Origin of the sequence: Burkholderia sp. JPY481, from assembly GCF_038900515.1 — a bacterium.
GTDB classification, from domain to species: domain Bacteria; phylum Pseudomonadota; class Gammaproteobacteria; order Burkholderiales; family Burkholderiaceae; genus Paraburkholderia; species Paraburkholderia youngii.
On sequence record NZ_JAYMRT010000017.1, the window covers coordinates 1 to 57,671 of the forward strand.

Consider the following 57,671-nt stretch of genomic DNA (forward strand, 5'->3'; position numbering starts at 1 on the left):
TGTTCCAGTACCATTCGCACAGCCCGCTCACGAACTTCCGGCGAGTACCTCGGGGACTTCTTCTTCGTGTTTTCCATAGCTCCATTTTCTCAAGAAGTGGAGTCTCCGGAAAACCCGGGGCGCTTCAAGGACGTGCGCCGCGAAGTGGCGAGGGGGATTTTCTAGCGGGCGGGTGCCGGCTCGCGGCGGGCAACGAAGGAAGCAAATCGGACAGCAGTGCAACGCCGCTCGCCTGCGCCATAAAGCATGAACCCGGCACGAGGCCGGGTTCGACTCAGAAGTCGATCACTGGAACGACCCCTTCTGCCGTGTGCAAGACATAAGACTCGAGCCCGTCCTTCTCCGGAATCAACTGTAAAAACTGCTCATCCTCAAAGTGCAATGTCAGCACTTTACTTTCGTCAAAACGGGCGTCGACGATCTTCCTTTTCAAACAACTCAACAAAGGAGCGGCAGACTCAGGAAGGGTGGCATTTCCAATCGTCTGGCCCCCAGCCGCTTGTAACACGAACCGGCACTGAACCAGAATCCAGCCGCCGTTACCACCACTGCCGTTGAAAGACAACGAAACCGAGCTAGGATTTACCGTCACCCCGGTAACCTCTCTTCCAACAATCTCCGCAAGATCGCGCTTTTCAAGCATGGGAATTACCTTGCCGGTGGCATAGAGTTAGGCGGGAGCGGGATGTGAGTATCCCCCTTGGTTGCGTTCGGCGATCCATTGGCCGGATTGATCGGCTGTCCATTCACCACAGACGTCCAATAACCATTCTCTAAGCCGGGCACCGGCGTAGAGCCGGAAGGCATCACGCGAATGTAGGTACTCCCCGCAGCACTGGGATCAGTGCCAGGCGGATAGTAAATGATACTTCCGGGCGTTCGACCGGGACGACTCACCCAATCGGAAGGAATGACTGGAGCTTGGGCAGGATTTGTGAATGGTTGGAGATTTTGAGGTACTTTTGGCCCATTGGATGCTGACGAACCGGTGATCGCCTCGGTCGCTCCCGCTGCATCCTGCGGTGTCGCGGCCGACAACACCGCTGCCGTAGTCGGCGAGAATCCCGAACTGATCAACGCCTGTTGGGCGTTCTGCATGTAGACCGCGTTCGAGATGTCGTTCCAGTTCGTCGTCGCGATCGACTTCGCGGCAACGTCCTGATTGCCCAACCCGGTCAAGAATGACACGCAATTCGCGTTACCCTGACAATACGACTGCGCGTCCGACGCACTGATCCCGTAACCGCTCAATGTATCGTTCTTGATCGTCGCGCAGTCAGTCACGCTGCTACAGTTCTGCGCGTCGCGCTGCTGCTGCGCCGAGATGCTTTGATAGCTCGCCGTCACCTGATTGATACAGGCCGTATCGCCCGGTGCGCAACTCTTCAGCGACGCGGCAAGATTCGCTGTTTGCACATGGTTGAGGTAGTTGTTCAGCGTCTCGTTCTGGGCCGCCGTCATCGCGCCCTGAACATTGAAGCCGAGGGCTCCCGCGACGCTGCCACTCACGAGCGTCTCGATCGCCGTCAATGCGGCCGGCGGGATATTCCCGTTCGCATCGATAACCGGGTTCAGCCCGGCGGAGAGTGCACCGCCCGCGGCTCCGCCTGCACACCCTGTGCCCTCCGCCGCACTGGCCGCGCAGCCCAATGCCGCATGTGCCGCATAGTAAAGCGGGCTCGTGTTGCTGAACATGCCCGACGAGTCAGTGAAAGTGTCTCCAATCGCGTTTGCTCCGACCGCGGCAATATTCGTCACCAGGTCGTTCTTTAGCGCTTGGCCAAAGCTACCGCCGTAAATCGCAGTCGAGACACCTGCGCTAACAAGCGAGCGCTCCCCCACACTGAGCGCCGTCTGTCCCAAATTGGCGAGCGTGATGGATGAATCTGCGGCTACCACGCCGTTGCCGAGGTCGCTGAACCCACTAACGCTGTCCAGCCCCAGCCCGGAGTCAATACCAGCTGTGAGTTCTTCAACCGCTACCGCTTTACCGACAGAACCCCAATCCACGGACCCGGTCGTGATTATCTGACCGGCGATGCTGCCGATAAGCGCACCGGCAAGCGGACCGAGATAGAACGACGCAACAATCTCAATCGCCGCGCTCAGCACCTGACCAAATGCGCCGAGGCCGCCCTCCTGGACAAACTGCGTATGCAGGTTGTCGCTCACTGCGACTTGCGAAAACGCGCTGCCGAGTTCTTGCTGAATCTGGCCGAGAATCATCTGCGTACCAGGCTGATCAACCGTCCCATCCGCATTGAGCTTCTGCAGCGCTCCACCAATCTGGCTTAGCGTCTCGACGTTCAGGTTCATGTTCGCCGCGCTCATGAAGCCGCCCGGCTGAACCGTCGTACCTGTCTCCTCGATATAGCCGCCCTTCACCTTCGCCCAGATCTGCCCGACGTCGACCTGGTTGGCCTGGTTGGTCAACGTATCGGTGTTGACCGTAAGCGTACCCGAAGCGCTAATGCTCCCTGTATTGAGAATGCTGCCACCGTCATCCTTGCCGAAATTCAGCGTGACGTCCTGGCCAGAGATATTGCCGCCCGCCGACATTGCATTGCTGCTGGTCGGCAGATAAACCTGCGGCATTAGCGCTGTGATCGTCGGACACGTATTCAACGCCGGGCCCGTCGCCGTACACGATGGATCCGGAACGGTTTGCTCCACATACCACAGCATCGGCTTGTCGAGCGCGTTGATCTGCGTCTGCGTCAGCGCCTCACCAAGTTGGACGTTGTTCGCCGTCGCGTAGTCGAGCGCGTTCTGATACAGGTAACTCTTCTCCTGCTCCGTCACCGAGGTATTGGTCTTGCTGTCATACGTCAGTCCATCGACAAAGCTCGCCTTGCCGGTTTGCTGCAACGCCGCCTGCTGCAAAACCAGGTCTTCCTCCTGCGGGTTGTAATAGAACAGCGTTGAGGTAGGCTGAAGGTTGGCCGGAAGCGCATTGATCAAATCCTGCGGACCGAGGTTGCCGAGCGTGGACGTACCCAGCGAGCCATCCACGTATGAAGCCTTCCCAGCCACTGCAGCCGGTAAGGCGCCGCCCACCTGACGCTGCATCGTGATGCTGATGCCAGGCATATTCACCGGGCTGAGCGAAATAACCTGCGACGGCCCATTGACACGCGGCGTATAGGTGTTGGCCGTCGTGATGCCATTGATCAGCTTCTGCCCGGTCAACGTAACCGACGTGCCGATCACGTTGCCGACATTCTGGATCTGTCCGCCCGACGTAATGGTCAGATTCGGCGCCTGAATCGTGGCCGCAATGTTGCCGACCGGCTGCGGCGGATCGATCGTGCCCCCCGTGTTCGTATAGGCACTGCCATAGAGCGCCGTGCACTCGGCCGGCGACCCGCACGCCCAGACGTCATGACGCTTGTCCGCGCTGAACATGCCGGTTTCCTGCACCCAGTGCGAGTGCCAGTACGCATTGAGCGTCTGTGCCTCATTCACCACCGGACCTGCCACCGTGATAGTCGCCGCAGTCCCCGCGCTAATCAGACTGCCAATGTTCGTCAGGCTGCCCGCATTGATCTGCAGGTTATTGCCCGCGCTGATCACCGAGGAACTGCCCGACTGCTGGTCGACATAACCTTCGCAGTAGCTCTCCTTGTAACCGCCCGCCGTCATACAGCCCGAATATTGTTCCTTCGAGCCATAGTCCTGATGAACCGGAACTGGCGGCGGCAACGTGTTGGTTATCGCGCCCGACACGTTGAGCGTGATATTGTTGCCCGCCACGATTTGGCCGGACGTGTTGGTCAGTGCTTGCGCAGGGGTTGTCGCACTGGCAGTCGTACCGACACCGCCAATCACGATGTCGTGACCAGCGAGAAGATTGCCATACGTATTGCTGACCTGGCCGGCGGCGATAACGAGGTCGTTGCCGGCGTATATCGTCGCGCTCTGCTGCGCGTAGCTGAAACTCGTCGTCGTCGGGTTGTCTCCCCGATAGCCCATTCCGGCGGCGCACTCGCTGGCCGACACGCCCGTCGCGCATCCGGGCGAACTGCTCGTCGACGTAATGCGCTCACCCTGGTTGCTGAATGACTGGGCGCCACTTGCGTTGAAATTGCGGCCCGCATAGATATTCCCGCTGTTGACGAGGTTGCCGCCCGACAGGTTCACATCCTGGCCGGCCACGATCAAGCCTTGCTGGCCAAACGTTGTGGTCGTAGTCGTGATGCTCGCAGGAACCGACGCGGTCGAATTGAACGTAGCCGTACTTTCGCCGCCCACGTATCCGCCAAGCTCGTAAGGGATCGGCGCGTTGTAAAGACCGACGCTCCCCAGCGCATGCAGTTGCGCCATGAAAGCGTTGAGTTGTGTCTGGTCGACCGTGTCCACCACCGTCGCCGTCACATCTCCAAGCGAACCGTTATTCAGCGACTGAAGGTTGAAGTTGACATTGCCGCCGGCAGAAATGATGCCATCGGCGTTCGACAGTGAACCTGCGGTCAGGGTGATGTTGCCCCCCGCCATGATGGTGCCCGGCGTGCCGGCGCCTGGAGCCGTGACAGTGCGATCGATACCCGGCAGAGCGATCGTCTGATATGAAACGCCGGCTTGCTGCAAATTGCTGCCGACCTGCGTCGGCTCCGTGAGTTGTGCGCCATACATGCCGGTCAAGGCAGCGTTGTGCGCCACGTCGAGCACGCCATTCGCCAGGTCGGGGCCCAGGTCGGACAAGGTCGCGTTGTAGGTATAGGTCGCGTCGTAATACGATCCGCCGTTGCCGCCCGTGAACCCATGAACCGTCTGCGTGCCGACCACTATCGAGCCATACAGTGACGGGTCGTCGGCGGCCGAAACCACTTGGGTAGACGATGTCAAACCGCCCTGAACACCATCGTTGACGACCGCGCCCGCATTGATGGTGAGGTTCCCCGCGGCCGAGATCGTGCCCGTCGTATTCTGCAGCGTGCCGCCCAGCGAAAACTGCATGTTGCCGTTGGACTGCGTCGTCGCGCCCTGGTTGTCGTAGTTGCCCCCGTTCACCGAAAGCAGGTTGCCCGCTTCCACAGTGCCACGGTTCGTAGCGTTGCCGTTGAGCGTCAGCGCGTCGCCCGCATGCATCACCGCGCCGACGGCGTTGTTCAAGGTGCCGTTGAACGTTACGTCGTTGCCGGCGATCTGACCGAAGTTCGTGAACGCGCCATTGGTCGTGATCGTCAACGGCGCCGTGCCGGTCATCGTGCCGTAGTTGTTGATCCCGTTCAGCCCCGTTAGCGTCACGCTTTGACCGCCATAACTCCACGTTCCGGTGTTATTGATGGACCCCGCGGTAATCGAGAGCTGACCGCCCTGGCTAATCGTTCCCTGCGATGGATCAAACGCCATATTCACGGCGCTGATGCCCATGTTGCGCTGCGCGAGAATCTGGCCACTGGCGTTGTAGAACGAACCGTCCCCGCCGTTGATCGTAAGCGAGACGTCGCCAGTCGTCGGGCCACCGGGTGCATTCGGATTTCCCGCGAAGATGAGCCCGTTCTGGTTATTCAACGTGCCCGTGTTGACCGACAGGCCGTTCAAGGCCATCAACGATCCGCCTGAGTTATTCAGGCTGCCTGCAACGGAGATATTCGTCGTCGAGCCATTCACTAGGCCCGCGTTGGTGAAGTTCGTTGCGTTGATCGTCGTTGTGGTCGTCGACGCCAGCGACGCGTTCGCCGCATTCGTCAGGCTCGGGGCGGACACGTACAACGCACCGCCGGACAACACCTGGCTCGCGTTGTAAAAGCCATTGCCGGAGGTCAGCGTCGCCCCGCCGACCACATCTATCGCGGCGCCGACCAATGAGAGCTGATTCGACGCAGAGGCCGCCAAGGTCCCGCCGACAAGCGCCGAACCCAAGCTCACATTCGTGCCACTGAACTGCATGTTGCCTGTCGACACCATCGACGTCTGGCTCGCATCGACCGTCCCCTGCGCGCTCACGTTCACATTCTTCGAGCCGCCTTGCGAGCCACTCAACGTGACATTGCCGCCGTTCAGCGTGAACTGCCCCGCCACCGTGCTAGTCCCGCTCAACGTGAGCGTCTGCCCGGCGCTCAGCGTCGTATCGCCGTTCGCCGAGACGCCCGCCACGTTAACATTGCCGTGCGTGCCCGCGACATTGACCGTGCCCATCGACGACACTGCGCCGATCACCGTCGCGTTATTGGCCGCCTGAATCGCCACGTTGCCGCCGGACTGCACGTTGCCGCTAAAGCCAACACTGCCGCCCGTGGAATTTGCCGTCACATTGCCCACGGCCGTCGTCGCGCCGAGCGACATATCACCAACCGAGGTCGCCGTGAATAGGCCCGCGCCCTGGATCTCCCCAAGCGTGACGGCGCCGCCCGCACCGACCGTGACGTCCTTGCCGAACGTCAGCGAGCCACTGCCGTAGACGGAGCCGCCTGCGTTGATGGTGGCGAGGCCGAGGCCGAGGAATGCGCCGGTCAACGTAGCATTGCCACCTGAACTGATCGTCGTGTCGCCGTTGACGAGTCCACCATTCAGCGCCAGCGCGCCTCCCGATGTTACCTTCAGGTTGCCTTGACTCGTCACCGCGCCGCCGACGCTCAAAATGCCGCCGCCCGCGCTCAACGTGACATCCGAATTCGCGCCGAGCATGCCGTTTGCCGCGAGATTGCGGCCCGCGGTCACCGTGAGCGCGCCGACAGCCGAAGCATTTCCGCCGATCGTCGCGTCGCGCACGGCCGTCACGCTGAGCGACGCGCCCGAGGCGAGCGTGCCGCCCACGCTCACATCGCCCGCGCCATCGTGTCCTTGCGCCTGCAACGCAATTGCGCCGCCGGCTTGCGCCATGCCCATTGACAGATCGTTGCCCGCTGTCGCACTCAAGGTGCCGTTGGTCGCGACGATGCCGCTCACACCGATGCTGCCGCCCGCGTTCAGCGTAGCCTGCTGGCCAAACGCGACGGAACCCGCGTTGATCGAACCGCCTGCCGTCAAGGTACCCACGTTCTGTGCGCCGATGCCACCGGTCAACGTCAGGTCGCCAGCCGATGTGAGTTGCGCATTGCCGCCCACCGTCGTCGCACCGGAGAAGGTCAGCGCCTGGCCAGCGTTCGCGTTCAGGTTGCCTTGCGTTATGACATTCGCAGCACTCGCGTTGCCATTGGTCGCCGTCAGCGTCAGATCGCCCGCGGCATTGACATCGGCGAGTGCGATGTTGCGCGCGGAGTCGATCGTCGTCGTTCCACCGGCATTGATCGCGCCGCCCACGGTGGCATCGCGCGTGGCCTGCAGCGTCAGCGTGCCGAGTGCCGTCGCCGTGCCGGCGAGCGTGACGTCACCGCCGTCTGCGTTGCCATTCGCGGTCACGGCGAGGTTGCCGGTCACCGCCTGCACGCTACCGAGGCCGGCGTTGTTGCCGCCCGTCACCGTGACGCTTGCGCCTTGCAGTGCGCCGGTCAATGCCAGGTCATGCGCCGCGTTCAGTGTTACTGCCTGAGCAAAGGCCGCCGTACCCGCGCCGTTGATATCGTGCGATGCCGTCAGCGTGCCGCCGAGCTGGCCGGCAAGCGCGCCGGTCAGTTGGATATCACGACCGGCCTGCACGGTCACGGCTTGGACCACGTTGATCTGGCCGCCGAGCTGCGTATCGAGCCCGGATATCAGGTTCAGCGCGCCGGAGGTCGTCGTTGCACCGGACAGCGCGATGCTGCCGGTCGCGGCCGTCGCAGTCAGATCGCCGGCCGTGGTTTGCAGCGTGCCGCTTGCCGTCACGTTGCGTTGCGCGGCCAGGGTCAGCGCGTCGCCGCTGGTTAGCGAACCGGTGAGCAGCACGTCGCGCGCGCCAGCCAGCGTGACGACGCCAGGCGCCGTTGCCGTGCCCGTGATGGCGGCATCGCCGCCGCCCGCATTGCCGTTCGCGATGAGCGTCAGCGTGGTCGCCGAATTGACGTCGTTCAGCGATGCGTTGTTGCCGCCCGTCGCATTGACGACATTCGCCTGCACCCCGCCGCTCAGCGCGATATCACGTTGCGCCGTGTAGTGCGCCGCTTGTGTAAACGCCTGCGTACCGGCACCGCCGATATCGCGCCCCGCCGCCACGACACCATTCGCCTGGCCGACCACCAAGCCATTCAGGAACGCATCGCGACCCGCATTCAACGTGACGTCGCCGACCGCGCTTGTGCTCGCGCCCAACGATAGATCGAGACCGGCCGTGATCGCCAGCGCGCCGCCGCTGTTGATACCGCCCGTCGCGTTCAGACTGCCCTGCCGCGCATTGAGCACTGAATCGCCAACCGACTCGACCGCGCCCGCAACGTTGATATCGTGTTGCGCGTTAATGCCAACGGTCGTGCCGCTGGCGATCTTGCCCGTCGTCGCCACTGTCACATCGTTCTGCGCCGTCGCCGTCACAGTACCTGCCGCGGCAACCGAACCGTTGACCGTGAGATTGCCCGAGCCATTAGCCGTATTCGTGCCGTTCGCGTTCAACGCAACGGTGCTGGCCGATTCGACGTTGTTGACGCTGATGTTGCCCGCCGCCGTCACCTGAACCGCCTGACCCTGGATCAGTCCACCTTGCGCCACATCGCGGCCCGCGTTCAGCGTAGTCGCCTGCGTGAAGGTCATCGTGCCCGCGCCGCTAATGTCACGACCCGCTGTGACAATGCCTTGTCCCTGTCCGGCAAGCATGCCGGTCACGTTGACGTCGCGCGTTGCGTTGAGCGTCGCGTCGAACGCAGCGGTGGTCGTGCCGCCGAAGTTGATGTCGGTGCCAGCCTGCACGTTGAACGCGCCGTTGCTCGCGATCGTGCCTGTCGAACCGACGCTACCGTTCTGCGCGGTCAGCGTGGTGTCGCCAGCCGATTGAATCGATCCGCTGATGCCGATGTTCTGACCGGCATTTAGCGTGACCGCCGCACCGCCCGTCACCGCACCGGTGATGTTCAGATCCTGAGTCGCCGAAAGCGCGAGGCTCGATGCCGCCTGCACGTCATGCAACGTCGCAGAGCCGCCCGCGTTCGTCTGCACGGTGCCGCCGCGCAGCGAACCCGTCAAGGTCGTGTCGCCACCGGAACTGACGTTCGCCGCGAGGCCGAACGCGCTGGTCGCCGAGCCCGCAATCGTGCCGCCAGCCGTCAACGTGCCGTTGCCTTGCGCGACGACCGAGCCGTTCATCGTCAGGCTCTGGCCCGCGTTGACAGTCAGATCGCCGAGCGCGGAAGTGCCTTGCGTACCGAGGTCGACCGATTGCGCTGCATTAATCAGCAAGTTGTCGCCGGACTGAATGTTGCCGGTACTCGTCAGCGAGCCCGCTGCGTTTGTCAGCGTGACGTTGCCGTTCGACGCGACGCTGCCGGCGATCGACGTGTTGCCGCCGCTCGTCACGTTCAGCGGGTTCGCGCTTTGCAGTGCGCCATTGATCGACGTGTCGCCGCTCGAAGTCAACGACGCCGTCGACAACGACGCCACCAGTCCGTTGACTGCCAGAGTGCCACCGTTCGCCACAACATGAAGCGCCGAGTTCGCCTGCACGTTGTTCAACGCCACACCATGACCTGCAGTCAACGCGACGCCCGCGCCTTGCAACGCGCCAGTCACCGACAAGTCGTTCGCGGCAGAGACGTTCGCATCATTGGCGAACCCACTGCTGCCGCCCGCGATCACGTCATGACCCGCGCTCAGCGTCGCCGCGCCCTGCCCCGCCAGCGTGCCACCGATGGTTAGGTCATGCCCCGCCGTCAGCGTCGTATCGCCGGTTACGCTCGTCGAACCGATCAGCGCGACATCCTGCGCACCGCTAACGACGAGGTCCGCCGCGCCGTTCAATGTGCCGCTCGAATTCACGCTGCCATTCACCGCCGCGACCGACAGATCGCCAACCGCCTGCACGGTGCCCGCCGCTGCAACCGCAACATTGCGTTGCGCCGTCAGCGTGACCTGCGAGCCACCCGCCAGCGTGCCATTGACGATCACATCGCGTGCCGCCCGAACATTCGCCGCGCCAACCGAAGCAGCGTTGCCGTTGAACGTCACGTCACCGCCGCCGGCCGGATTGCTGGTGATCCCGTTCGCCGCCACGTTGAACGCACCGCCCGCCTGCACATCGGCAAGACTCGCGTCGTTGCCCGCCGTGACTTGCAGACCATTGGCGAGCAGCTTGCCGGTGAACGCGACGTCCTGTCCCGTCGTCAACGTACCGTTCTGGCCGAACGCCACCGATCCGCTGCCGGTGAGATTGTTCTGTGCATTGAACTCGCCATCCTGCTGCACGATGACCACGCCCGGAACGTCGAGGTTGCGCCCAGCGCTCACTTGCGCACCGGTGCCAACGAGCAGCGAACCCGCTACCGAGATATCGCGCACGACATTGGCTGCGAGCGTGGTGCCGCTTGCAAGCGATCCGCTCACCGAGAAGTCCTGGCCCGCCGTCACCACCACGCCTTTCTGCGCGGTGGCCTGCCCAACCACATTCGTGTCCTGACCCGACGTCAGCGCGAGGTTATTGCCGCTCCTGACGGTTCCGTTGGTCGTCACGCTGCCTTGCCGCGCGGTCAAGGCGAGATCGCTCGACGTTTGCAGCGCGCCGTTCACGTTGACGTTGCGCTGCGCTGCCGCCTGCAACGTACTGCCGTTGGTCTGCCCGTTGACGTTGATGTCACGCGCGGCCTGCAAGCTCGTCGCGCCGCTCATGACGGAGGTGCCGTTCAGGTTGATGTCGCCTGTGCCGCCGTTGCCTCGAGCGCTCACCGCGAGCGCGCCGCCGGTTTGCACGTCGCCAAGCGTGACGTTCGCGCCGCCCGTGACCGCCGTATCGCCGTCCGATTGCGCATTCGCCACGTTGACGTTGCCGCCGGCCGTGACGGCGAGCTTCCCGCCGGTCTGAATCGTGCCGGTCGACGTGACGTCGCCATTCGCGTTGATCGAGTAACCGCTGATGCCGACGTGCGCGCCGGTCATCGACAGGTTGCCGCTCGCCTGCAGCGTGGCTTGTTGTTGCGCGGCCGAGCCGTTCACCGTCAAGTCGCCGTTCGACGACAGCAGCAGATCGCCGGTATTCGCCGCCATCTGCGCATCGGTGCGCACGCCCATGCCGGCCGCGGTGCCGATCACCTGGATCTGGCCGGCGGTCATCGCGCCAAACACCGTGGCGTCGATGGCGAGACCGTTATTGGCGTGGCCGTTGGCGCTATTGATCGCGTTGGCGGAGTTATCCGAACCGTTCGCGGACGTCGCATACGTGGTGCCGTTACTGCTCACCGCCGACGGCAGCACGGACTGTCGCCCGGCAATCGCATTGATCCGCGAGCCGGCATACAGAGGTGCATTGATGCCGATGGTTTCGCCGATCAGGTCGATCGTGCCGACCGTGCCTTCAATACCGGCACCCGGGCCGTTTACGCCCGCGTTGCCTTCGACCTGAATATGGCCACCGGTTACGCTATAACCGATCGCCTGCGCGCTATTAAAATCGGTAACCGTGCCTTTGAGGTCGCTCAAAAATTGGGGCGTGCCGGTCGTCAAGGTGACGCCGATCGTATTCGTGAATCCGGTGCCGTTGGTCGTGATGCCGTTGGGATTCGCAATAATGACGGTTGCAGGCGCACCGAACACTTCGAGTGGCCCGTTGAGCAAGCTCGCGTACGCAGCGCCCGTCGACGTCACCTGATTGACAATCACGCTCGCTGTACGGCCCACGAGATTTGGATTCGCCTGCAGATCGCCACCTGTGAGCGAGGTGCCACCCATCAGGCTGTTATTCAGAATCAGACCGACCGGATCGATGTTGAAACGCTGGTACTTGTTAAGCGAAATCCCTGTCGCATTTGGTGCGGTGATGTTCACGACAGGCACGCCGCCGCCCGCGCCGGTGGTCTGCGTGATCTTAGGTTGAAACGTGATCGGCGCACTCGGATCGACAATTGGCGCGGCCTGCGCCATTTGCATCGCAAAACGGATACGCACCGCGCTCAGGTCGATGATGCGTTGCCACGCCTCGTCATCCAGACGATGGCTGCCGGAAGCCAGCACTCCTGCAGCGTCGCGACTTTGCTCGAACGTGATCGAGAGCGGTCCGGCGAACAGCGTCAATGCGACGAACGCCGACACCGCGCGCTGCCATACGCGAAACGCACGCGCAGGCATCGGCACCGCCCGGCACAGCCGCGCGGAGCGCATGCCGCGGGCGTGCCGCTCGTCGTGTGCCTGACGGTTTTGTTCGAGTTGTCGTAAAGCGTTGCGTGTGGACACGTTCATGGTGCGCTCGTTTTTTTTGGTTCTTGTACTTCCGGCACTTCTTCTTCGCCGTTCCGGGCGACCAACCCAAACGGCGTTGCAGCGGTTTCATCCCGTCCGCTGCGCGCTCTGCAAAAGCAAGGCTTTTTATTGCTGCTGAATGCGGGCGTTTTTCATCAGATCGACCACGACCTGTGCCGTGGCTTTCTCCAGCGCGACCTGTTCGAGCTGCTTACGCAACGTATCTTTGATCTGGTCGTATTGGGGAATCTGCGTCGGACGCTTTTCGTCGACCCGCAGAATCCAGTACGCGTCGCCGGTTTGCACCGGCGTGCTTGAAACGCCGCCTTGCGGCAACTTGACGAGCGCTTCGGCGAGCGGCTGCGGCCAGTTCTGTGTGTTACCCGGCTGAATTGGCGTCTTGAACGAAATCCAGTTCATTGCGCCGCCTTGTGCCGCGCCCGGGCCCTGGCTGTACTGCTTCGCGAGTTGCGCGAAGTCGGTGCCCTTCTTCAGTTGCGCTAGCACCGTTTGAGCGGTGTCGGCATCTTTCACGGCGATTGCGCTCGGCTTGTATTCGTTGTCACCGAGGGTCGCGACGATCGCGTCGTATTTCGCCTTCACATCGGCATCGGTGACGGGTGTGGGCTTGACCTCATCGCGCAGATACGCAGCGATCATCGCGGCGGTCTTCGCCTGCTCGACGGCGGCCACGACTTGCGGACGCGATTCGTAATGCTGCTTCTCAGCAGCCTGGCGGAACAGTTCACGCGCGATCAGCTGGTTCCTGACTGCCGCGCGCAACGCGGGCGTATCCGGCACGTTCAACGCACGCACGGCCTGGTCGAGTTGGTCCTGCGTAATCACGACGTTGTTGACGCGTGCCACGCCGTTGGCGGGCAACGGACCACCGATGGCATCTGCGGCTTTGTCGGCCGGGGCTTTTGCCTTGGGCCTGTTGGCAGCATGCGCCGCGGGCGGCAAACCGGCTGCAAGACCGATCGTGGCGATCAGCATGGCGTTGCGAATCCTGACTGCGATCGGACGATGTTTCATGTGAACCTCTTTAGAGTGACCAGTTGAGTGTGGCGAGCAGCACGGTGGCTTTTCTCCCCAGCGCCGCGGGTTGGAGCAAGGCCTGACCAAGCAGCACCTCGCTAGTGACGGTTTGTGTTTTGTAGCGCCATTGCGCGCGTGCGCCGATGCCGGTGCCCATGAGCGTCGGCCAGCCGCCCTGCGCGACCAGATGCGATTTGCCGCCGTCGAGAAAGACGTACGGTTCCAGATGCGCGTCGTGCCAGACCGGCACGTTTTGCCAAGCGGCCTCGTTGCGCAGATAGAAGCCGCTGTCGCCGGCAATGCCGCCTTCGGTAAAGCCGCGCACGGAACCCATGCCGCCGAGGAAGATCTGCTCGTTGCCGAACATCGCGACATGGCTGTACTGGCCACGCAACATGCCGCGATAGGTCCATTGCATACTAGCCAACGTCCCGAGCGCGACCTGCAGCGTGGCGGTCGCGTCCACTTTGGTGAACTGGCTGTGCGCATCGACTTCGTCGATATCGGGGGCGTCATGGCTCGCGCAGAGCCACGGCAAGCCTTGCGACACACCGATGTCCCACGTCGCGGCCGCGGCCTGATCTTGCGCGACGAAGCGGCGTAAGCCGTTCAAGCCGATACGTAACACCGTGAGGTCCTGCGGCGCCAGGTCGATGCCATTCAGGCTGCGTTCCGTGCGCATTTTGGTGAGCGTCACGTCGACGCTGCTTCGGCCGGCGCGCGAGCGCGTCAGCACGTCGTTCCAGCCGAGAATCTGGCTGAATGTGCGGCCCTGGAGCAGCGCGACATCACTGATGGTCTGCTGGTATTCGGAGAGCGACGTCGTGTAGCTAAAGGTCTGATAGCCGTACGGCGCCGCCGCGGAAAACACCACGGCGTTGCTGTCCTGCGTGCCGACGTAGTTGAACGACAACGACTCCTGCAAACCAATTACGTTGTCCGCTTCGACACCGGCGCGGTAGCGCAGCGTGCCGGTTTGCGAGCTGCCGTAGTTGTCGATGCCGATGTCATAGAAAACGCGGTCGCCGTAGTGGTTCGTGATTGCCACCACCGAATCGCCCGGCGTCGCGCCTGGCATGATCTGGATCTCGGCCTGATTGCGGCGCAACCGGTTGATCTGGTCGACGCCCTGTTCGAGATCGGGCAAGCGCAGCACATCGCCCGTACTATCGCCGAAGGCCCATACGGTGCCCGCATCCGTTAGCAGCCCGCCGCCGTGTGTCGTGTACCACGGCTCGTTCGGATCGCGTGGACGCAGCGGTTTTCCGTTCAGCGTGAAGGCCGACACTTTGCCGTCGACGATGTTGATTCTCAGCGTACCGGAGGCGAGATTCTGCGCGCCGAGATATGCACGCGTCGTAATGTAGCCTCGTGCGATGAACGCCTCGGTCACGCGGCGCAACAGCAGGTTGATGCGGTTGCGGCCGAGCTGCTTGCCGATGAACGGCGCGGCGATCCGGTCGAGTTCGCTCGCGCCAAGCACGGTGTCACCGATGAAATCAATGTGGTCGATCTTGAACAGCGGCTCGACGTCGGGCAGCGTTTCGACATCCGCGCCTTCGGGCAGATTGACTACTGTCGGCTGGGGCACTTCGATCTGTGGAGGCGGCTGCTGGATTTCGTCGCGCCGCTGGCGGTCGCGTTGCTCTTGCAGCAGCCGTTGCGCCGGGTCCTGTTCGGCCCGGAACGGCACGCCGCCCAATGCCGCCGCATTCGGCATACTCGGCGGCGCTTGCGCGAATCCCCGCGCCGCCGCTGCACCGGCGAGTATCGCCAGCGTGCAACGTCCAAGCCGTGGCTTGTGGCGCTTCACAGCGCGCGGAGTGGTCCGGCTTGTTGCCCAACTCGTGACCATGTCCGAGGCCCACTTCATAGACCGAACCACGACACGAGCCCAAGATGGTTGTGATTGCCGATCGTGACCGGGGCGCGATACGGCACGCGAATGGTATTCACACCGCCCGCGGCGTTGACGCCGCCAGGCGCGTTGAACGAGCCACCTTCAATATCCGCCTCACCGGTCAGCTCAACCTGGCCAGAGCCGCCACTGAACAAACCACCCGTATCAGCCGCGAAGATCGCCGACCACGAGTTGCCGAACCACGCCTTGAGATCATGCGTACGATTGATCGCGGTGTAGCCGAGTACAGCTTGTGCGAGGGTTTTAGGCGCGTCGAGTTTGAGCGTGCCTTCCGCCGACACCAGGCCACCGGTGTTGGTGATCTGCGTGCCGGCTTTCAGCGCGATGTCATTGTTCGCCTGGATCACGCCGCCGTAGCCCTGCACATTGCTCGACGAACTCGAACTGCAGAAGAAGAAGCATGTTTGATGAAACGACGCCTGCCCGGTGAAGATCGCCTGCGTCAGTAACTGGTCACGTGCGGTGATCGAAATGGAGCCGCCAACGGTCGGATTCTGCGGGTCGATTTGCGCGAGAATCGTGCCGCCGATGTTGTGCACGTTCTGCGCGGCAATGGTCACGTTGCCGGCGTTCGCGCTCAGGTAAGAGAGTTTGTCCGGATCGGCGAGCGCGCCGTAGTCGACGTTGAAACCGTCGTCACGGTGTTCGACGAAAATCAGGCGCCAGCTGCGGTCCGAGTAGCTGACCGGTGCGCCGCCGTTCACACCGCTCGAATGATCGACGATGTTGTCGACATCGCCGCCCGCACTGATCGTCAGATTGTGGTTCGACAAAATGCGCGCGTTCTGATTCGTCACGGAGCCACCGGCCGTCACGGACACATCGCCGCCCCTCCCGAATATCACGGCGAGGGAACTGTCGGGCGTCGACCGGTTCAGCACGTTGCCTGCCGCCTTCAGCGTGACTGCGCCGAGCGATGCGCTGTCCTGAGCGTTCTTCTGCTGGCCTTGTATCAGCGAACCGACGCTGGTGATGTCGCCCGTGCTGGTCAGCACGACACCGCTGGTGGTCGAACCAATAACCGATTGCCCGGCGACGTCCTGCGCCAACGCGATGCCCGCGCCGCTCACGTCGATGCCAGCATTCGCGAGCACGCTGCTGCCCGTGAGGCTCACGGCGCCAGTGGTGGTCAATGTCGCCGAGCCACCCTTCGCCGTCAGCGTCGTATCCGACAGCGTGATGCCGTCCTGCGCCTGCAGATCGAGGTTGTTCGCCGCCGTGAGAGAAGTGTTCAGGAACTGCACCGAGCCGTTCGACGCCAGCGTGAAATCGCCGAGGGTCGCGTTCATTGGCCCCGCGCTGCGCACGCCTGGGCCCTTGTCGGTGACGATCAGCTGCACACGGCCACTCGCCAGGCTGCCCGCAGCGGTGATGTCGATCGCGAATGAACTGGCCGTGGCCGCGCTGATGGTCGGACTCAGCGTAAGCCAGTCGTTAGAGTTATCGTTGGGCGAAACTGCCGTGTTCAGGGAGACATGGCTGTTGCCTGCCACGGCACGCACGTACGCGGTCGGCGACGAGAAGCTGTTGCTGAGCGCCCCGATGAGCTGCACGTTCTTTGCGATCAGATCGAGCCCAATCAGTGCACTCGCCAGTCCCTGCGGACCGACGACGATGGTCCCGGTGTTCGTGTCGAGCAAGATGTCCCGCTCCGGAGGCCCCGCGATCGGAATGGTGTCCTTGAAACTGACCTGTCCAGTGGTGAGCGCAACGCGCCCCGTGTTGACGAAAGACCCACCATTAACCGTAATGCCGTTCGGATTCGCCAATATCACGTTGGCACGCGAACCAAGCACATCGATTTGACCGCTGATTATGCTGGGATTGGTACTTGTTACCTGATTGACAATCGTTCTGGCATTAATACCCACGTTATTAAGCGTGGCGCCTGCCGCGTCTACGCTGAAATTCGTGTAGGTATTATTTGAAACGCCCGCGAACGCCGGCGCGATATTGACAGTTTGATGGCCATTTGCACTGGTTGAAACAGTGGTTGTAGTTCCGCCATCAACCGATATGCCAACTGCATAAGAACTGTAGGGGACGGCAGTGAGCGCGGCGACAATCAACCTGACTTGCAATCCATATCGACGCGAGCCCCCGTGGCCCGCGCTGCTACTTCGTACGCTGGTCAACATTTTTCTGTTCACGCAACCGGTCGTTGCGGGTTCTCTTTGGTCAATCGGCTACTACGCGCGGTCGTTGCAGTCGCGCTTTTGTGTGACGAATAACGGCAAGAACCGGGTTTTACTTTAGGAATGTCTGGAAAGTTTTATATTACGTTTCGCCTTCAAAAGCCGGCGCTTCAAACATGCGAGCCGGTCGGGTTGAACATGGCCCCAAATTTTGGACAAACGAAGAAGCGCCCTGTGCTCCGCGGTGCACATAATCTGCGCGTCATTGTCGTTCTATCAGAATCACCTCCTTCGATAGCAAAGCTCGCGAAAAATTGTGCGTGGCAGACCGAGTTTCGAGATTCCCGAAACTTTGGTGTTCCCGAAACGCAATTTTTGCCTTCCCGCAGACTTTGTTGTGCCCCGATAGGTCTGTGGCAGATAAAAAATAATTTGACAGACTATCTTAAGATATATATCTTACGATGCATCTTACGACATTTATGGGAGGCATCCCAGATGCGTCATCCTCATCGTTTTTCCGGTCCGCGCGATGCGCAGAACCGTTGTCACGCGGGCTTCGGCCATCCGCCGCTGCATGCGGGCGACGTCGCCGGCCGCGGCGCTTCCCTCGACCCTCGGCACCGCTTCCTGTTCCACGTTTTGCTTCACGGCTTCGGCCATCATCACGAGCAACGCTTCGGCGGCCGCGGCTCGCGCTTCGGCGGTCATGGCGGCCCCGGCGGCATGGGCGGATACGGTGGTTTCGGCGGCGGCCCGGGCGGCTTCGGCGGCGACGGCGATGGCTTCCCGCGTGGCCGCAAATTCAGCTCCGACGATCTGCAACTGCTGCTGCTATCGCTGATCGACACGCAGCCGAGTCACGGCTACGAACTGATCAAGGCGCTCGAAACCCGCTCGAACGGTTTCTACAGCCCGAGCCCCGGCATGGTCTATCCGGCACTGACCTATCTCGAAGAGCTCGGCTACGTCACCGTGCAGCTCGAAGGCAACCGCAAGCGCTATGAGCTGGCCGATGCGGGCCGCGAATATCTGGCCGCGAACCGCGAGCGCGTCGAACTGATGTTCGCGCGGCTCTCGCATATCGCCCGCAAGATGGATTCGGTGCGCCGCGCGTTGGCCGGCGAAGAGCCGGCCGACGTCAGCGAAGGCGGCTGGGTGCCGGAGCTGAACGAAGCGCGCCGCACGCTGAAGAACGCGCTGCTGCGCCGCGACAACGCGCCGGCCGACGAGCAGCGCCGCATCGCCGCGATCCTGATGAGCGCGGCCAGGGAAATCGAAGGCGGCGGCAACGGCAACAAAGCGAAGACCGGCAACGACAGCGAGCCGACCGTCTGACAACGCGCGCTCGTCCACGAGACAACCCGCGCGTCCTCCCAAACCGAACAGGAGCACCACGCTCATGCAAGAACAACTCACTCGCCCCGACCTCGCCGTGCATCGCGTGCGGCATCCGTTGAAGTTTCGTCTGCTGCAGGTCAAACAGGTGCGCGCGCTGACGCCGCACCTGATTCGCGTGACCTTGACCGGCGACGATCTGCACGACTTCGTGTCAGCGTCGTTCGACGACCACATCAAGGTGTTTTTCCCCGAACCCGGCGCCGACAAACCGACGCTGCCGCAAGCCGGCCCCGACGGCCCGGTGTTCCCCGAAGGCAAGCGGCCGACCGCGCGCGATTTCACGCCGCGCCGTTTCGATCGCGACGCCCGCGAGCTCGACATCGAGTTCGCGCTGCACGACGCAGGCCCCGCGGCGATATGGGCCGCGCAGGCGCAGGTAGGCCAGTATCTGGGCGTCGGCGGCCCGCGCGGCTCGCTGGTGATTCCGACCGGCTTCGACTGGCATCTGCTGATCGGCGACGACACCGCGCTGCCCGCGATCGCACGACGTCTCGAAGAGTTGCCGGCCGGCACGCGCGTCGCCGCGGTAATCGAGGTCGCCGATCCGTCCGCGCGCATCGAGTTCACGACTGAAGCCGAGCTGCACCTCGTCTGGTGCTATCGCAGCGAAGCCGACACGCAGACCGGCACGCGCGGCGAAGCGCTGTTGCACGCGGTGCGCGATACCTGGCTGCCGGAGAACGGCGAAGGCTACGTGTGGGCCGCCGGCGAGGCGGCGGCGATCCGCGCGGTGCGTCAGCATCTGTGCGGCGAGCGCGGCGTCGACAAAGCGCGGATTCGCGCGGCCAGCTACTGGAAACAGGGTGCGGTCGCGGTCCACGAAACGATCGACGACTGAGCTCCTGCTCGCGTCGCGCGCGGCATCAGCGGCGTACTTCGAACAACAACAAAGGGAAATCAACCGATGTACTCAATCACTGCACGGCACGAACGCCATTTGCTGTGGGTGCTCGCGCTCACGCAGTTCACCATCATCATGGACTTCATGGTGATGATGCCGCTCGGCCCGCAGATCATGAGCGCGTTCCAGATCGCGCCGGCCGCGTTCGCGACGGCGGTGTCCGCGTATTCGTGGTGCTCGGGGCTGTCGGGTCTGTTCGCGGCGACCTATATCGACCGCTTCGACCGCCGCCGTCTGCTGCTCGCCATCTACGCGCTGTTCGTGCTGTCGAACCTTGCGTGCGCGCTCGCTTCGAGTTTCGCGCTGCTGCTCGCCGCGCGCGCATTCGCCGGCATCACGGGCGGCGTGCTCGGCTCCGTGATCATGGCGATCGTCGGCGACGTGATCCCGCTGCAACGGCGCGGCGCCGCGACCGGCACGATCATGACCGCGTTCTCGCTCGCGGCGATCGCCGGCGTGCCGGCCGGCGTGATGCTCGGCGCGCAGTTCGGCTGGGCCGCGCCGTTCTTCCTGCTGGTCGCGTTGTCGCTGCTGGTGTGGTTCGCGGCCTCGCGGCAGGTGCCGTCGCTGGCCGCGCATCTGAGCCGCAGACAGCCGCCGCTCGCGGAAGTGCTGCCCGAGCTGTGGAGGCTCCTGAGCAACCCGCGGCATCTGAATGCGTTCGCGCTGACGTTCGTGATGATGATTGCGCACATGCTGGTGATTCCGTTCATCTCGCCGATGCTGGTCGCCAATCACGGGGTCGCGCCGCGTCAGCTGTCGTGGCTGTATATGGGCGGCGGTGCGGCGACCTTCTTCACGTCGCGGCTCGTCGGCAGGCTCGCCGACCGCTTCGGCACGCAGCGCGTGTTCCGCTGCGCGGCGCTGCTGTCGTTCGTGCCGGTGCTGTTCGTCACGCATCTGCCGGACCTGCCGTTCTATGCGCTCCTGCTGTTCTTCCCGTGCTTCCTCGTGGTGATGAACGGCCGCATGGTGCCGATGCAGGCGCTGCTGACCACGGTCCCCGAGCCCGCCCGACGCGGTGCGTTCCTGAGCGCGAACAGCGCGCTGCAGGCGCTCGGCACGGGCACCGGCGCGTGGCTCGGTGGCCTGATGCTGAGCACGTCGGCCGATGGCCGCATCGCCGGGTATGGAACCGTCGGCTGGACCGCGGTGGCGGTCGCGTGTGCGGCGGTGTTGTGGGTCTCGCGTGTGAAGGCCGCGCCGCGCGAAGCGGCGCCGGCCAGCGACGCTGGCGCGACGATGCCTCGCGCTGCTGGCCTCGAAGCGCACATCGCCGGAGAAGGTTGACGATGCAAGGCCGCGCGCTACGTCTCGTCGTCGGTGCTGCCGGTCAGCGCGCGCCGCGCGGCTTCGCCCTGCTCGTGCGACGCCGCGTAAAACACGCGCGCGCGGCCAATCACGATTTTTAGCGTAGCGATCACGGGCACCGCGAGAAAGATCCCGGCGACGCCGCCGAGCTGGTCGCCCGCGAGCAGTCCGACGATCACCAGAAACGGACTGACCTCGACGCCTTCGCTCATCAGATACGGATTGAGCACGTAGTCCTGGAACAGCCGGTACAGGCCGATGAAAATCACTAGCCACAACAGGTGCGGATAGCCGCTGAACACCGCAACCACCAGCGTGATCGCGACTGCCGCCAGCGGCCCCGCGAACGGCACGAATTCGAGCAGCCCCGCGCTGACCGCGAGCAGAAACGCATACGGCACGCCAAGCAGCGAGAACGCGATGCCGTAGCAAAACAGCGTGGCGAGCGACAGGAACAGCAGCGCGCGCACGTACTTCGACAGCAGCACGTTCACATCGTCGACGATCTCGTTCCACAGCACGCGATGCCGCCGGTTCAGCAACGCGAGAAACGCGTCGCGCATCCGTTCGCCGTCCTTGATCAGCAGGAAGCTCAGGATCGGTATCAGCACCAGATAGATCAGGTTGCTCGCCGCATGCACGACCCCGAGCCCGAGGCTGCGCGCCAACGGCACGGCCTTGTCGGAGCCGGTCTCGATCTGGCTGCGCAGGAAATCGACGATCCGCTCGCGCAGCGGTTCGAGAAAATGCGGCAACGGCAAACGGTTCGGTACGTCGGTGCGTAGCAGCCCGGGCAATTGCGAAAAGAGGCGCGTCGCCTGATCCTGCAATTCCACGCCGAACACCGAGCCGACCACCGCGAGCAGCGCAACCACGACGACGAACACGACCGCGATCGACATCACGCGCGGCACGCGGCGCGGCCTCACGCGTTCGACCAGCGCGACCATCGGGTAGATCAGATAGCTGAAGAACACCGCGAACACGATGACGAGCACCGTCGTCGACGCGACATAGATGACGAAAAACAGCAGCGCGAGCAGAGACGCGGTCCAGACCTTCCTGGCCGCGCCGACGTCGAATCCCAGCATGAAGCGTCCTCGAATGAGCGATGCGGTACCGACGCAAGGAATGCGCCGGCCGACTCTGGACCGTAACAGAAATTTACACGATACGTGTGTCGAATACCGCGCCGCGAGGGCGCGACGCGACGAGCACCGACGGCGTGCGAGGCGCTACGCACGTGGTGCGTCAGTGCACGAATCGCGTGCCTGACTTTGATGCGCCCGAAACCGGGCAGTCCGGATAGGTAACGCTGGGGTACGCGAAACCGCGACGCGCTAGCTCTTCACGCGCTCACGTTCCTCCTGGGCTTCTTCGGCGATCCTCGCCTGGATTCTGCCGGCGATCTTCTCGGCCGCTCCTTCGGCCTGCTTCGCGCGATTGCCGGTGACCTTGCCAATCGCTTCCTTGACGGAGCCCTTGAGCTCCTTCGCTGTACCTTCTTCTCGATTCCTGTCCATGGTGCCTTCCTGCTAGGTTTGACTGTGGAGTTGCCTCTGGCGTTGCAACGAAACAGCCAACGTACGGCGCGACGCGCCTCGTGATGGCGCGGATCCCTTCTGACGAAACGATCCGCGTCGGAGCAACCTGAAAATTCCTAGCATGCGACGTTCCCGATACTCATGCGCCGCACTTCGTCACTTGACCGTGACGGTGCCCTTCGCGGCGTCGCTGGCGGCATCCTTGCCTTGAGCCGGTTCAGGATGATCGCCTTTCGGGCCGTGAAAGATATGCTGGAATAGTTCCTTGTTCTTTGCGCCATTCAAAAGGTTCCGCAGCGCGGCATCGTCATCCGCGGGCTTGAACGAAAGCACTCGCTTGCGGTAGCGCTCCCTGCGTTCGTCGAGCATGTAGCTCGCCGGTAACGGCAGTTCCCGGCTGCCCACATCGAGATCGATGCCCTCGAAGGTCAGCAGCCCCGCATCGTGATTGATGAAGCACGCGGGAGGCTTGGTCCGGTCGATCACATAGACGCACTGCTTCTGCAGATTGCCGGCCTCCGGCAGCTTGCCACGGAAGATCTTGTCCCGCAGAAAAGTGCACATTTCTTCCCAGCACTCCGCGGTGGATTTTCCCTTCGCGCAAGACCGCAAGATTTCGGCTTTCAGAATGTCCTCTGGCACGGCATAGTAAATCGGATAACCGGCCCTCAGGTAAAGTTGTAGTTGAAACACTTCGTAACAGCGCCCCAACGCATGGATCGACGGTACGAGCAAAGACCTTTCATCCGACTCGTCACCTTCGCTGGGTCCGATCGCCGTCTGGCTGCGAATCGACGGATGGTCCGGCAGCCCTGAATTCTCCGGTTCCGGTTGTCCGCCGCCCCACAGGATCAGATCGCGAAACAGGATCATCGGCAGGAACGAATGGACGATCAGATCCGTCGACGCCCGGCGTTTGGCGCGCTCGTTCGCATCGGCTTGCGCCGGCAACGAAGGATGCCACTTGCGCGACGAGCGCACGATATCGCCGATCGCCTTCGCCACGCAGATGCCGTTCGGCAGTCCGCCGCCCTCTTCGTCGGCCCAGGTCTGCACCAGATCCCACGGCTCGCCGATCGGCACGCCGAGGAAGTAAAGACCCAGCGACACCGCGGTCAGCAACTCGACATAGAACTGATTCGCCTGATAAGGCGCTGCCGGAATGCCCCGCATCAACTGCGGGTCGGCGAGCAGCTTCTTGCCCGAACCGACCTTGCACAGCGCGCTGGCGCAGGCCTTGAGCCGGTCGACGAGAGCGCGCACGTCGCGATCGGCAAGCGGCGACTGCCCGCCGACCAGATGATGCCTGACCATCAATGAAATCGGCGTCGTGAAATTCGAGCGGTCCGTGGTTTTTGTCGGCACCACGATGGACATCACCAGGTCGCTGATGATCTCCAGGTCGGCCAGCATCGCATCGATGGAAGTACTCATCATTCAACCTCCGCTGCGATCTCTTTGATCGACGGATCGTGTTGGCCGTCGATCGTCGCCGTCTGCGTCGGCTCGGACGCGGCGATGATCGCCACGGCATACCGGATCAAGCCCTTGCAGCGTGCCGCCAGTACTTTCTTGCGAATGCCCGACGGCGCGTCGCCCTCGTTCGCCCACTCCTTGAATCCGAGTCTGTCGAGTATGTGATCCTCGTTCTGTCCGAAGGTGGCGGCGCCGTCCGCGGGTATGGCCTGATGGGCGTCGGTCAGGCAGGTGCAGATGTACTCCTCGGCGGTCGGGCCACGCGCGGCCAGCGTTTGAATTTCGCGCTTGGCCCAGCGTGCGAGCGATACCGAGATCTCATCCATGTCATGCGTCAGGTTGCGCACCTTGACGTCCCTGCCGCGATCGTCGCCGAGAATCTGATAGACGGTCCGGTCGACCACATGCAGCCACAGCGAGGTCTGCGCAATGCGGATCTTGTGTTCGCACACGAGCTCTTTCGAGTCGCCCTCGAGCGCGCGCCGGACGTGCCACAACACGACGTAATGCCATACGAGGCCGATGAACTTGCCGAAGAAGAGTGCCTTGTCCTGCATCGATTCGTCGTGGAACTCGGGATATTCGAGCGGCGTCACCAGCGTCATCTTCGTGCGCGCGCCTTCCTTCAAGGTCCGATACAGCGTCGCCGCAGGGCTGTTGCAATACTCGTCCCACGACTCGCGCGCCCACCATTGCTTGTCGATATCGAAGAAACGATAGATCGAGAAAATGCCTTTCTCCGACTCGTGAACGTTCGCCGCGCCGCCTTGGGCCTGATGCGCCCCACCCGGCTGCGAACGCTTTCTCTCATCCGCGCGGGACTGGTCGCGGTTTGGGTCGCGATAAGCGTCGTAAATCACGCGAAGACCGTAGCGGGTTCCCATCGCGTTATCGATACTGGCCACCTTGTCGCTGAGTTCCTTGCGGATGGTCTCGAGCACCGCTTCCTGCTCATCGACGAGCTTGCGCTGCTGCTCGAGCGCGGAATAGTGTTCGGCGGCCACATAGATCGCGGCGAGCGCCAACGCGAGTACGACCGCATCGGTATAGCCCTCCCATATTTCTCCGCCGAACAGCAGTACCGCGGGGAAATAGCAGAACACGGGAATCCACCAGCGCGACACGAACCACTTTCGCAGCCTGCCGATTCCCCCCTTCGAACGGGAGATGCTTGCGGGCGCGGGTTCCCCTTCCTCTTCCGCGATGCGTTTGCGCTCTTCGAATTCACGCTCCGCGATCGTCCGAGCCCGCTCTTCCTCGCCACGGCAAATGTGCACGTAGAAAACCAGGAACGTGAAGGCCGTGACCAGCAATGCGAGCAGCCAGCTCTCGCCTATGCTGGTGGCGCGCTCCGCGTCGCTGACTTCCTTCATCACCGCGACGACCTTGTTAAAGCACTCGATGCCGGGAGGAAAGCAATTCGCACCCGGCACGCGATGCGAAAAGGTGAGTACCCAGTAGACGATGCTGCCCGCCACCACCACCATGCCGCCTAGCGCAGTGAGGACGAGCTTTGTTGCACTGGGGCCCTGCTCGACGCGGGAATCGGGTTTGTCGCCGAAGCTTTTGGAGCGGCGATTCTCATCTGACGGCTTTTCCATACGCATTGCCTCCTGATCCGATCAAGAGCACGAGAATGCGGAAACGGTGACGTTTGAACGCACCGTAGGTCGGAAGAGCGCCCGTGATGAGGGCTGTGAGCAGGCTATGCCAGTCGGGACGGGGCTGAACTCTCCATCTAAGATTGCGCCCAGGTGGATGTCAATTAGCGCGCGCGGTCTGTGTGCGCCAGACCACAATCGGCGCCGGGCGGCTGACGGGTGGGACGTCCGGAGCCGTGATGCCAGGCAGAGCTAAGGCCGCTGGCGCTCCAGGCTGGCGCGCGGACGCCGGGCCCCGCTCGCCGCTCACCATGCGGCATGCGCGATGCCGCACAAGTCAGTCGCCATGATCCGCGCCCAGCCCCGCCAGCGGATGAGCGTCGCCTTGCCACGGCGAGCTCAGGAAATGCCGCACGCGCTCGGGTTGCACCTCGGCGAGCGTCGCCGGCGACCAGCGCGGCCGGCGGTCCTTGTCGATCAGTTGCGCGCGCACGCCCTCGCGGAAATCGCCTTCCTTGATCGAGCGCTTCACGATGCCGAGCTCCATCCGGAAGCATTCGGCGAGCGTCATCTGCCGGCCGCGCAGCAGCGCTTCGCGCGTCACGTGCAGCATCGTCGGCGAATGGGCGCTCAGTGCGTCGAAGGTCGCTTGCAGCCATTGCCGCACCTCGCGCGGCGGTTCGCGTTCGAGATCCTGACGCAGCGTCGCGACGATGCGCTCGACGCCCGAGCGCCGGTCGAAGTGGCGCAGTATCAGTTGCGTCAGCACGCCGAGCGGCGCGTGCGGCACGATATTGCACGGCGGCTCGAATACGGCGCGCAGCGCGTCGATACGCCCGGTGTCCGACGTGTCGTGCGGCATGCGCTGCAACCGCTCCTCGAAGCTCGCCAGCCAGTCGGCCGGCACGCACAGGTCGGCCAGTTGCAGGCGCATCGCGTCGGCGCCCGCTAGCGTCGCGCCGGTCAGCCCGACATACAGCGCAAGCTCGGCCGGCATCACGCTCAGAAAATGGCTTGCGCCGACATCGGGAACGAAGCCGATGCGTGTTTCCGGCATCGCGATGCGGCTGCGCTCGGTCACGATGCGCAGCCGCGCCGCCTGGCCGAGGCCCATGCCGCCGCCCATCGCGATGCCGTCGAGCAGTGCGACCACCGGCTTCGGAAACATATGCAACGCGTAGTCGAGCCGGTATTCGTCGACGAAGAACGCGAGCCAGCGCGGATCGCCCTGAGTTGCGAGCCGATGCACCTCGCGCACGTCGCCGCCCGCGCAAAAGCCCTTGTCGCCAGCGCCCTTCAGCACCAGCGCGACGATCCCGGCATCGGTGCGGCAATGCTCGACCAGCACTGCGAGCTCGCGCACCATCGCGTGCGACAGTGCGTTGAGCGCGGCAGGCCGGTTCAGCGTGATGATCGCCACGCGGTTGACGATGCGAAACAGCACGTCCGCTTCGGCCTGCGAATTCGACGCGTCGCGCGTTTCGACCACAACGCTTTGCAATGTGCTCATCGCTGCGTCTCCCGTGGTGCATGGCTCGTCTGCCAGCGCGGCGCGCGTTTTTCGAGGAACGCGTTGACGCCCTCGCGCTGATCCGCGCCATCGAACAGATCGACGAAACGCTCGCGTTCGAGCGCGAGCGCGGCGGCGCGCGGCACGCCATGCCGCGCCTGATGGATCAGCTCCTTGCTGAAGCTGACCGCCTGGGGGCTCAAACCGGTGACGCGCTGCGCCATCTTCAGCGCGGCTTCACGCGCGGCGCCGCGCTCCACCACTTCTTCGACCAGACCGATGCGCAGCGCGCTCGCCGCATCGACGCGCTCGCCGGTCAGAATCATCCGCTTGGCCCAGCCTTCACCGACGAGCCACGGCAGCGTCTGCGTGCCGCAGCCGCAAGGCAGCAGGCCGACCGCGGTCTCGGGCAGCGCCAGCACCGCATGCTGCTCGGCGATGCGGATATCGCACGCGAGCGCGCATTCGAGACCGCCGCCCATCGCGAAGCCGTTGAGCGCCGCGATCACGACAGGCCGCGCATTCTGCAGCGTTTCGAACGCCGCGCCGAAGCGCGCCGCCGCGGTGCGCGCGACTTCCCGATCGCCGTCGGCGAACGTGTTCAGATCGGCGCCCGCGCTGAAGAACTTCGGGCCGTCGCCGGTGATCACCAGCGCGCGCACGCGCGCATCGGCGTTCAACTGCTCGACGGTGCGCTGCAATTGCAGCAGGCCGTCGGGCGTGAAGGCGTTCGCGGGCGGCCGTTTCAACGTGATCAACGCAACGGCGCCGTCGTGCGCGTGATCGAGCTCGATCATTGCGCGCCTCCCTGGCCGTCACCGCCGCGCTCTCGCGAGCGATACAGCTTGATCACCGCCGAAAAGTCCAGACGTCCCGCGCCGTTCGTGCTCATCGTTTGATAAAGCTGCTGCGCGAGCGCGCCGAGATAGACCGGTTGACGCACGCCGCGCGCGGCATCGGTGGCGAGGCCGAGGTCCTTCAGCATCAGGTCGGTGCCGAAGCCGCCGGTATAGCCGCGCGACGAAGGCGCGGTTTCGATCACGCCCGGCATCGGGTTATACGTGTCCGAACTCCAGCAACGCCCGGTCGACGTGTTGATGATGCTGCCGAGCACCTTCGTGTCGATACCGAGCGCCTCGCCGAGCGACATCGCCTCCGCGACGCCCGCCATCGAGATGCCGAGCACGAGGTTGTTGCAGATCTTCGCGACCTGGCCGGTGCCGGTATCGCCGCAATGGACGATGTTTTTTCCCATCGCCAGCAGAACGGGTTTCACCTGCTCGTATGCGCTCGCGCTGCCGCCGACCATGAAGGTCAGCGTCCCCGCGGCCGCGCCGCCGGTGCCACCCGAGACCGGCGCATCGACGAAGCTGTTGCCATGTGCCGCGGCGAGTTCGGCAAACGCCTTCACGCTGGCGGGATCGATGGTGCTCGAATCGATGATCGGCACGCCCGGCGCGATGCCGGCGAGGATGCCGTCGTCCGCGACGAGCACGCTGCGCACGTGAGCCGCGGCGGGCAGCATCGTGATCACGCATTCGACGTCGCTCGCGGCCGCCTTCGGCGAGCCGGCCGCTTGCGCGCCCGCGTCGACGAGCATGCGCACGGCCTGCGCGCTGAGGTCGAACACGTTGAGCGCCTGGCCCGCCTTCAGCAGGTTCAGCGCCATCGGCGCGCCCATGTTGCCGAGTCCGATAAAGGCTATTTTCATGGTGTCGTCTCCGTATGTGCGTTCAATGCGTTCAATGCGTTCAACGCAGGCGGATCGTCGTGTTGACGCCGTCGTTAACGGTGTCGTCGTCGAACCAGCGCGCGGTGACCGTCTTCGTCTGCGTGTAGAACTGCACGACCTGCTTGCCGTACGGACCGAGATCGCCGAGTTTCGAGCCGCGCGAACCGGTGAAGCTGAAAAACGGCACCGGCACCGGAATCGGAATGTTGATGCCGACCTGGCCGATATCGATCTCGCTCTGGAACTTGCGCGCCGCCGCGCCGCTTTGCGTAAAGAGGCCCACGCCATTGCCGAACGGGTTCGCGTTGACGAGCGCGATCGCATCGTCGAGCGTCGCGACGTTGACGACCGCAAGCACCGGTCCGAAGATTTCGGTGCGGTAGATTTCCATGTCGGTCGTGACGTCGCTGAATACCGTCGGGCCGATGAAGTTGCCCTGCTCATAGCCCCGCACGCTCACGTCGCGGCCGTCGAGCGCGAGTGTCGCGCCCTCCTTCACGCCGGCGTCGATCAATCCGAGAATGCGCTCTTTCGCCGCGCGCGAGACGACCGGCCCGACATCGGTGCCCGGCTCGTGACCCGCATTGACCTTCAGCGTCTTCGCCTTCGCAACCAGCTCGGGCAGCCACTCGCGCGCGGCGCCGACCAGCACCGCCACCGAAGTCGCCATGCAGCGCTGCCCGGCCGCGCCGAACGCGGCGCCCGCGAGCGCGTTGAGCGTCTGTTCGCGATTCGCGTCGGGCAGCACGACCGCGTGGTTCTTCGCGCCCATCATCGCTTGCACGCGCTTGCCGTGTTCGCTGCCGAGGCGATAGACGTGCGTGCCGACCGCCGTCGAGCCCACGAACGAAATCGCCTTTACCAGCTCATGCGTGCACAGCGCATCGACCACTTCCTTGCCGCCGTGCACGACGTTCAGCACGCCCTTCGGCACGCCGGCTTCGAGCGCGAGTTCGACGAGCTGCATCGTCGACAGCGGGTCCTGCTCGGATGGCTTCAGCACGAAGGTGTTGCCGCACACGAGCGCCATCGGGAACATCCACAGCGGGATCATCGCGGGGAAATTGAACGGCGTGATGCCGGCGCACACGCCGAGCGGCTGACGCAGCGTGTAGGTGTCCACGCCACCAGCGACGTTCTCGGCGAATTCACCCTGCTGCAAGGTGCCGATCGAACACGCGTGCTCGACGACTTCCAGGCCGCGAAAGATGTCGCCCTCGGCATCGGGAATCGTCTTGCCCTGCTCGGCCGACAGCGTCTTCGCGATGCGCGGCATATGCTCGCGAATCAGCGCCTGGTACTTCAGCATGATGCGCATGCGCGCGCCGATCGGCGTGTCCTTCCACGTTTTGAACGCGGCGTGCGCGCTGCGCACCGCCGCGTCGACTTCCGCGACGGTCGCGAACGGCACGCGGGCGAGGACCGCCTGGGTGGCCGGGTTCACGACGTCGCGCCACTCGGTCGTCTTCGATTCGACGAACTCGCCGTTGATCAGCAGTTTGACGGTGGCCACGGCGCCGGCAACGTCGCGGCTGGTCTCGTTCGAAGCAAGGGTGCTCATGCTGAAACTCCTGTGCGATGGCCGCGCGGCGGCCGGACAGCGATAGGGAAGAAAAAACGGTGCCCCGACGCGTCGAATCCGAAGCTCGAATTCAACACGTGCGATTCAAACCGGTGCGGGAAAACCAGCAATAGCGAGGAATAAAGGCAGTCAACGCAAGTCGGGAAAATCCTCCTCCCAGTACTCGTCGGGCAGACGCGCGGGCTCGGCCGTGCGCTCCATTTCGCGGCGCCGCAACTCGACGCGGCGGATCTTGCCGGAGATCGTCTTCGGCAGTTCGCTGAATTGCAGACGACGAATCCGCTTGTACGGTGCGAGTTTTTCGCGCGAGAACGCGAACACCGCGCGCGCGAGTTCGGGACCGGCTTCATAGCCCTGACGCACGGTGACGAACGCCTTCGGCACCGACAGGCGCAACGCGTCCGCGCTCGGCACGACGGCCGCCTCGCCGATCGCCTCGTGTTCGATCAGCACGCTTTCGAGTTCGAACGGACTCAGGCGATAGTCGGACGACTTGAACACATCGTCCGAGCGGCCGACGTACACGTAGTAGCCGTCGTCGCGACGCAGCGCGACATCCGACGTGCGATAGAAGCCGTTGCGCATCGCCTGGGCGGTCGCGTTAGCATTGTTCGCGTAACCGGTCATCAGGCCGAGCGGCCGTTCGGCGAGCGGCAGCGCGATTTCGCCTTCGGTCACGGGTTGGTCGTCGGCATCGAGCAGTTCGACGCGGTAGCCGGGCAGCGGACGCCCCATCGAGCCGGCCACGACCGGCTGGCCCGGCGAATTGCCGATCTGGCAGGTCGTCTCGGTCTGACCGTAGCCGTCGCGGATCGTGATGTCCCACGCGTGCTTGACGCGCTCGATGACCTCCGGATTCAGCGGCTCGCCCGCGCCGACGATCTCGCGCAGCTTCACCGGATAGTCGCCGAGCGGCTCCTGCACGAGCATGCGCCAGACGGTCGGCGGCGCGCACAGCGTGGTCACGTTGAAGCGCACGAGCGCGGCGAGTGTGTCTTTGGGCACGAAGCGCGGGACATTGAACACGAACACGCAGGCCTGCGCGTTCCACGGCGCGAAGAAGCAGCTCCATGCGTGCTTGGCCCAGCCCGGCGAGCTGATGTTCCAATGGATGTCGCCGGGTTGCAGGCCGATCCAGTACATCGTCGACAGATGCCCGACCGGATAGCTCTGATGTGTATGCTCGACGAGCTTCGGCTTCGACGTGGTGCCGGACGTGAAGTACAGCAGCATCGGATCGCTGGCGTGGGTGACGCCGTCCGGCGTGAGATCCGGCGCCGCCTCGTACGCGGCGGCGACATCGATCCAGCCGTCGCGCGGGGCGCCGACCGAGAAGCGCGTGAGCGGCACTTCGAGCGCATCGAATTTGCCCAGCTCCGCGCTGTCGACCACGGCGAACTTCGCGCCGCCGATCTGCACGCGGTCGCGCACGTCGTCGGCCGATAGCTGCGTGGTGGCGGGCAGCACGATCGCGCCGAGCTTCATCGCGGCGAGCATCACGTCCCATAGCTCGACGCGGTTCGGCAGCATCAGCAGCACACGGTCGCCTCGACCGACGCCCGCGCCGCGCAGAAAGTTCGCCATCCGCGACGAGCGCTCCGACATCTGCGCGTACGACAGGCGCAGGCCGTCGCTGGAAGGATCGTCGACGATCCACAGCGCGGGGTTGTCGTTGTTGCGCGCGATCGCGTCGAAGTAGTCGAGCGCCCAATTGAACTCGTCGAGCGCCGGCCAGGTGAATTCGCGGTACGCGCGCTCGTAGTCGGTGCGATGGCGCACTAGCAGATCGCGCGCTTCGAGAAAGGCTTTCGCTGCTGTCATCGTCGTCTCCTGTTCGGCGCAGGGCGCGCTCGGTTTTTTTGCCTCTGGTTTTTGCCGCCGCGACGCTCAACGAAGCATTCGCAGCCAGGCTATTGTGCGCTCAAACGCCGCCCTCAAACATGGCGCGCGATCACCATCCGCTGCACTTCGCTCGTCCCTTCGTAAATCTGCGTGATGCGTGCATCGCGATAGTGACGCTCCACCGCATAGTCCTCCAGATAGCCGTAGCCGCCATGAATCTGGATCGCGTTCGAGCAGATCTGCTCGGCCAGCTCCGACGCGAACAGCTTCGCCTGCGACGCCTCCGACAGACACGGCCGCCCCGCCGAGCGCAGCCGCGCCGCGTGATGCACGAGCAGGCGCGCGGCGTTCAGCCGCGTCGCCATGTCGGCGAGCATGTTGGCGATGGTCTGATGGTCCTTCAGCGGCTTGCCGAACTGTTCACGCTCGCTCGCATAGCGGCGCGCGGCATCGAACGCGGCTCGGGCGATGCCGACCGCCTGCGCGGCGATGCCGATGCGCCCGCCTTCGAGATTCGACAGCGCAATGCGCAGACCCTCGCCCGGTTCGCCGAGCAGATTGGCCTCGGGCACCGCGCAGTGATCGAGCGAGATCGGACAGGTGTCGGACGCGCGAATGCCGAGCTTGTGTTCCGGCCGGCCGACCTCGAAGCCCGGCGTCGCGGTCGGTACGATGAAGGCCGACAGGCCGCGCTTGCCGCGCTCGGGATCGGTGACCGCAAACACGATTGCGAGCCCGGCGCGCGCGCCGTTGGTCACGAACTGCTTGCTGCCGTTCAGAACCCACTGCCCGTCGTGCAGCTGCGCGCGGGTGCGCAGATTGTTCGCCTCGGAGCCTGCCTGCGGCTCGGTCAGGCAGAACGCGCCGATCGTGCAGCCAGTGGCAAGGTCGCGCAGATAGCGGTCCTTCTGCGCGGCGCTGCCGAAGTTCAGGATCGGCGCGCAGCCGACCGAGTTGTGCACACTCATCAGCGTCGCGCAGGCGGCGCAGCCCGCCGCGATCTCTTCGAGCGCGAGCGCGTACGCGACGTAGTCGGTGTAGGAGCCGCCCCACTCGGCCGGCACCATCATGCCCAGAAAACCGAGCTCGCCCATCTGCGCGACGACCTCGGCCGGCAACTGCGCGTCGCGATCCCATTGCGCCGCGTGCGGCGCGAGACAGTCGGTCGCGAAGTCGCGCGCGGCGTCGCGGATCATCCGTTGTTCGTCGGTGTAGAAGCTGTCCATGACTGCGTCCTCGTGGGTGCTGACGGCCGTGCTGGCGATCTCGGTGATGCGGCAAGTGTAGGCAAGCGGCTCGCGCCACTCGATGCTCGCTGCGCTCACATTTGCTGAGCGCTTTTGCCATACTGCTACCATGCGCGTGCATCGGGCCTCGTCATTTCAGGGGCTTCGCGAACCACGAGCCAACCGATGCTGAGCGCTTTTGCCAGAAAAACCGAATTCCGATGAAAAGCGACAAAGGCACGATCTCCGTCAGTCTCGTCGAGGAAACGCTCGCGCTCGCGACGGCGCGCGGGCTCGATGCTGAAGCGTTCGCCGAAGCAGCCGGCATTGCCGCGCCGATGCTCGCGTCGCCGAAAAGCCGCGTGTCGTCGGCGCAATACGGCGCGCTGTGGGCCGGCATCGCGCGCGCGCTCGACGACGAGTTCTTCGGCCAGGACTCGCATCCGATGAAAAGCGGCAGCTTCATCGCGATGACGCAGATGGCGCTCGGCGCGCGCAACGGCGCGCAGGCGCTCGCGCGCGCGGTCGGCTTCATGCGGCTGGTGCTCGACGACCTCGGCGCGACGATCGACACCGACGCCGAGCGCGTGCGCCTGAAGTTCGTCGAACGCGCGGGCAAGCGCAAGCCGGCGATGTTCGCTTACGCGACGTATTTCATTCTCGTGTACGGGCTTGTCTGCTGGCTCGTCGGCCGGCGCATTCCGTTGCTCGAAGCGCGCTTTCGCTGCACCGCGCCTCCGGCCGCGCACGAATACCGGCTGATGTTCTGCGAAGACATGTATTTCGACGAGCCCGAATCGTACGTCGATCTCGATCCCGCGTTTCTGGAACTGCCAGTGATTCAGACTTCGCGCTCGGCGCGCCCGTTTCTGCGCGATGCGCCGGGCAGCTTCATCGTCAAGTACCGCAATCCGGGTTCGCTCGCCGCGCGCGTGCGCAAGGCGCTGCGCGCGCTGCCGATGTCCGGCTGGCCCGCGGCCGATCAGATGGCCGCGCGACTGCACGTTGCCGAGGCGACGATGCGGCGGCATCTGAAGCAGGAGGGCCACACGTATCAGTCGATCAAGGACGCGCTGCGGCGCGACATCGCGATTGCCGAACTGCAACTAACGCAGCGCACGATCGCCGATATCGCGAACGCCGTCGGCTTCGCCGAGCCGAGCGCGTTTCATCGCGCGTTCCGCAAATGGACCGGCATGCGCCCGACCGACTATCGGCCGGCCCGGGCCGCGGGGCTCGATCTCACGCGTCGCGCCGAATCGGACTAAGCTTTAAGCGGCAACCGGCCAGCCTTGATCGAGGTATGGGCCCGCGCCGCCGGTTCGCACCGGCTGGCGCGACGGCCGTCAGCGATGAACACGACTCCGCGTCTCCCGCTCCGGCAGTCCGGTCCGCGCACGCCGCTTATCCACGGCGGCATCGCGGGCCGTTTGATGCGCGGCATCGCCGTGCTCGGCGTGCTTTGCGCGTTCGGCTTCGCGACGTGCGGAGCGCTGGCGCCGCTGCAAGCGGCCAATGCGGCGCGCGTGGCCAACGTTGCCGCCGCAACCGCCGACAGTGTCGAGGTGATTCCGGTGAACGGCGCAATCGGGCCGGCCAGCGCCGATTTCATCGTGCGGGGCTTGCAGCGCGCGGCCAGTCAGCACGCGCAGCTCGCAGTGCTGCAACTCGATACCCCCGGCGGCCTCGATACGTCGATGCGGCAGATCATCAAGGCGATCCTCGCGTCGCCGGTGCCGGTCGCGACCTTCATCGCGCCGAGCGGCGCGCGCGCCGCCAGCGCCGGCACCTACATCGTCTATGCGAGCCATATCGCCGCGATGGCGCCGGGCACCAACCTCGGCGCCGCGACGCCGATCCAGATGGGCATCGGCGGTAACGAGCCGCCCGCCGGCGGCCCGCCGGGAATGCCGGGCACACCAGGAACACCCGGAACACCCGGAACACCGGGAACGCAGGGCACCCCAGGCACGCCGGGACTGCCGGACATGCGCACGCTGCCGGGCGGCGCGTCCGGGCCCGCGTCCGCGTCGGCGCCTGGGTCGCCCGGCGCGTCATCCGAAGCCGCCAGCGCGCTGCCGCTCGACACCCAATCGACCGAACTGCGCAAGCAGGTCCACGATGCCGCCGCCTACATCCGCGGCCTCGCGCAGATGCGCGGGCGCAACGCCGACTGGGCCGAGCGCGCGGTCCGCGAAGCGGTCAGCCTGTCCGATGAAGAGGCGCTCGCGCAGCATGTCGTCGATATCGTCGCGCGCGACGTGCCCGACCTGCTGCGCCAGCTGAACGGCCGCACAGTCGTCACGAGCGCCGGCAGCGTCACGCTGCAGACCGCGCATGCGCCGCTGATCACGCTCGAACCCGACTGGCGCAGCCGCTTCCTCGCCGTGATCACCGATCCGAGCGTCGCGCTGATTCTGCTGATGCTCGGCATGTACGGCCTGTTCTTCGAATTCGCCAATCCGGGCTTCGTGCTGCCCGGCGTGGTCGGCGCGATCAGCCTGCTGCTCGGTCTGTTCGCGATGCAGATGCTGCCCGTCAGCTATGTCGGCCTCGGGCTGATCTTTCTCGGCATCGCCTTTCTGATCGGTGAAGCGTTCCTGCCGACCTTCGGCTCGCTCGGTTTCGGCGGCGTGGTCGCGTTCGTGGTCGGCGCCATGATGCTGATGGATACCGACGTGCCCGGCTACGGCATCCCGCTGCCGCTGATCGCCGCGGTCGTCGTGTTCAGCGTCGCGTTCGTGCTCGGCGTGTCGCGGCTCGCGCTGCGCGCGCGGCGCCGGCCGGTCGTGACAGGCTCGGAGGCGCTGATCGGCTGCGTCGGCGTGGTGCTGGACGGCGGCTTGCTGCCCGAACCCGAACACTCGGCCAGCGGCCCGCTTGGCGGCTGGGCGCGCGTGCACGGCGAGCGCTGGCGCGTGTCGAGCACGACGCCGGCCGCGCCGGGGCAGAGCGTACGCGTCACGGCGCGCAACGGCCTCACGCTGACCGTGGTGCCCGTCAAGCCAGCCGCCCCAATACAAGGACAAGGAGAACCCTCATGATCGGCTTCACATTCGGCTTCGGCAGCATCCTGATCCTGCTGGTGGCCGTGCTGATCGCGTCGTCGGTGCGGATTTTTCGCGAGTACGAACGCGGCGTCGTGTTCATGCTCGGCCGCTTCTGGAAGGTCAAAGGGCCCGGGCTGGTGCTGATCATTCCGATCGTGCAGCAGGCGGTGCGCATGGATCTGCGCACCGTCGTGTTCGACGTGCCGACGCAGGACGTCATCACGCGCGACAACGTGTCGGTGAAGGTCAACGCGGTCGTGTATTTCCGCGTCGTCGATCCGGAGAAGGCGGTGATCCAGGTCGCGCGCTACTTCGAGGCGACCAGCCAGCTGTCGCAAACGACGCTGCGCGCGGTGCTCGGCAAGCACGACCTCGACCAGCTGCTGTCCGAGCGCGAACAGCTGAACACCGACATCCAGAAGGTGCTCGACGCGCAAACCGATGCGTGGGGCATCAAGGTGTCGATCGTCGAGATCAAGCACGTCGATATCAACGAAACGATGATCCGCGCGATCGCGCGTCAGGCTGAGGCCGAGCGCGAACGGCGCGCGAAGGTGATTCACGCGGAAGGCGAGTTGCAGGCGTCGCGGCAGCTGCTCGAAGCGGCGCAGACGCTCGCGCGCCAACCCCAGGCGATGCAGCTGCGCTATCTGCAGACGCTGACGACGATTGCCGCCGACAAGAACTCGACGATCGTGTTTCCGCTGCCGATCGACCTGGTGAGCGCGGTGATGGAACGGTTCGGCAAGCCCTCGGCGTGATAGGACGAGATCTTGTCAGGACGCCCATTTGGCATCGACTAGCGCCGAAATTTTGAAGTTTTAGCCAAACCCGCCCGCTTCCGCGTTGCTTGCGCTCCGTGGGGAACTCGGCTCGCGGCGGGTTCGATCCGCCGGCAGAAATGGTGCGCCGCTTTCTACTGCTTTACCCGGCGCGCACCGAAAAATGACCAGGCCCGGCTGTTTTTCCGCTCCGCAGGAGCCCGCCATGAATCTGTTCTCCCGCATTGGACTCGGCACGCTGTTGGCCGCCGTAAGTATCAGCACCGTCTACGCGCAAACGGTGATGCAGCCCAACGACCCGTCGGCGCCGAAAACGCGCGCCCAGGTCCGCGCCGAACTCATCGAATGGCTTGCCGCCGGCTACGATCCGAACGACTGGGTCAACTATCCGGAGAACGCGCAGGAAGCCGGCCGGATCGTCGCGCAACGCCGCGCCGAACGGCAAGGCCTCGAACCGACGACAGTGCAGTAAAAGCAGTCGCTGCCGCACCCGCAGCCTGAATGCCGCCCGCCGCGGGCGGCAGGGAAGCCCTTTGCGTCGCGGCAAGGTATCATCCCGTCCTTCCACCCCCCACGCCGCAAACCAGCCGCACCTAGCCGGAACCCGCACCATGCCAATCTGGGTCGATGCCGACGCCTGCCCGGCCGTCGTCAAGGACATGCTTTATCGCGCGGCGCGCCGCACCGGCATGCCGCTGACGCTGGTCGCCAACGCGTTCCTGCGCGTGCCGCCGTCGCCGCTGATCCGCGCGATCCAGGTGCCGGCCGGCTTCGACGCCGCCGATCAGCTGATCGTCGAGCGGGTCGTCGCGGGCGACCTCGTGATCACCGGCGACATCCCGCTCGCCGCCGCCGTGCTGGCAAAAAATGCCCACGCGCTCGATCCGCGCGGCAACTGGTTCACGCCCGGCACGATCGAAGAACGGCTGCGCATGCGCTCGATGCTCGACCAGTTGCGCGCGAGCGGCGTCGACACGGGCGGTCCGTCCGCCTTCAGCGCGCGGGATGGCAAGACGTTTGCTGGCGAACTCGATCGCTGGCTCGCGCGTCATGCGCCGCGCGGTGATGTGCCGGCGTCACAGTCGCCCGGCAAACCGCCCGCCTGACGGGCCCGGCAGGCCTGCCGGGGCAGCCGCAAGCGAGGGGGCGCCGCCGTTGGTGTTTACAATTCCGCCGTAACACCGCCGCGCGGCCTGTTTTGCCGGGGCCGCGCGGAGACTGCCTCAATCACAAAAACACTTTCCGAACGACGAAAGAGAAACCCGCCCCATGGACTCGATCAAACGCTACTTCGGCTTCGACGCCGTCGACACCAACCTGCGCACCGAAGTGCTAGCCGGCGTGACCACCTTCCTGACGATGGCCTACATCATCTTCGTGAACCCGGCGATTCTCGGCGACGCCGGCATGCCGAAGAGCGCGGTGTTCGTCGCGACCTGCATCGTGTCCGCGCTCGCGTCGCTGATCATGGGGCTTTACGCGAACTACCCGATCGCGCTCGCGCCCGGCATGGGCCTGAACGCGTACTTCGCGTACACGGTCGTCAAGGGCATGGGCTACACGTGGGAGGCCGCGCTCGGCGCGGTGTTCATCTCCGGCTGCCTGTTCCTGATCGTCACGCTGTTCCGCGTGCGCGAGGTGATCGTCAAGGGCATCCCGCATTCGATCCGGATCGCGATCACCGGCGGTATCGGCCTCTTTCTCGCGATCATTTCGCTGAAGTCGGCGGGCATCGTGGTCGGCAATCCGGCCACGCTCGTCACGCTCGGCAATCTGCATGACGCGCACGTCGTGCTCGCGGCGATCGGCTTCTTCGGCATCGTCACGCTCGATCATCTGCGCGTGCGCGGGGCGATCCTGATCGGTATCGTCGGCGTGACGATCCTGAGCTTTTTCTTTGGCGGCAACCAGTTTCACGGCGTCTTGTCGATGCCGCCGTCGATCGCACCGACGCTGTTCAAGCTCGATATCCGCACCGCGCTGTCGAGCGGGATTCTGAACGTCGTACTGGTGTTCTTCCTCGTCGAGCTGTTCGATGCGACCGGCACGCTGATGGGTGTCGCGAACCGCGCGGGGCTGCTCGTCGAAGGCAAGATGCATCGGCTGAATCGCGCGCTGCTCGCCGACAGCACCTCGATTCTGGCTGGCTCGATGCTCGGCACGTCGTCGACGACCGCGTATATCGAAAGCGCGTCGGGCGTGCAGGCCGGCGGCCGTACCGGCGCGACCGCGATCACGGTCGCCCTGTTGTTCGTCGCGGCGCTGTTTTTCGCGCCGCTCGCCGAAGTGGTGCCGCCGTATGCGACCGCGCCCGCGCTGCTGTATGTGTCGTGCCTGATGCTGCGCGAACTGGTCGACCTGCCGTGGGACGACGCGACCGAAGTGGTGCCGGCCGCGCTGACCGCGCTGCTGATGCCGTTCACCTACTCGATCGCGAACGGCGTCGCGTTCGGCTTCATTTCGTACGCGGCGCTCAAGCTGCTGACGGGCCAGGCGCGCCAGGTGAAGCTGGTCGTATGGATCATCGCGGCGATTTTCCTGTTCCGATATTTCTATCTCGGCAGCGAGTGAGGATGTTGCGGGGCCGGGGGCGAATGTGTCGTCGGGTTCAGGGACCGTTTATCATCCGATCTTTCGAACGACGATCGCCCGGGTCGCAGCGACACGGGTCGCCGCCCCAGGAGCCGCCATGTCCTCATATAACCGCACGACGGACCGCTACACGAGGCCCGCGATTTTCTTCCACTGGATGATTTTTCTGCTGGTGGCGCTGGCCTATCTGGCCATCGAAATCCGCGGACCGCGCGGCTCCGAGGGCCGCGAGTTCTGGACCGGCGTGCATTTCTGGGCGGGCACGCTGGTGCTCGTGCTGGCCGTGCTCCGGCTGCTATGGAGACTGTGGGCTGGCGCGCCGGACGAACTCGAAAACAACCAGCTGCTCGCTTTTGTCGCGCGCGCCGCGCACCTCGCGCTCTATGTGTTCATCTTCGCGCAGCCGCTGCTCGGCATTCTGATGGTCAACGCGGGCGGGCGGCCGGTGTCGCTCGCCTGGACGGACATCAGCTTCACGCTGGTGCGAGCGGATTCGATCGCGCGGCCGCTGTTGAAGGACGCACACGAGTGGCTTGGCAACGTGTTCTACTGGGTGATCGGCCTGCATGCGCTCGCGGCGATCGCGCACCATGTGGTGTTCAAGGATCGGGCGCTGCGGCGGATCATTTGAAAGCGATGCGGCCGGCTGCGTGCAGTCAGTTACGCCAGTTCGCCTCGTAAAAACGCACGTAGCCGCTTCTGAGCACCAGACACTGCGCGCGCGTTTCCGACAACAGCCGGCGCGTGGCGGCCTCGATGCGCGGCCGGTGCGTGTCGAACGCAACGATCATGTCTTCCTGCCGGGGGGACGCGGCGCCGAAGTGATCCTCGAGCGCTTCCGCGGTGATCATGCACTCCACCCTCTGCCCATCGACCATTGCCGGAAACGCCAAAGTAAGTTCGCGACCTGAATATTCAGGGGCTTCGTTCGGAAATTGGATCTGCATGGGAGTCACCTGGAAGAGTGCGCACGCGATGCGCTCGGGTAATGCGCGCGCCGATTGTTTGCTATCGCGTCAGCCGCTAGTTCCTCCTTGTCCCATGCAGTCGACGCGGGCCGTCACCTCAAGGCGGCATAGTCAGTTCGCGCCACGCGGAGGTGAATTGATTCACTTTAGACGAGTTCGGGCGAGGTGCAAGATTTCCCCGATTTTTTCTTGAAGATGCGACTGATTTGCCTATGTTGCAGCGCGGCATCAAGCGGCGTCCGATCCCGTGTAAAGTGTCGCGCACCTGGTAACCGACCCGCACGATGTCCGCCCCCACCCGCCCGCCTGTAGTCCGCGTCGAACCGCTCGGCCAGAGCTTCGAAGCGCCCGATTCGCTGACGATTCTCGAAGCCGCCGCATTCGCAAATCTGCGTTTGCCGCGTTCGTGCCGCAATGGCACGTGCCGCACATGCTTGTGCCGGATGACGTCGGGGCGTGTGCGCTATTCGATCGAATGGCCCGGTGTGAGCCGTGAGGAAAAGGCGGACGGTTATATCCTGCCGTGCGTGGCGATCGCGGAAACCGACGTGGTGATCGAAGTTCCAGATGCGGTCGTGATACCGGTGAGGTGAATGATGGCGCGAGCGTGAGCGCGACGCGCCCACACTCGCCGACGGCTTCAGACGCCGCGTGTTACCGCCCGTTGCCCATCGCGCGGGCGATTTTCTTGTCCGTGTTGTACTGGCTCAGCGCATACACCGACCAGATGGCCGCCGGCACCCAGCCGATCACCGTGATTTGCAGAATCAGGCAGATGATGCCCGCAAACGGACGGCCGATCGTGAAAAACTGCAACCACGGCAGAATGATGGCAAGCAAAAGACGCATTCGGTTTTCCTGTTCCTGTCGTTAAGGCAGCATGCGTTAGTCCGAGCGGGACGCATCTGCTTCGTTGTTGAACTCATCGAGCGGCGCGAAGCGCCGCACCTTGACGCCGTCCTGCTCGACCAGCTCGAAAAACACCGTCGCTGGACGGGTCCAGATCGTACCATTGGCCGCCTTGTAGACGATCATCGTGACCGTCGGATCCGATTCGAGCGTGGCCTCGCAGACCAGCTCCTAAATGCCGCCTTTGTAGTGTCGGTAGCGCATCGCGTATGTCCTTATTTTGGGCGTCATCGAAGCATTTTCAAGCACGGCGCGCCTGAGCTCAGCCGCCCTCTTTCATCTGCTTCAGGATCTTGTAGACGGTCGCGCGACCCATCGTTAGCACCGCAGCGACGTAGTTCGCCGAACTGCGGCCGCGAAACGCGCCCTGCGCGTGCAGCGCTTCGACGATTTCACGCTTGTGCTCGCGCGTCAGCGCATTGATGCCGATCTGCCGGTCGCGCAACCACGTGTGCAGATACGTGTTGATGCGGTCCTGCCAGTCGTCGCGGAACAGATCGTCGCCGGGCGCGTCCGTCATCGTGCCGCCCTTGATGAACAGATCGAGCGTCGAGCGCACATCCTCGAACACCGCGATATTGAAGTTCACGCACAGGATGCCGGCGGGCCGGCCATCGTCGTCGAGCAGGATGTTGCTCACGCAGCGCATGCGGCGGCCGTCCCAGTTCAGTTTCTCGTAGGGACCGATGGTCTGGCCGCGCGCCGCGAAGTGCGCGTCGTCGAGCACCGACGGCGCGCCCACCTCGAGCCGCGACAGATTGTTCGCCAGATACGCGATGGTCTGATCGCGCAGATCGTGAATTACCACTTCGGCGCACGGATAGAGCAGCGCGGCGATGCCGTCGGCGATCGGCGCGTAGCGCTTCAACAGCAGGTCTTTGACAGGAGACACGTTCGGGTTGCGCATGGAAAAAACGCGAGGTTCGAGGGAGGCGGCGCGCGATCGCGGATGCCAGTTGCCAGATGCCAGCAGCAGGCTTCGGCGCGCATGCTCGGTCCGCCATTCAGGAAGCCGCCATTGTAGCGGCCTCGCGCGGGCGCCGCGAATCGACGCCAGACGGCAATTTTGTCGATCTCGCGAGCGCATTTTTTTCGTGCGATAAACACTGATCCACCGACATCCAACCGTCCGGAGCCAACCGATGGCCACACTCGAAGCGCTTCGCGCCGTGCTCGACGACACGCGTACGCCTGAGATCATTCGTAATCACATCATCGATTCGCTGCAGTACGCACTGCGCAACTATGGTCAGGTCTTCACGGCGAAGGAAGTCGAATGGCTGGCCAGCTGGAACGATGCGCGCTTGCCGCTGGCAGCCGCGCGCGAATTGCAGAAGCGCGTCGCCGAGACGTCGCGCTGACGCCCGCGAAGCCCCGTCAGGCGGGCGGTCCGGCCGTGTGCTGAAGTTTGCACTATCCAATCAGGCCTATTTCAGGCATCATATTGCAATAGTTGCACCTCGCACCCATATAGCACTGGCAGCACCAGGCAGTCTCAACCCGGCATCGCCGCACCACCCCCGACAGTTCGACCGCCCCTTATCGGCGATCCCGTCACTCCGGCAATGCGACGTCCGCATTCGCCGCCGCGAGAAGTACACCGAGCGGTTCAGCATCATGCGCCCGGCGCACGAATCGGCGCGCCGCTTCAGCGTTTTCGGTCGAATCCGCGTTTTCGCGCGACCGCTCGAGCCATTGTCATTGAGCCCGCCGGGTCTAGCAGGCCTGTGCCAACCATTTTCATCGCGGCGCGCCCATTGGTGCTGCGCCGCCGGTCCGCGTCACGACGCCTCGAGGAGACGTTGCCGCAAGCAGCGCCCCGCACGCGGCGCGCGGACCACGCAATACAGGACACGTTTTCATGAATTCAGCAGTCAGGACCTACAAGGGTTACGAAATTCACCCGCTCGTCTATCCGCGCCGCGCGGCGGGCGCGCAAGCGATCCGCAATCCTGGCGCCGGTTACGACGCGTCGGTGCGGATCTGCCGCGTCGGCGCCAATCCGGCGGCCGACGGCCGGGTGTTCCGTCTGCAGTATCTGTTTCCGTTCGACGGCATGGGCAAGGCGCGCATCGCGTGCATGGCGCATGCGGAACGGCTGATCGACGGCCAGGTGAGCGGTCAGTCGGTCACCGATCTTTGAGCGGCGTCATCGGCGCGTCACTCATGTCGCGCAGCGTGCTTGCGGGCGCCGCTGCTTTTCCAACGAATCCACAGTCGCGCCGCTCGCAATGCCCGCGGCCGATTTCCCCTTTATCCCATCGACCAGGAGTGATGCATGGCGAAAGAAGAACTGATTGAACTTGACGGTATCGTCGACGAAGTGCTTCCCGATAGCCGCTATCGCGTGACGCTCGACAACGGCGTCGTGGTCGGCGCTTATGCGTCCGGACGCATGCGCAAGAACCATATCCGTATTCTCGCGGGCGATCGCGTGACGCTCGAAATGTCGGTCTACGACCTGACCAAGGGACGGATCAATTTCCGCCACAAGGACGAACGCCCGAGCGGCGGCGGCGCGCCACGGCCGGCGTCGCAGGGTGCGCGGCGTAGATAAGCAGTGGTGACGGCGCCGCCCAGCGTACCTGCGATGCCATGCAGGTGACGCGGGCAGCCCGCCCGAGCATCAAGAGTCAGCGCGAGGCCCTACAGACTCGCGTTATACCTTCCGACTCCGCGTCCTGCCTGAACGAACGCGCGGCGTCTTGACTGAAATCTGGCGGCGCGCCGCTTCGGCGACCACGCACGTCGCAGCGCGTCTCGCTACACTCCGAACACCGCCCCCAAATCCTCCCCATCCGCGCTTTTGCGCACCTGCTCGACCACCCGCTCCTCCAGCTCGGACAGATGCTCGCGCATCGCCGTCAACGCGGTTTGCAGGTCGCCGGCATCGAGCGCGTCGATGATCCGCGCGTGCTCATCGGCGGAACAGCTCGAACCTTTCGACGGGTCGAACAGCGCCTTGTACAGCTCCGTCTTCGCGACCAGTTGCCCGACCAGTCCAAGCAACTCGGTGCCGCCCGCCAGCTCCGTCAGCAGTACGTGAAACTGGCCGGCCAGGCGCACGGATTCATCGATGGCGCCCGCGCGCAGCGCCTTTTCCTCGCTACGCACATGCGCGCGCAAGCGCCGCTTATGCGCGCCGCTCAGCGCCCCGCACAGCGATGCGACGATGCCCGCCTCGACGATCTGCCGCGCCCGATACACCTGACGAATGTCCTCCTCCGACGGCGACGGCACGAACGCGCCGCGATTCGCTTCGAGCACGAGCTTGCCTTCGAAGCCTAGCCGCGCCAGCACTTTGCGCAGCGCGCCGCGCGTGCAGCCGAACGCGGCCGCGAGATCGCGCTCGACCAGTTGCGCACCGGGCCGCAAACGCCCCTGCAGCAGGGCCGAGGTAATCGACGCGTAAATGCGCTCTTCGACGCTCGGCGAGGCGTCGCCGCTCGCGGGGGGTTCGGTCGGAGCGGATTCTGCGGAGGAAGAACGCGAGGAACGCGTAGCCATGATTTCAGTGACCGTAGACGGTGGAAAACAAGAACGGAACAACGCCGCAGCATTCTAGCGATGCCCCGCGCACGACGCCAATCTGCCGGGCTACGCCGCTGCTTATACCGGTCATTCGGGAAAATGGTTAACCATTTTAAGTTACTATGGTTGACCAAAACGCAGACTGCAACGTTTTCCCGCAGTCCGGCTCTCAGGCTCGCCATGAATTCGCCCACCAGCGCTACTCCTCACAGTACCTCCGCAAGCCGCGCCCGCTCCGCGCTCACATGGCACGACCTCGCGTGGCTCGGCGCGATCGTCGTGATCGGCATCAATTTGCGTCCGCTGCTGACCTCGATCAGCCCGTTGATGACCACGATTCGCGGCGCAACCGGCCTGAGCTTCTACGGCGCGTCATTGCTGACCAGCCTGCCGGTCGTCGCGATGGGCGTCGGCGCATTCGGCGCAGCGGCGTTGACGCGCAGCGTCGGCGAAACGCGCGGAGTCGCGCTCGGCCTCGCCGCGATCGCGCTTGCGTGCGCCGCGCGCTGGATTGCGTCGAGCGGCTTCACGCTGCTTTCTACGGCCCTGCTCGCAGGCGCTGGCGTGGCCGCGATTCAGGCGTTGCTGCCCGCCGTCATCAAGCAGCGTTTCCACGCCCGCGTGCCGCTCGCGATGGGCGTGTTCTCCGCGTCGATCATGGGCGGAGGCGGCCTCGGCGCGAGTCTGGGTCCGTGGGTCAGCCGCGCAATGCAGACGTGGCACGCGGGGCTCGCGGTGTGGGCGCTGCCGGCCTGTGGCGCGCTCGCGTGCTGGTGGCTGTTGACGCGGCGGCATGCGCTGGCCCCCGCCACGCTGCGCACCTCTGCCGTGCCCGCGTCGGCGTTCTCGCCGTGGACCACGCGGCGCGCGTGGACGCTCGGCCTGTACTTCGGCATCGTCAATGGCGGTTATACGAGTCTGGTCGCGTGGCTGCCGGCGTTCTATCAGCAGCGCGGCACGGGCGTCGCAGCGAGCGGCTCGCTGCTCGCTGCGATGACGGTCTTCCAGGCCACGTCGGCATTGCTGCTGCCGCTGGCCGCCGCGTCGTTCCGCGATCGCCGCCCGTGGCTGATGCTCGGGCTATCGGCACAACTGGCCGGCGTGCTCGGCCTGATCGCACTGCCCGACGCCGCGCCGCTGCTGTGGGTCGGTATCGCGGGCGCGGGGCTCGGCGGCGTGTTTTCGCTGACGCTCGTGACCGCGATGGATCATTCGAGCGATCATCGCGTGGCCGGCCAGCTGGTCGCGTTCACGCAGGGCGTCGGCTTCATCGTCGCGGCCGTCACGCCGCTCGTGGCCGGGATCGTGCGCGGCTGGAGCGGCGGGTTCGCCGCCGCGTGGATCATGCTCGCCGGCTGCATCGCCGCAATGATGGCGGTGACCTTGCTGTTTTCGCCACGCAGTTATTCGCGCTGGCTTTGAGGCTTCGAGCCTTCGACCGCTTTGTATGCGATGCGCCGCTTCGGTGCATCGGGCGTCCGCTGTCCTGCGTGCCCCGTGCCGGTGCAGCGCGATCGAGATAGCCGCACATCTCGTTCGCGGACGATTCGCGGCGATCGTCACAAAAATCCCGATTTGCCCGCGCCATTTGCGCGCGCGCACGCTGCTCACACACGTCGCCAATCCCCATCGCGCGATGACTGGCATATCCATTGCTTTACCGGTAGTCAGATGTCCCTTCCCCTGACTCCATGCTGCGCGTTCTTCTTGTCACCGACACCGACAAACCCATCGGCGATCTGCGCGACGCGCTCGCCTGTCTCGGCTGCGAAATGCTCGCCGGCACCGCGACGCCGCAGGCGCTGCATCGCGCGGTGCAGGACGAGCGGCCCGACGTGATCATCATCGATACGGAGTCGCCGTCGCGCGATACGCTCGAACAGCTCGCCGTGATGCACGCGACCGCGCCGCGCCCCGTGCTGATGTTCAGCCACGACGCGAACCAGCAACTGATCCGCGAAGCGGTCAACGCGGGCGTCACCGCGTACCTGGTCGAAGGCCTCGCGACCGAGCGGCTCGCGCCGATCCTCGAAGTCGCGCTCGCGCGTTTCGCGCAGGAGTCGCAATTGCGCGAACGGCTCGCGCAGGCCGAAAACGAACTGGCTGAGCGCAAGCTGATCGATCGCGCGAAACGCCTGCTGATGGATCAGCAGAAACTCACCGAACCGGCCGCCTACGCGAGTCTGCGCAAACGCGCGATGAACCAGGGCGTCAAACTCGCCGAGGTCGCGCGCGAGGTCGTCGCGTCGGCCGCCTCGCTCAAATGATGCGCTCATGAATCCAGCCACTTCCGTCACCGCGGCGGCCTTTGCAGAGCCGCCTGAAAAGACCCACCTGCGGCTCGGCTTCGTCGCGTTGTCCGACGCGGCCCCGCTGATCGCCGCGAAGCTGCTCGAGTTCGGCCATGCGCATGGACTCACGCTCGAACTGTGCCGCCAGCCGTCGTGGGCCGCCGTGCGCGACAAACTGCTGTCGGGCGATCTCGATGCCGCGCACGCGCTTTACGGGCTCGTGTATGGCGTGCAGCTCGGCCTCGGCGGACCGCGCACCGACATGGCCGTGCTGATGGTGCTGAACCGCAACGGCCAGGCGATCACGCTGTCGAACCGGCTCGCCGATGCGCTCGCGAAGCACGGGACTTTGCGTGAGGCGCTCGCGACGCTCGGCCGCAAGCCGGTGTTCGCGCACACCTTCCCGACCGGCACGCACGCGATGTGGCTGTACTACTGGCTCGCGGCGCAAGGGGTCGATCCGTTGCGCGACATCGACAGCGTCGCGATTCCGCCGCCGCAGATGGTCGCGGCGCTCGCCGAAGACCGGCTCGACGGCCTGTGTGTCGGCGAGCCGTGGAATGCGATGGCCGAGGCGCATGGCGTCGGCACAACGATCGCTTATACGAGCGAGGTGTGGCCCGAGCATCCGGAGAAAGTGCTCGCCTGCCGCCGCGATTTCGTCGACGCGCATCCGCGCACGACACGCGCGCTCGTGCAGACCGTGCTCGAAGCGTGCCGCTGGCTCGACGGCGCCGGGCACCGCGACGAAATTGCGCGCTGGCTCGCGCGGTCCGATTACATCGGTATCGACGAATCGCTGATCGCAGCGCGGCTTGGCGACCGGGTCGACACGGCGTACCCGCGCCGCCTGCCGATGCGCTTCTTCGACGACGGCGCGGTCAACTATCCGCATCCAATCGAAGGTGCGTGGTTCCTTACGCAGTTCGAGCGCTGGGGGATCATCGACGCACGCAACGATCACGAAGCGATCGCCGCGCGCATCAACCAGACGCAGCTGTATCGCGAGGCCGCCGCGCGGGTGAACGTGCGGGTGCCTGGCGAGGATGTGACACGGGTATTGATCGATGGTGAGGTGTGGGGAAGCGGATCATCGCCCGCCGCGTATGGACAGCGTTTCGCGATCCGCCGCTGAGCAGACCGCACGCGAACGCTCGTACTGATGCGCTAACTGCCCACGCGCCGCCGACGGCGGTCGAGTGGACAGTCGGCGCCGCCGAAGCTCAGAAGTTGTACTTGTCGATATTGCTCGCATCGAACGTGGTTGGCGGCCCGAGAATGATCTCGCCTTGCGCGCCGATCGTGCGCTTGCCTAGCTTGCCCGCGTCGAACGATTCGCCCTCCTTACCCGAAATCTTGCCCGACGCGAGCGACGCCGCCGCGTACGCGGCCAGATAGCCGAGCTCGCTCGGGTCCCACAACTGGAACGCGGTCACGGTGCCGTTCTTCACGAACGCGCGCATCTGGTTCGGCGTGCCGAGGCCCGTCACCGCCACCTTGCCCTTGCTCGACGACGACGAGATGTAGCGCGCCGCCGCCGCGATACCGACCGTCGTCGGCGCGACGATCGCCTTCAGGTTCGGATAGGCCTGCAGCAGGCCCTGGGTTTCGACGAAGGACTTCTGATCGTCGTCGTTGCCGTACGCGATCTTGACGAGCTTGATCTTCGAGTACTCCGGTTTCTTCAATTCCTCCTGCATCCACTTGATCCACGTGTTCTGGTTGGTCGCGTTCGGCGTCGCGGACAGGATCGCGAACTCGCCCTCGCCGCCCATCAGCTTCGCGACCAGTTGCACCTGGCCGCGGCCGATGCCCTCAGCGTTCGCCTGATTGACGAACAGCTGGCGGCCTTCGGGCGCGGTATCGGAGTCGAACGTGACGACCTTGATGCCCTGGCCCATCGCTTTCTTCAGGTACGGCACGACCGCGTTCGCATCGTTCGCGGCAATCACGATCGCGTCCTGGCGCTGCGTGATCAGCGTGTTGATATACGACACCTGCGACGATGCTCCGGCATCCGACGGCCCCACCGCCTTGCCCACGCCGCCGAACTCCTTGATCGCGGAGAGGCCGCCGTCGTCGGCGATCACTTCATAAGGGTTGTTGATCTGCTTCGGCACGAACGCGATCTTCAGGCCGCTTTTCAGGTCCGCGGCGAATGCGCCGCCGCAGCTGATCGCGAGCAGCGCGGCGCATAGCGCAGCCATGCCGGTGTGACGTAGAGGTTTGAACATGAAGTGTCTCCTGCGTTGTTGTTGGACAGAGAGGGGGCCGGGTTATCGGTCCTTGGGAGCTTCGTAAGAACGGTGACGATCAGGATGAAGAAGACGCCGCTGCGGACTTCGCGATGAAACGCCGGTCGCGCGCCGCACGCCAGCGCGCGACGAGGTTCGGAATCAGCACCGACGCGAGCAGCAGCACGCCGGTCACGATGGTCAGCGTTTCGCTCGATACGTCGTCGAGCGTCAACGCGTTTTTCAGCACGCCGATGATCAGCAGCGACAGCAGCACGCCGACCATCGAGCCGCGTCCGCCGAAAATGCTGACGCCGCCGAACAGCACCGCCGCGATCACCGATAGCTCGAAGCCCTCGCCGTTATCGCCGCGCGCACTGGTGAAGCGCAGCGTATAAGCGATGCCCGCGAGCGCGCTGACGAGACCCGACATCACGAACAGGCGCAAGCGGATCTTCGCGACTTCGATGCCAGAGAACGCGGCGGCGGTCGGATTCGCGCCGATCGCGTAGAGGCTGCGGCCGAACGCGGTGGCTTGCAGCAGCACGGTGAACAGCACGGCCGCGACGATCACGATCACGAACGGCAACGGGACGAAGGTGGGCCCAAGCGTGTTCATGCCGAACGCCGTATACGCGGCCGGAAAATCCGCGACCGCCTGATCGCCGAGCAGCACATACGCGAGACCGCGAAACAGCGCGAGCGTACCGATCGTAACCGCGAGCGACGGCAGGTTCAGCTTGACGATCACGAGGCCGTTCAGCAGACCGGCCAACGCGCCGGCGATCAGAACCAGCACGATCACGACCGGCATCGGCAGACCCATGTGCCACAGCACGCCCATCAGCGCGCTCGATGCGCCCAGCACCGACGCGACCGACAGATCGATTTCGGCCGCGACGATGATCAGCGTCATCGGCAGCGCCATCAGCGCGATCTCGGTCAGATCGGCGAACACGTTGCTCAGGTTCGCGCCGGTCAGAAACACCGGCGACAACCAGCGCCCCAACCCCAGCGACACGATCAGCACGATCACCAGCAACACTTCCCATTGCAGCGGCGTTTCGCGTTTGCGCGTCAGCAGCGCGGAATCGGGTTTAGCCATGATCGCGTTTCCTCATCATGCGTTTGGCGACGGAGCGGGCCAGCAGCGTATCGGCGGCGATCGCGGCGACGATCAGCGCGCCCTGGATCGCCTGCTCCCAGAACGGCGACACGTGCAGCACGACCAGCGCGATGCTGATCACGCCGAGCACGAGCGCACCGAGCGTCGCGCCGAGGATCGTGCCGACGCCGCCCGTAATCGCGACGCTGCCGACCACCGCCGCCGCGACGACCTGCAACTCGATGCCCTTCGCGGTGCTCGCATCGACGGTGCCGAAGCGCGCGAGCCACAACGCGCCCGCGAAGCCCGCGATCGCGCCGGACAACAGGAAGCCCGACATCACGCGACGCTCGACGTTGACGCCCGCGAGCCGCGCGGCCTCCGGATTTGAGCCGATCGCATAGTGCTCTCGACCGGCGCGAAACTGCTTCAGATATACCGACAGCCCGGCAAGCACGACGATCGCGATCAGCGCGAGCGTCGGGATACCGAGCAGCGTGCCGGTCGCGAGCCGCGAGTACGCGTCGGGCAGACTGGTCGCGTTGATCTGGCCGCCGTGCACCCATGCGTAATCGGCGCCGCGAAAGATGTACAGCGTCGACAGCGTCGCGACCAGCGAAGGCACGCGCCCCACCGCGACCAGCAGCGCGTTGATGCCGCCCGCGACGAGCCCGATCGCGAGTCCCGCGGCCAGCGCGACGAGCACCGGCATATGCGGGAACGCAACATACAAACTCCCCACCGCATACGCGCTGACACCCACCGTCGAGCCGACCGACAGATCGACATGCCGCATCAGGATCACGACGGTCATGCCCGCCGTCAGCAGACTGATGATCGACACGTTCAGCAGCACGTCGCGCAGATTCTGCATGTTCAGGAACTGCGGCTTCGCAAGCCCGGTCCCCGCGATCAGCAGGATCAGCACGACGAACAACGTGGTTTCGCGGCTCTTTGCGATGCTCGCGACAAGACCGCCCGACGAAGCGGCCGAACGTTTCGGCAGCGATTGCTGGACCGGCGCGGGATGGGTCGAATGGCGCATCATGCTGCACGTCCCAATGGTGAGAGTCCCTGACCGAGCGCGGCGCCCATGATGCGCTCCTCGTTCGCGTCGGCGCGCGCGACCTCCGCGCTGATGCGGCCTTCGTGCATCACGAGGACCCGATCGGCCATGCCGAGCACCTCGGGCAGCTCGCTCGAAATCATCAGCACGGCCATGCCGTCGCGTACGAGTTCGGCGAGCGCGCTATACACCTCGGCCTTGGCGCCGACGTCGATGCCGCGTGTCGGTTCGTCGATGATCAGCACTTTCGGGCCGGTCGCGAGCCATTTGCCGAGCACGACCTTCTGCTGGTTGCCGCCCGACAGCGTGCCGACCGGCGCATTGGGGTCGCCGGCTTTCAGGCGCAGCCGCGTGCCCCACTTGTTCGCGAGCTGCGTTTCGCTGCGCGTCGAAATGAGGCCATGCCGCACGAGCCGGCCGAGCACTGTCATCGACGCATTGCGCGCGATGCTCAGTTCCAGCGCCAAGCCTTGCTGGCGACGATCCTCCGGCACCAGCGCGAGCCCGGCGCGCACCGCGGCCGCGGGCTTGCCGGTGTCGAGCCGCTTGCCGGACAGCCACACTTCGCCCGCATCGAGCGGATCGATACCAAAGATCGCGCGCGCGACCTCACTGCGCCCCGCGCCGACCAGACCCGCGAGCGCGACGATCTCGCCCGCGCGCACATCGAACGAGACGTCCTTGAACACGCCGATGCGCGTCAAGCCGCGCACCGACAGACGCACTTCACCAGGCGTGCAATCGGCCTTCGGATAGAACGTTTCCAGATCGCGGCCGACCATCTTTGCGACGATCGCGTCGGTGTTCAGATCGGCGGTCAGTGCATCGAACACCTTCGCGCCGTCGCGCATGATCGTCACGCGCTGCGTCAGTGTGAACACTTCGTCGAGCCGGTGTGTGATGAACAGAATCGCGACGTCGCGTTCGCGCAGCTTGCGCACGATCGCGAACAGCCGCTCGACTTCGGGCAGCGACAACGCGGCCGTCGGTTCATCCATGATCAGCACGCTCGCGTTCAGCGACAACGCCTTGGCGATTTCGATCACCTGCTGATCCGCGATCGACAGACCGCGCACCGGTTGATCCGCGCGCAGTTCGACGCCGAGCGAGGCAAGCAGTCCGTCCACTTCGCGATGCATCGCGTCGTACTGGATGCGGCCGAAGCGGTCGACCGGCTGGCGGCCCATGAAGATGTTCTCCGCGATCGACAGATCGAAGAACAGCGTCGGCTCCTGATAGATGACCGCGAGTCCGGCGTCGCGCGCTTCGGCGGGTGTCGCGAAGCGGCGCGCCTCGCCGTTCACCAGCAATTCGCCGGCATCGGGCTGATGCACGCCGGCGAGAATTTTCACGACTGTCGATTTGCCCGCGCCGTTCTCACCGAGCAGCGCATGCACCTCGCCGGGCCACAGCACGAGGTCGCCGTCGGACAGCGCGCGCACCCGCCCGAAGGATTTGCTCGCGTGCCGCAATTCGAGTCGCGGCACCACGGATGGGGATGGCTGCACTGCGTGTCTCCTTTTTTGCGGCTGTGTTCTGCTCGACGCGGCGGCGCGTCAAATCCGGTAATACCGTTCCGCGTTACGCCGAAACAGCGCGTCTTTCTCAGCCTCGCTCGCATCGGCGACGATTGCCGCATACGCGCGCCACAAATCCGTATACGAACCGAACAGCCGGTCGACCGGAAAGTTCGACGCGAACATCGCGCGTTCGACGCCGAACGTATCGATCGTTTCGAGCACATACGGGCGCAGGCTTTCGACGGTCCAGTGATGATCGAACATCGCGAGCCCGCTGATCTTCACCGCGATGTTCGGACAGGCCGCGAGCACGCGCATGCCGTCGCGCCACGCGCGATAACCGGCCACGCTATTGCGATCGACGAACATGCCCGCATGATTGACGATCAATAGCGTGTCCGCATGCGCACGCGCTAGCGCGGCCGCCTGTTCCATCTGCGACGGATAAATTTGCAGGTCGAACGACAGGTCGAACCGGCGCAGCAATGCGAAATGCTCGCGCCACTGCGGCTCGCGCATATAGTGACGGCCGACGTAATCGAACAGCTTGTTGTCGTGCACGTTGAGGATCTGCCGGATGCCGCGCGTATTGGCGAACGACGCATGCGCTTCGAGCAACGCCGGTGCGTTCTGCGCGGACAGGTCCACGGCGGCGACGATCGCATTCGGCATGCCGCGCGACGCGCCGCGATCCGCGATCGATTGCAACCAGCGCGTTTCTTCGACGGGATCGGCCGGATCGTGATTCGCTTCGACGTGCACGAGCTTCAGCACGTCGATGTCGCCCGCTTCGCCGAGCAGATCGTCGAGCAAATAGTCATGCTTCAGCTCCCGCGCATCGCCGACGAACGACACGCCCGGGTTCTCCAGCCATGGATAGCGATGCGTTTTCAGATCCCACAGATGGATATGCGAATCGACAACCTGCATGCGGCACCTCAATGACTGAGATGAAAGACCGGTTCGAGCGTCTGCGACAGCGGCGTGTGATCGGGCGCGGTCTGCATGATGTCGGCCATGTAATCCCACCATTTGCGCATCACGTCGAGTTGCGGCAACTGATCCATCGTGTGATCGCTCGTGCGCGACAGCACCGCGAAAAGATGATGCGTGTCGGGGTCGAAGAAAATCCGGTAGTCGCGCACGCCGGCGTTGTGCAATGCGTCAACGAGCTCGGGCCAGATCTCCGTATGACGCCGTTCGTACTCTTCGCGCATGCCGGGGTTCAGCACCATTCGGAAAGCGATCGTCTCCATTGCGGCCTGTCTCCTGTCGACTTCTTCGAACGACTATAATTCCTGCATCGATAGCCTCTCAATCCGTTGTTGGGATTGGGCGATCCACAAACCGAATCGCACGGGCACCTCTACTGGCAACCATGAGCCAACATTCAGCCGCCGTCGCACTCGTCAACCGTCTGAAGTTCAAGCATCTCGCCCTGCTCGTCGCGCTCGACGACACCCGCAACCTGCACCAGGCCGCCGAGGCCGTCAACGTTGCGCAACCGAGCGCGAGCCGCATGCTCGGCGATATCGAGGAAGCGTTCGGCTTTCTGCTGTTCGAACGCAACGCCCGCGGCATGACGCCGACGCCGCTCGGCGTCGTCACGCTCGCTTACGCGCGCCGCGCGCTTGCCGAACTCACACGCTTCGCCGAAGACCTCGACGTCAAACGCCGTGGCGGCCACGGCCAACTGACCGTCGGCGCGATCATGGGCGCCGCGCCCGATCTGCTGGCAATGTCGGTCGCCACGCTGAAGACCGAAAGCCCGCTGCTCAACGTGCGCATCCTCGGAGAAACGAGCGACCAGGTCGTGCAATTGCTGCATCGCCGCGAGGTCGATCTCGCGCTGGGGCGCCTGACCAATCCCTTGCAGCACAACGACTTCAGTTTCGAGCCGCTCGCACGTGAAACGCTGCTGCTCGTCGTGCGCGCCGTGCATCCGCTCGCGTTGCGCCCGCGCATCACGTTGCGCGAACTGGTCGCGTGGCCGTGGGTGGCGCAGCCGATCACGAGTCCGGCGCGCGTGCTGTTCGAGGAAGAACTCGCGCGCGCGGGGCTCGCCACGCCGGTCAATCTGACCGAATGCGCGTCGATCTTCGCGACGCTGCAATTGCTCGAAAACTACGATGCGGTCGCGATGCTGCCGGAGTCGGTCGTGCGCGATCATGTGCGCGGCGGGCTGCTCGTCGCGCTGCCGCTGGAAATCGGCAAGAGTCTCGCGGGTTTCGGCATTCTGACGCGCAAGGAAGAGCCGCTCGCCGAGCCGGCGCTGCGCTTGATCGAGCTGCTGCGCGGCTTCTCGCGCAACCTTGCGCGCGACAATCCTGCCATCGCACCTGGCGCGCTGACTACGCCCGCCACGGTCAATTGACGCCCGCATTTCGCGTCGCTTATTGCAGGTTCACGAACAGGCCGCCGTCGACGAGCAGCGCGGCGCCCGTCACATAGCGCGCGCGGTCCGACGCGAGAAACACGACGCAATCGGCGACGTCGTCGGGATGCCCGAGGCGGCCGAGCGGAATGCGCTTCTCGAAGTAGGCCTTCTTCGCTTCATCGGCGAGATCTTCCGCGTTCAGATCGGTTGCGATCGTGCCCGGCATCACCGAGTTGCAGCGGATGCCGTACGGCCCCAACGCAATCGCGCACGACTGCATCAGCGAATGCACGCCGGCCTTGGTCGGCGTGTAATGCGTCTGCATGCCGCCGCCCACCAGCGCGCTGATTGAACTCGTCGCGACGATCGCGCCGCCGGTGCCCTGCTTTTTCATTTGCTGCGCGGCCGCTTGCGTGACGAAGAACGCGCCGTTCAGATTGACCGCAACCGTCGATTCGAGCACGTCGGCCGGCATGTCGAGAAACGCGTGGAACGGACAGATGCCGGCATTGCTCGCGAGCACGTCGACCTTGCCGAACGCGTCGACCGTACGGCGCACCAGCTCCTGACCGGTATCGCGCGCGGCGACGTTGCCTTCCACCGCGATCACGCGCCGCCCCAACGCCTGGATTTCGCCGACCACTTCCTCGACCGCCGAGCGGCGGCCATACGATGCGTCGTTGTCACCCCAGTAGTTGATCGCCACGTCCGCGCCTTGGCGGGCGCAGGCCACCGCGATCGCGCGTCCGATGCCGCGCGAGCCGCCGGTGACGATCACGACTTTGTCCTTGAGCAGCACCTTAGTCTCCTTTGCCAGGGTTCGCCGTTCGGCACGCGTTCAAAGCGTTCAAATCGTTCAATGCTGGTAAGGCCGCACCAGCGCGCATTCCGGATTGAGCCGCACGCCGAAGCCCGGCGTGTCCGGCACCTTCATGCGCCCGTTCACCGGCACCGGCTCGTCGAGCAGCAGCGGGTTGAACATCGGCACGACTTCGTCGGCTTTCGGCGCCATCATCAGAAACTCGGAGAACGGCGAGTTATGGCGCGTGACGACGAAGTGATAGCTGTACACCGACGAACCGTGCGGCACCACCATCACATTGTGCGCATCGGCGAGCGCGGAAATCTTGATCAGCTCGGTGATGCCGCCGCACCAGCCGACGTCGGGCTGGATCAAATCGCAGCACTGCATCTCCAGCAGCATCCGGAAGCCCCAGCGCGTCGCCTCGTGCTCGCCTGTCGACACCATCATGCCGCGTGGCACGTTGCGGCGCAGTTCGGCGTAACCCCAGTAATCGTCGGGAGGAAGACATTCTTCGAGCCATTTGAGGCCGTATTCGTGCGCGCCTTGCGCGAGCCGCGTCGCATAGCGCACGTCGAGACTCATCCAGCAGTCGTACATCAGCCAGAAGTCGTCGCCGACACGCGAACGCATGTGGGCGAGCTTCTCGAGGTTCTGCCTGAGTCCGTCTTCGCCTTCCGCGGGACCGTGCTGCAAAGGCAGCTTGCCGCCGATGAAGCCCATCTCCTTCGCGAGATCGGGCCGCGCGCCAGTCGCATAGAACACCAGCTCGTCGCGCACCGGGCCGCCCAATAGTTGATATACGGGCTCCTTGCGAACCTTCGCGAGCAGATCCCACAGCGCGAGATCGACGCCGGAAATCGTATTGAGGACGACGCCCTTGCGCCCGTAGTACAGCGTCGCGAAGTACATCTGATCCCACATCTTCTCGATGTCGGTCACGAGCTGCCCTTCGAGAAAACGCGCGAGATGCTTTTCGACGATGAACGC

Annotated in this window: 46 protein-coding genes (1 of these 46 running past the window's edge); 18 read left to right on the plus strand and 28 right to left on the minus strand. The window is 64.6% G+C overall.

Going from position 1 to position 57,671, the window contains the following annotated elements:
• Window positions 1-274: 274 nt before the first annotated feature.
• From VSR82_RS30505 to VSR82_RS30525, 5 genes are all read right to left on the minus strand, one after another.
• Window positions 275-643, minus strand: a complete 369-nt coding sequence (locus VSR82_RS30505) for a hypothetical protein (RefSeq protein ID WP_429455648.1) — start codon at window positions 641-643, stop codon at window positions 275-277.
• A gap of 5 nt (window positions 644-648) precedes the next feature.
• Window positions 649-12,234, minus strand: coding sequence for a two-partner secretion domain-containing protein (locus tag VSR82_RS30510; RefSeq protein ID WP_498858303.1), 11,586 nt, complete (start codon window positions 12,232-12,234; stop codon window positions 649-651).
• A gap of 126 nt (window positions 12,235-12,360) precedes the next feature.
• Window positions 12,361-13,269 carry a peptidylprolyl isomerase gene (locus VSR82_RS30515; protein WP_429455651.1) on the minus strand — a complete coding sequence of 303 codons (909 nt, stop codon included), beginning with the start codon at window positions 13,267-13,269 and terminating at the stop codon, window positions 12,361-12,363.
• Between the two features lie 10 nt (window positions 13,270-13,279).
• A complete protein-coding gene (locus VSR82_RS30520; RefSeq protein WP_498858316.1) occupies window positions 13,280-14,992 on the minus strand; it encodes a ShlB/FhaC/HecB family hemolysin secretion/activation protein in 1,713 nt (570 codons plus the stop codon).
• A gap of 149 nt (window positions 14,993-15,141) precedes the next feature.
• Window positions 15,142-17,331 carry a two-partner secretion domain-containing protein gene (locus VSR82_RS30525; protein WP_429455652.1) on the minus strand — a complete coding sequence of 730 codons (2,190 nt, stop codon included), beginning with the start codon at window positions 17,329-17,331 and terminating at the stop codon, window positions 15,142-15,144.
• A 495-nt stretch (window positions 17,332-17,826) separates the two neighbouring features.
• Between VSR82_RS30525 and VSR82_RS30530 the strand changes: the two genes are divergently transcribed.
• The 3 genes from VSR82_RS30530 to VSR82_RS30540 all read left to right on the plus strand — a co-directional run bounded on the left by VSR82_RS30530 (window position 17,827) and on the right by VSR82_RS30540 (window position 20,920).
• Window positions 17,827-18,666, plus strand: a complete 840-nt coding sequence (locus VSR82_RS30530) for a PadR family transcriptional regulator (protein ID WP_429455653.1) — start codon at window positions 17,827-17,829, stop codon at window positions 18,664-18,666.
• Between the two features lie 64 nt (window positions 18,667-18,730).
• Complete coding sequence (locus VSR82_RS30535; protein ID WP_429455654.1) at window positions 18,731-19,567, plus strand: siderophore-interacting protein; 837 nt, start codon at window positions 18,731-18,733, stop codon at window positions 19,565-19,567.
• A gap of 66 nt (window positions 19,568-19,633) precedes the next feature.
• Entirely contained in the window at window positions 19,634-20,920 is a 1,287-nt protein-coding gene (locus VSR82_RS30540; RefSeq protein WP_429455655.1) for an MFS transporter, read from the plus strand.
• A 17-nt stretch (window positions 20,921-20,937) separates the two neighbouring features.
• On the opposite strand, the gene VSR82_RS30545 is transcribed toward VSR82_RS30540, so the two are convergent.
• The 10 genes from VSR82_RS30545 to VSR82_RS30590 all read right to left on the minus strand — a co-directional run bounded on the left by VSR82_RS30545 (window position 20,938) and on the right by VSR82_RS30590 (window position 33,454).
• Window positions 20,938-22,032, minus strand: coding sequence for an AI-2E family transporter (locus VSR82_RS30545; protein ID WP_429455656.1), 1,095 nt, complete (start codon window positions 22,030-22,032; stop codon window positions 20,938-20,940).
• Between the two features lie 249 nt (window positions 22,033-22,281).
• Window positions 22,282-22,464, minus strand: coding sequence for a CsbD family protein (locus tag VSR82_RS30550; protein ID WP_368581940.1), 183 nt, complete (start codon window positions 22,462-22,464; stop codon window positions 22,282-22,284).
• A 177-nt stretch (window positions 22,465-22,641) separates the two neighbouring features.
• Entirely contained in the window at window positions 22,642-23,919 is a 1,278-nt protein-coding gene (locus VSR82_RS30555; protein ID WP_429455657.1) for a hypothetical protein, read from the minus strand.
• Window positions 23,919-25,562: a hypothetical protein gene (locus VSR82_RS30560; protein WP_429455658.1), complete on the minus strand. Its 1,644-nt coding sequence runs from the start codon at window positions 25,560-25,562 to the stop codon at window positions 23,919-23,921. The genes VSR82_RS30555 and VSR82_RS30560 overlap by 1 nt, the downstream gene beginning before the upstream one ends.
• 337 nt (window positions 25,563-25,899) lie before the next feature.
• Window positions 25,900-27,072, minus strand: coding sequence for an enoyl-CoA hydratase/isomerase family protein (locus VSR82_RS30565; RefSeq protein ID WP_429455659.1), 1,173 nt, complete (start codon window positions 27,070-27,072; stop codon window positions 25,900-25,902).
• On the minus strand, window positions 27,069-27,869 hold the full coding sequence (locus VSR82_RS30570; RefSeq protein ID WP_429455660.1) for an enoyl-CoA hydratase: 801 nt from the start codon (window positions 27,867-27,869) through the stop codon (window positions 27,069-27,071). The genes VSR82_RS30565 and VSR82_RS30570 overlap by 4 nt, the downstream gene beginning before the upstream one ends.
• A complete protein-coding gene (gene mmsB / locus VSR82_RS30575; RefSeq protein ID WP_429455661.1) occupies window positions 27,866-28,783 on the minus strand; it encodes a 3-hydroxyisobutyrate dehydrogenase in 918 nt (305 codons plus the stop codon). Before mmsB ends, VSR82_RS30570 begins: the two co-directional genes overlap by 4 nt.
• A gap of 40 nt (window positions 28,784-28,823) precedes the next feature.
• Window positions 28,824-30,365 (minus strand): CoA-acylating methylmalonate-semialdehyde dehydrogenase, encoded by a 1,542-nt coding sequence (locus VSR82_RS30580; RefSeq protein ID WP_498858304.1) that lies wholly within the window; start codon window positions 30,363-30,365, stop codon window positions 28,824-28,826.
• A 150-nt stretch (window positions 30,366-30,515) separates the two neighbouring features.
• Window positions 30,516-32,207: an AMP-binding protein gene (locus VSR82_RS30585; RefSeq protein WP_429455662.1), complete on the minus strand. Its 1,692-nt coding sequence runs from the start codon at window positions 32,205-32,207 to the stop codon at window positions 30,516-30,518.
• A gap of 113 nt (window positions 32,208-32,320) precedes the next feature.
• On the minus strand, window positions 32,321-33,454 hold the full coding sequence (locus tag VSR82_RS30590; protein WP_429455663.1) for an acyl-CoA dehydrogenase family protein: 1,134 nt from the start codon (window positions 33,452-33,454) through the stop codon (window positions 32,321-32,323).
• Between the two features lie 221 nt (window positions 33,455-33,675).
• Here VSR82_RS30590 and VSR82_RS30595 point away from each other — a divergent pair, with 221 nt between their 5' ends.
• From VSR82_RS30595 to VSR82_RS30625, 7 genes are all read left to right on the plus strand, one after another.
• The gene (locus VSR82_RS30595; RefSeq protein ID WP_429455664.1) at window positions 33,676-34,722 is read left to right on the plus strand and encodes an AraC family transcriptional regulator; all 1,047 of its coding nucleotides are present in this window, start codon (window positions 33,676-33,678) and stop codon (window positions 34,720-34,722) included.
• 84 nt (window positions 34,723-34,806) lie between these two features.
• Window positions 34,807-36,498, plus strand: coding sequence for an NfeD family protein (locus VSR82_RS30600; protein WP_429455665.1), 1,692 nt, complete (start codon window positions 34,807-34,809; stop codon window positions 36,496-36,498).
• Window positions 36,495-37,265, plus strand: coding sequence for a slipin family protein (locus tag VSR82_RS30605; protein WP_368581929.1), 771 nt, complete (start codon window positions 36,495-36,497; stop codon window positions 37,263-37,265). The genes VSR82_RS30600 and VSR82_RS30605 overlap by 4 nt, the downstream gene beginning before the upstream one ends.
• Before the next feature lie 226 nt (window positions 37,266-37,491).
• On the plus strand, window positions 37,492-37,758 hold the full coding sequence (locus VSR82_RS30610) for a DUF4148 domain-containing protein (RefSeq protein WP_368581928.1): 267 nt from the start codon (window positions 37,492-37,494) through the stop codon (window positions 37,756-37,758).
• A gap of 139 nt (window positions 37,759-37,897) precedes the next feature.
• Entirely contained in the window at window positions 37,898-38,392 is a 495-nt protein-coding gene (locus tag VSR82_RS30615) for a YaiI/YqxD family protein (protein ID WP_410848322.1), read from the plus strand.
• Window positions 38,393-38,555: 163 nt separating this feature from the next.
• A complete protein-coding gene (locus VSR82_RS30620) occupies window positions 38,556-39,857 on the plus strand; it encodes an NCS2 family permease (RefSeq protein WP_429455666.1) in 1,302 nt (433 codons plus the stop codon).
• Window positions 39,858-39,975: 118 nt separating this feature from the next.
• The gene (locus tag VSR82_RS30625) at window positions 39,976-40,509 is read left to right on the plus strand and encodes a cytochrome b (RefSeq protein ID WP_429455667.1); all 534 of its coding nucleotides are present in this window, start codon (window positions 39,976-39,978) and stop codon (window positions 40,507-40,509) included.
• A gap of 25 nt (window positions 40,510-40,534) precedes the next feature.
• On the opposite strand, the gene VSR82_RS30630 is transcribed toward VSR82_RS30625, so the two are convergent.
• A complete protein-coding gene (locus VSR82_RS30630; RefSeq protein ID WP_013092011.1) occupies window positions 40,535-40,825 on the minus strand; it encodes a DUF1488 family protein in 291 nt (96 codons plus the stop codon).
• Between the two features lie 305 nt (window positions 40,826-41,130).
• Between VSR82_RS30630 and VSR82_RS30635 the strand changes: the two genes are divergently transcribed.
• A complete protein-coding gene (locus tag VSR82_RS30635; RefSeq protein ID WP_410848319.1) occupies window positions 41,131-41,439 on the plus strand; it encodes a 2Fe-2S iron-sulfur cluster-binding protein in 309 nt (102 codons plus the stop codon).
• 61 nt (window positions 41,440-41,500) lie between these two features.
• Here the strand turns inward: VSR82_RS30635 and VSR82_RS30640 are convergent, their stop codons facing one another.
• The 3 genes from VSR82_RS30640 to VSR82_RS30650 all read right to left on the minus strand — a co-directional run bounded on the left by VSR82_RS30640 (window position 41,501) and on the right by VSR82_RS30650 (window position 42,662).
• Window positions 41,501-41,695, minus strand: coding sequence for a YqaE/Pmp3 family membrane protein (locus VSR82_RS30640; protein WP_013092013.1), 195 nt, complete (start codon window positions 41,693-41,695; stop codon window positions 41,501-41,503).
• Window positions 41,696-41,731: 36 nt separating this feature from the next.
• Window positions 41,732-41,923, minus strand: coding sequence for a DUF1653 domain-containing protein (locus tag VSR82_RS30645; RefSeq protein WP_429457697.1), 192 nt, complete (start codon window positions 41,921-41,923; stop codon window positions 41,732-41,734).
• A gap of 94 nt (window positions 41,924-42,017) precedes the next feature.
• Complete coding sequence (locus tag VSR82_RS30650) at window positions 42,018-42,662, minus strand: helix-turn-helix transcriptional regulator (protein WP_429455668.1); 645 nt, start codon at window positions 42,660-42,662, stop codon at window positions 42,018-42,020.
• A 235-nt stretch (window positions 42,663-42,897) separates the two neighbouring features.
• On the opposite strand from VSR82_RS30650, the gene VSR82_RS30655 reads away from it, so the two are divergent.
• From VSR82_RS30655 to infA, 3 genes are all read left to right on the plus strand, one after another.
• The gene (locus tag VSR82_RS30655) at window positions 42,898-43,116 is read left to right on the plus strand and encodes a hypothetical protein (RefSeq protein ID WP_368581922.1); all 219 of its coding nucleotides are present in this window, start codon (window positions 42,898-42,900) and stop codon (window positions 43,114-43,116) included.
• A 500-nt stretch (window positions 43,117-43,616) separates the two neighbouring features.
• Entirely contained in the window at window positions 43,617-43,898 is a 282-nt protein-coding gene (locus VSR82_RS30660; protein WP_429455669.1) for a hypothetical protein, read from the plus strand.
• Window positions 43,899-44,033: 135 nt separating this feature from the next.
• A complete protein-coding gene (gene infA, locus VSR82_RS30665) occupies window positions 44,034-44,312 on the plus strand; it encodes a translation initiation factor IF-1 (protein ID WP_008924062.1) in 279 nt (92 codons plus the stop codon).
• Window positions 44,313-44,518: 206 nt separating this feature from the next.
• Here the strand turns inward: infA and VSR82_RS30670 are convergent, their stop codons facing one another.
• Entirely contained in the window at window positions 44,519-45,262 is a 744-nt protein-coding gene (locus VSR82_RS30670; RefSeq protein WP_429455670.1) for a GntR family transcriptional regulator, read from the minus strand.
• A 204-nt stretch (window positions 45,263-45,466) separates the two neighbouring features.
• On the opposite strand from VSR82_RS30670, the gene VSR82_RS30675 reads away from it, so the two are divergent.
• From VSR82_RS30675 to VSR82_RS30685, 3 genes are all read left to right on the plus strand, one after another.
• Window positions 45,467-46,708, plus strand: a complete 1,242-nt coding sequence (locus VSR82_RS30675; protein ID WP_368581919.1) for a cyanate transporter — start codon at window positions 45,467-45,469, stop codon at window positions 46,706-46,708.
• Between the two features lie 269 nt (window positions 46,709-46,977).
• Window positions 46,978-47,553, plus strand: a complete 576-nt coding sequence (locus VSR82_RS30680; protein ID WP_368581918.1) for an ANTAR domain-containing response regulator — start codon at window positions 46,978-46,980, stop codon at window positions 47,551-47,553.
• 7 nt (window positions 47,554-47,560) lie between these two features.
• Window positions 47,561-48,712 (plus strand): CmpA/NrtA family ABC transporter substrate-binding protein, encoded by a 1,152-nt coding sequence (locus VSR82_RS30685; protein WP_368581917.1) that lies wholly within the window; start codon window positions 47,561-47,563, stop codon window positions 48,710-48,712.
• 88 nt (window positions 48,713-48,800) lie between these two features.
• On the opposite strand, the gene rhaS is transcribed toward VSR82_RS30685, so the two are convergent.
• The 6 genes from rhaS to rhaM all read right to left on the minus strand — a co-directional run bounded on the left by rhaS (window position 48,801) and on the right by rhaM (window position 54,758).
• Window positions 48,801-49,811 (minus strand): rhamnose ABC transporter substrate-binding protein, encoded by a 1,011-nt coding sequence (rhaS, locus tag VSR82_RS30690; protein ID WP_368581916.1) that lies wholly within the window; start codon window positions 49,809-49,811, stop codon window positions 48,801-48,803.
• 79 nt (window positions 49,812-49,890) lie between these two features.
• Window positions 49,891-50,916, minus strand: a complete 1,026-nt coding sequence (locus tag VSR82_RS30695) for an ABC transporter permease (RefSeq protein WP_429455672.1) — start codon at window positions 50,914-50,916, stop codon at window positions 49,891-49,893.
• Window positions 50,909-51,964 carry an ABC transporter permease gene (locus VSR82_RS30700; protein WP_429455673.1) on the minus strand — a complete coding sequence of 352 codons (1,056 nt, stop codon included), beginning with the start codon at window positions 51,962-51,964 and terminating at the stop codon, window positions 50,909-50,911. The genes VSR82_RS30695 and VSR82_RS30700 overlap by 8 nt, the downstream gene beginning before the upstream one ends.
• On the minus strand, window positions 51,961-53,490 hold the full coding sequence (locus VSR82_RS30705) for a sugar ABC transporter ATP-binding protein (RefSeq protein ID WP_429455674.1): 1,530 nt from the start codon (window positions 53,488-53,490) through the stop codon (window positions 51,961-51,963). The genes VSR82_RS30700 and VSR82_RS30705 overlap by 4 nt, the downstream gene beginning before the upstream one ends.
• A 48-nt stretch (window positions 53,491-53,538) precedes the next feature.
• On the minus strand, window positions 53,539-54,432 hold the full coding sequence (locus VSR82_RS30710) for an amidohydrolase family protein (RefSeq protein ID WP_429455675.1): 894 nt from the start codon (window positions 54,430-54,432) through the stop codon (window positions 53,539-53,541).
• 8 nt (window positions 54,433-54,440) lie between these two features.
• Entirely contained in the window at window positions 54,441-54,758 is a 318-nt protein-coding gene (gene rhaM, locus VSR82_RS30715; RefSeq protein ID WP_176106219.1) for an L-rhamnose mutarotase, read from the minus strand.
• Between the two features lie 122 nt (window positions 54,759-54,880).
• Here rhaM and VSR82_RS30720 point away from each other — a divergent pair, with 122 nt between their 5' ends.
• Entirely contained in the window at window positions 54,881-55,876 is a 996-nt protein-coding gene (locus tag VSR82_RS30720; RefSeq protein WP_429455676.1) for a LysR family transcriptional regulator, read from the plus strand.
• 19 nt (window positions 55,877-55,895) lie between these two features.
• Here the strand turns inward: VSR82_RS30720 and lra1 are convergent, their stop codons facing one another.
• On the minus strand, window positions 55,896-56,678 hold the full coding sequence (gene lra1, locus VSR82_RS30725) for an L-rhamnose 1-dehydrogenase Lra1 (protein ID WP_429455677.1): 783 nt from the start codon (window positions 56,676-56,678) through the stop codon (window positions 55,896-55,898).
• Between the two features lie 57 nt (window positions 56,679-56,735).
• Window positions 56,736-57,671: the 3' portion of an L-rhamnonate dehydratase gene (gene rhmD, locus VSR82_RS30730; protein WP_429455678.1), read on the minus strand. It continues 243 nt past the right edge of the window; only the last 936 of its 1,179 coding nucleotides appear in the window; its start codon lies beyond the right edge, outside the window — the gene reads right to left on this strand; its stop codon occupies window positions 56,736-56,738.

Excerpts from the sequence above, each read along its gene's own strand:
- VSR82_RS30505 (WP_429455648.1), bottom strand. The coding sequence starts at position 643 with ATGCTTGAAAAGCGCGATCTTGCGGAGATTGTTGGAAGAGAGGTTACC.
- VSR82_RS30510 (WP_498858303.1), bottom strand. The coding sequence starts at position 12,234 with ATGAACGTGTCCACACGCAACGCTTTACGACAACTCGAACAAAACCGT.
- VSR82_RS30515 (WP_429455651.1), bottom strand. The coding sequence starts at position 13,269 with ATGAAACATCGTCCGATCGCAGTCAGGATTCGCAACGCCATGCTGATC.
- VSR82_RS30520 (WP_498858316.1), bottom strand. The coding sequence starts at position 14,992 with ATGCCGAATGCGGCGGCATTGGGCGGCGTGCCGTTCCGGGCCGAACAG.
- VSR82_RS30525 (WP_429455652.1), bottom strand. The coding sequence starts at position 17,331 with ATGTTGACCAGCGTACGAAGTAGCAGCGCGGGCCACGGGGGCTCGCGT.
- VSR82_RS30530 (WP_429455653.1), top strand. The coding sequence starts at position 17,827 with ATGCGTCATCCTCATCGTTTTTCCGGTCCGCGCGATGCGCAGAACCGT.
- VSR82_RS30535 (WP_429455654.1), top strand. The coding sequence starts at position 18,731 with ATGCAAGAACAACTCACTCGCCCCGACCTCGCCGTGCATCGCGTGCGG.
- VSR82_RS30540 (WP_429455655.1), top strand. The coding sequence starts at position 19,634 with ATGTACTCAATCACTGCACGGCACGAACGCCATTTGCTGTGGGTGCTC.
- VSR82_RS30545 (WP_429455656.1), bottom strand. The coding sequence starts at position 22,032 with ATGCTGGGATTCGACGTCGGCGCGGCCAGGAAGGTCTGGACCGCGTCT.
- VSR82_RS30550 (WP_368581940.1), bottom strand. The coding sequence starts at position 22,464 with ATGGACAGGAATCGAGAAGAAGGTACAGCGAAGGAGCTCAAGGGCTCC.
- VSR82_RS30555 (WP_429455657.1), bottom strand. The coding sequence starts at position 23,919 with ATGAGTACTTCCATCGATGCGATGCTGGCCGACCTGGAGATCATCAGC.
- VSR82_RS30560 (WP_429455658.1), bottom strand. The coding sequence starts at position 25,562 with ATGGAAAAGCCGTCAGATGAGAATCGCCGCTCCAAAAGCTTCGGCGAC.
- VSR82_RS30565 (WP_429455659.1), bottom strand. The coding sequence starts at position 27,072 with ATGAGCACATTGCAAAGCGTTGTGGTCGAAACGCGCGACGCGTCGAAT.
- VSR82_RS30570 (WP_429455660.1), bottom strand. The coding sequence starts at position 27,869 with ATGATCGAGCTCGATCACGCGCACGACGGCGCCGTTGCGTTGATCACG.
- mmsB (WP_429455661.1), bottom strand. The coding sequence starts at position 28,783 with ATGAAAATAGCCTTTATCGGACTCGGCAACATGGGCGCGCCGATGGCG.
- VSR82_RS30580 (WP_498858304.1), bottom strand. The coding sequence starts at position 30,365 with ATGAGCACCCTTGCTTCGAACGAGACCAGCCGCGACGTTGCCGGCGCC.
- VSR82_RS30585 (WP_429455662.1), bottom strand. The coding sequence starts at position 32,207 with ATGACAGCAGCGAAAGCCTTTCTCGAAGCGCGCGATCTGCTAGTGCGC.
- VSR82_RS30590 (WP_429455663.1), bottom strand. The coding sequence starts at position 33,454 with ATGGACAGCTTCTACACCGACGAACAACGGATGATCCGCGACGCCGCG.
- VSR82_RS30595 (WP_429455664.1), top strand. The coding sequence starts at position 33,676 with ATGAAAAGCGACAAAGGCACGATCTCCGTCAGTCTCGTCGAGGAAACG.
- VSR82_RS30600 (WP_429455665.1), top strand. The coding sequence starts at position 34,807 with ATGAACACGACTCCGCGTCTCCCGCTCCGGCAGTCCGGTCCGCGCACG.
- VSR82_RS30605 (WP_368581929.1), top strand. The coding sequence starts at position 36,495 with ATGATCGGCTTCACATTCGGCTTCGGCAGCATCCTGATCCTGCTGGTG.
- VSR82_RS30610 (WP_368581928.1), top strand. The coding sequence starts at position 37,492 with ATGAATCTGTTCTCCCGCATTGGACTCGGCACGCTGTTGGCCGCCGTA.
- VSR82_RS30615 (WP_410848322.1), top strand. The coding sequence starts at position 37,898 with ATGCCAATCTGGGTCGATGCCGACGCCTGCCCGGCCGTCGTCAAGGAC.
- VSR82_RS30620 (WP_429455666.1), top strand. The coding sequence starts at position 38,556 with ATGGACTCGATCAAACGCTACTTCGGCTTCGACGCCGTCGACACCAAC.
- VSR82_RS30625 (WP_429455667.1), top strand. The coding sequence starts at position 39,976 with ATGTCCTCATATAACCGCACGACGGACCGCTACACGAGGCCCGCGATT.
- VSR82_RS30630 (WP_013092011.1), bottom strand. The coding sequence starts at position 40,825 with ATGCAGATCCAATTTCCGAACGAAGCCCCTGAATATTCAGGTCGCGAA.
- VSR82_RS30635 (WP_410848319.1), top strand. The coding sequence starts at position 41,131 with ATGTCCGCCCCCACCCGCCCGCCTGTAGTCCGCGTCGAACCGCTCGGC.
- VSR82_RS30640 (WP_013092013.1), bottom strand. The coding sequence starts at position 41,695 with ATGCGTCTTTTGCTTGCCATCATTCTGCCGTGGTTGCAGTTTTTCACG.
- VSR82_RS30650 (WP_429455668.1), bottom strand. The coding sequence starts at position 42,662 with ATGCGCAACCCGAACGTGTCTCCTGTCAAAGACCTGCTGTTGAAGCGC.
- VSR82_RS30655 (WP_368581922.1), top strand. The coding sequence starts at position 42,898 with ATGGCCACACTCGAAGCGCTTCGCGCCGTGCTCGACGACACGCGTACG.
- VSR82_RS30660 (WP_429455669.1), top strand. The coding sequence starts at position 43,617 with ATGAATTCAGCAGTCAGGACCTACAAGGGTTACGAAATTCACCCGCTC.
- infA (WP_008924062.1), top strand. The coding sequence starts at position 44,034 with ATGGCGAAAGAAGAACTGATTGAACTTGACGGTATCGTCGACGAAGTG.
- VSR82_RS30670 (WP_429455670.1), bottom strand. The coding sequence starts at position 45,262 with ATGGCTACGCGTTCCTCGCGTTCTTCCTCCGCAGAATCCGCTCCGACC.
- VSR82_RS30675 (WP_368581919.1), top strand. The coding sequence starts at position 45,467 with ATGAATTCGCCCACCAGCGCTACTCCTCACAGTACCTCCGCAAGCCGC.
- VSR82_RS30680 (WP_368581918.1), top strand. The coding sequence starts at position 46,978 with ATGCTGCGCGTTCTTCTTGTCACCGACACCGACAAACCCATCGGCGAT.
- VSR82_RS30685 (WP_368581917.1), top strand. The coding sequence starts at position 47,561 with ATGAATCCAGCCACTTCCGTCACCGCGGCGGCCTTTGCAGAGCCGCCT.
- rhaS (WP_368581916.1), bottom strand. The coding sequence starts at position 49,811 with ATGTTCAAACCTCTACGTCACACCGGCATGGCTGCGCTATGCGCCGCG.
- VSR82_RS30695 (WP_429455672.1), bottom strand. The coding sequence starts at position 50,916 with ATGGCTAAACCCGATTCCGCGCTGCTGACGCGCAAACGCGAAACGCCG.
- VSR82_RS30700 (WP_429455673.1), bottom strand. The coding sequence starts at position 51,964 with ATGATGCGCCATTCGACCCATCCCGCGCCGGTCCAGCAATCGCTGCCG.
- VSR82_RS30710 (WP_429455675.1), bottom strand. The coding sequence starts at position 54,432 with ATGCAGGTTGTCGATTCGCATATCCATCTGTGGGATCTGAAAACGCAT.
- rhaM (WP_176106219.1), bottom strand. The coding sequence starts at position 54,758 with ATGGAGACGATCGCTTTCCGAATGGTGCTGAACCCCGGCATGCGCGAA.
- VSR82_RS30720 (WP_429455676.1), top strand. The coding sequence starts at position 54,881 with ATGAGCCAACATTCAGCCGCCGTCGCACTCGTCAACCGTCTGAAGTTC.